55 protein-coding genes, 9 tRNA genes and 2 pseudogenes (1 of these 66 running past the window's edge) are annotated in these 57,671 nt (G+C 36.5%); 21 read left to right on the top strand and 45 right to left on the bottom strand.

The window, feature by feature from the left end:
- Both ACUXEY_RS25115 and ACUXEY_RS25110 read right to left on the bottom strand, forming a co-directional pair.
- A protein-coding gene (locus ACUXEY_RS25115; protein WP_087984904.1) for a hypothetical protein crosses the window boundary here: on the bottom strand, positions 1–129 show its 5' end (the start). It extends 204 nt beyond the left edge of the window; only the first 129 of its 333 coding nucleotides appear in the window; the start codon lies at positions 127–129; the stop codon falls past the left edge of the window.
- A 183-nt stretch (positions 130–312) separates the two neighbouring features.
- A complete protein-coding gene (locus ACUXEY_RS25110; RefSeq protein ID WP_116892343.1) occupies positions 313–528 on the bottom strand; it encodes a hypothetical protein in 216 nt (71 codons plus the stop codon).
- 161 nt (positions 529–689) lie between these two features.
- Between ACUXEY_RS25110 and hpt the strand changes: the two genes are divergently transcribed.
- Positions 690–1,217 (top strand): hypoxanthine phosphoribosyltransferase, encoded by a 528-nt coding sequence (hpt, locus tag ACUXEY_RS25105; protein ID WP_087984906.1) that lies wholly within the window; start codon positions 690–692, stop codon positions 1,215–1,217.
- Between the two features lie 83 nt (positions 1,218–1,300).
- Positions 1,301–2,203 carry a diacylglycerol/lipid kinase family protein gene (locus ACUXEY_RS25100; protein WP_087984907.1) on the top strand — a complete coding sequence of 301 codons (903 nt, stop codon included), beginning with the start codon at positions 1,301–1,303 and terminating at the stop codon, positions 2,201–2,203.
- 79 nt (positions 2,204–2,282) lie between these two features.
- Here ACUXEY_RS25100 and ACUXEY_RS25095 read toward each other — a convergent pair whose 3' ends face one another.
- Positions 2,283–2,429, bottom strand: a complete 147-nt coding sequence (locus tag ACUXEY_RS25095) for a DUF7003 family protein (protein ID WP_461301837.1) — start codon at positions 2,427–2,429, stop codon at positions 2,283–2,285.
- A gap of 123 nt (positions 2,430–2,552) precedes the next feature.
- On the opposite strand from ACUXEY_RS25095, the gene ACUXEY_RS25090 reads away from it, so the two are divergent.
- Positions 2,553–3,536: an Rpn family recombination-promoting nuclease/putative transposase gene (locus ACUXEY_RS25090; protein WP_461301836.1), complete on the top strand. Its 984-nt coding sequence runs from the start codon at positions 2,553–2,555 to the stop codon at positions 3,534–3,536.
- Positions 3,537–3,575: 39 nt separating this feature from the next.
- Here the strand turns inward: ACUXEY_RS25090 and ACUXEY_RS25085 are convergent, their stop codons facing one another.
- From ACUXEY_RS25085 to ACUXEY_RS25075, 3 genes are all read right to left on the bottom strand, one after another.
- Positions 3,576–3,794, bottom strand: coding sequence for a hypothetical protein (locus ACUXEY_RS25085; protein ID WP_461301835.1), 219 nt, complete (start codon positions 3,792–3,794; stop codon positions 3,576–3,578).
- Between the two features lie 43 nt (positions 3,795–3,837).
- Positions 3,838–4,017, bottom strand: coding sequence for a hypothetical protein (locus tag ACUXEY_RS25080; protein ID WP_076541023.1), 180 nt, complete (start codon positions 4,015–4,017; stop codon positions 3,838–3,840).
- 74 nt (positions 4,018–4,091) lie between these two features.
- Positions 4,092–4,439, bottom strand: coding sequence for a YxeA family protein (locus tag ACUXEY_RS25075; protein ID WP_429602646.1), 348 nt, complete (start codon positions 4,437–4,439; stop codon positions 4,092–4,094).
- 214 nt (positions 4,440–4,653) lie between these two features.
- Between ACUXEY_RS25075 and ACUXEY_RS25070 the strand changes: the two genes are divergently transcribed.
- Together ACUXEY_RS25070 and ACUXEY_RS25065 are read left to right on the top strand one after the other, a co-directional pair.
- Positions 4,654–5,109 (top strand): helix-turn-helix transcriptional regulator, encoded by a 456-nt coding sequence (locus ACUXEY_RS25070; protein WP_429602647.1) that lies wholly within the window; start codon positions 4,654–4,656, stop codon positions 5,107–5,109.
- A 77-nt stretch (positions 5,110–5,186) separates the two neighbouring features.
- Positions 5,187–5,570 (top strand): hypothetical protein, encoded by a 384-nt coding sequence (locus ACUXEY_RS25065; RefSeq protein ID WP_461301834.1) that lies wholly within the window; start codon positions 5,187–5,189, stop codon positions 5,568–5,570.
- A 70-nt stretch (positions 5,571–5,640) separates the two neighbouring features.
- Here ACUXEY_RS25065 and ACUXEY_RS25060 read toward each other — a convergent pair whose 3' ends face one another.
- Together ACUXEY_RS25060 and ACUXEY_RS25055 are read right to left on the bottom strand one after the other, a co-directional pair.
- Positions 5,641–6,240 (bottom strand): DedA family protein, encoded by a 600-nt coding sequence (locus ACUXEY_RS25060; RefSeq protein WP_429602649.1) that lies wholly within the window; start codon positions 6,238–6,240, stop codon positions 5,641–5,643.
- Entirely contained in the window at positions 6,240–6,818 is a 579-nt protein-coding gene (locus tag ACUXEY_RS25055) for a class I SAM-dependent methyltransferase (RefSeq protein ID WP_461301833.1), read from the bottom strand. Before ACUXEY_RS25055 ends, ACUXEY_RS25060 begins: the two co-directional genes overlap by 1 nt.
- Before the next feature lie 364 nt (positions 6,819–7,182).
- Between ACUXEY_RS25055 and ACUXEY_RS25050 the strand changes: the two genes are divergently transcribed.
- Together ACUXEY_RS25050 and ACUXEY_RS25045 are read left to right on the top strand one after the other, a co-directional pair.
- Positions 7,183–8,412: a helix-turn-helix domain-containing protein gene (locus ACUXEY_RS25050; RefSeq protein WP_461301832.1), complete on the top strand. Its 1,230-nt coding sequence runs from the start codon at positions 7,183–7,185 to the stop codon at positions 8,410–8,412.
- A gap of 257 nt (positions 8,413–8,669) precedes the next feature.
- Complete coding sequence (locus tag ACUXEY_RS25045) at positions 8,670–8,969, top strand: YolD-like family protein (RefSeq protein ID WP_429602652.1); 300 nt, start codon at positions 8,670–8,672, stop codon at positions 8,967–8,969.
- Between the two features lie 82 nt (positions 8,970–9,051).
- Here ACUXEY_RS25045 and ACUXEY_RS25040 read toward each other — a convergent pair whose 3' ends face one another.
- Positions 9,052–11,001, bottom strand: coding sequence for an ABC transporter permease (locus ACUXEY_RS25040; protein ID WP_461301831.1), 1,950 nt, complete (start codon positions 10,999–11,001; stop codon positions 9,052–9,054).
- On the bottom strand, positions 10,988–11,758 hold the full coding sequence (locus tag ACUXEY_RS25035; protein WP_097845562.1) for an ABC transporter ATP-binding protein: 771 nt from the start codon (positions 11,756–11,758) through the stop codon (positions 10,988–10,990). The genes ACUXEY_RS25040 and ACUXEY_RS25035 overlap by 14 nt, the downstream gene beginning before the upstream one ends.
- 306 nt (positions 11,759–12,064) lie before the next feature.
- On the opposite strand from ACUXEY_RS25035, the gene ACUXEY_RS25030 reads away from it, so the two are divergent.
- The 7 genes from ACUXEY_RS25030 to ACUXEY_RS25000 all read left to right on the top strand — a co-directional run bounded on the left by ACUXEY_RS25030 (position 12,065) and on the right by ACUXEY_RS25000 (position 21,700).
- Positions 12,065–12,937: an AraC family transcriptional regulator gene (locus ACUXEY_RS25030; protein ID WP_461301830.1), complete on the top strand. Its 873-nt coding sequence runs from the start codon at positions 12,065–12,067 to the stop codon at positions 12,935–12,937.
- Between the two features lie 202 nt (positions 12,938–13,139).
- Positions 13,140–13,835: a response regulator transcription factor gene (locus tag ACUXEY_RS25025; RefSeq protein ID WP_000276731.1), complete on the top strand. Its 696-nt coding sequence runs from the start codon at positions 13,140–13,142 to the stop codon at positions 13,833–13,835.
- 2 nt (positions 13,836–13,837) lie between these two features.
- Positions 13,838–14,860 carry a sensor histidine kinase gene (locus ACUXEY_RS25020; RefSeq protein ID WP_144612114.1) on the top strand — a complete coding sequence of 341 codons (1,023 nt, stop codon included), beginning with the start codon at positions 13,838–13,840 and terminating at the stop codon, positions 14,858–14,860.
- Positions 14,861–14,954: 94 nt separating this feature from the next.
- Entirely contained in the window at positions 14,955–16,934 is a 1,980-nt protein-coding gene (locus tag ACUXEY_RS25015) for an FtsX-like permease family protein (RefSeq protein ID WP_461301829.1), read from the top strand.
- A gap of 67 nt (positions 16,935–17,001) precedes the next feature.
- Positions 17,002–18,957: an FtsX-like permease family protein gene (locus ACUXEY_RS25010; RefSeq protein WP_461301828.1), complete on the top strand. Its 1,956-nt coding sequence runs from the start codon at positions 17,002–17,004 to the stop codon at positions 18,955–18,957.
- Positions 18,958–18,977: 20 nt separating this feature from the next.
- Entirely contained in the window at positions 18,978–19,730 is a 753-nt protein-coding gene (locus tag ACUXEY_RS25005; RefSeq protein ID WP_000393250.1) for an ABC transporter ATP-binding protein, read from the top strand.
- A complete protein-coding gene (locus ACUXEY_RS25000) occupies positions 19,727–21,700 on the top strand; it encodes an FtsX-like permease family protein (RefSeq protein ID WP_461301827.1) in 1,974 nt (657 codons plus the stop codon). The genes ACUXEY_RS25005 and ACUXEY_RS25000 overlap by 4 nt, the downstream gene beginning before the upstream one ends.
- Before the next feature lie 53 nt (positions 21,701–21,753).
- On the opposite strand, the gene ACUXEY_RS24995 is transcribed toward ACUXEY_RS25000, so the two are convergent.
- The 16 genes from ACUXEY_RS24995 to ACUXEY_RS24920 all read right to left on the bottom strand — a co-directional run bounded on the left by ACUXEY_RS24995 (position 21,754) and on the right by ACUXEY_RS24920 (position 39,277).
- Positions 21,754–21,945: a YjcZ family sporulation protein gene (locus ACUXEY_RS24995; RefSeq protein ID WP_001290406.1), complete on the bottom strand. Its 192-nt coding sequence runs from the start codon at positions 21,943–21,945 to the stop codon at positions 21,754–21,756.
- A 170-nt stretch (positions 21,946–22,115) separates the two neighbouring features.
- Positions 22,116–23,441, bottom strand: a complete 1,326-nt coding sequence (gntP, locus tag ACUXEY_RS24990) for a gluconate permease GntP (protein WP_144612110.1) — start codon at positions 23,439–23,441, stop codon at positions 22,116–22,118.
- A gap of 113 nt (positions 23,442–23,554) precedes the next feature.
- Complete coding sequence (locus ACUXEY_RS24985; RefSeq protein WP_461301826.1) at positions 23,555–24,280, bottom strand: GntR family transcriptional regulator; 726 nt, start codon at positions 24,278–24,280, stop codon at positions 23,555–23,557.
- A complete protein-coding gene (locus ACUXEY_RS24980; RefSeq protein WP_376907395.1) occupies positions 24,280–25,296 on the bottom strand; it encodes a sugar kinase in 1,017 nt (338 codons plus the stop codon). The genes ACUXEY_RS24985 and ACUXEY_RS24980 overlap by 1 nt, the downstream gene beginning before the upstream one ends.
- Positions 25,289–26,044, bottom strand: a complete 756-nt coding sequence (gene dagF / locus ACUXEY_RS24975) for a 2-dehydro-3-deoxy-phosphogluconate aldolase (protein WP_461301825.1) — start codon at positions 26,042–26,044, stop codon at positions 25,289–25,291. Before dagF ends, ACUXEY_RS24980 begins: the two co-directional genes overlap by 8 nt.
- A 1-nt stretch (position 26,045) precedes the next feature.
- A complete protein-coding gene (locus ACUXEY_RS24970; RefSeq protein WP_000510103.1) occupies positions 26,046–27,149 on the bottom strand; it encodes a DgaE family pyridoxal phosphate-dependent ammonia lyase in 1,104 nt (367 codons plus the stop codon).
- Positions 27,127–28,227, bottom strand: a complete 1,101-nt coding sequence (locus tag ACUXEY_RS24965) for an amidohydrolase/deacetylase family metallohydrolase (protein ID WP_461301824.1) — start codon at positions 28,225–28,227, stop codon at positions 27,127–27,129. Before ACUXEY_RS24965 ends, ACUXEY_RS24970 begins: the two co-directional genes overlap by 23 nt.
- Positions 28,228–28,502: 275 nt before the next feature.
- On the bottom strand, positions 28,503–29,363 hold the full coding sequence (locus ACUXEY_RS24960) for a M15 family metallopeptidase (protein ID WP_144612105.1): 861 nt from the start codon (positions 29,361–29,363) through the stop codon (positions 28,503–28,505).
- Between the two features lie 82 nt (positions 29,364–29,445).
- A complete protein-coding gene (locus ACUXEY_RS24955; RefSeq protein ID WP_078420332.1) occupies positions 29,446–30,552 on the bottom strand; it encodes a HAMP domain-containing sensor histidine kinase in 1,107 nt (368 codons plus the stop codon).
- Positions 30,545–31,243 carry a response regulator transcription factor gene (locus tag ACUXEY_RS24950; protein WP_461301823.1) on the bottom strand — a complete coding sequence of 233 codons (699 nt, stop codon included), beginning with the start codon at positions 31,241–31,243 and terminating at the stop codon, positions 30,545–30,547. Before ACUXEY_RS24950 ends, ACUXEY_RS24955 begins: the two co-directional genes overlap by 8 nt.
- A gap of 268 nt (positions 31,244–31,511) precedes the next feature.
- On the bottom strand, positions 31,512–32,618 hold the full coding sequence (gene menC, locus ACUXEY_RS24945) for an o-succinylbenzoate synthase (protein ID WP_461301822.1): 1,107 nt from the start codon (positions 32,616–32,618) through the stop codon (positions 31,512–31,514).
- A complete protein-coding gene (locus ACUXEY_RS24940; RefSeq protein ID WP_461301821.1) occupies positions 32,619–34,064 on the bottom strand; it encodes an o-succinylbenzoate--CoA ligase in 1,446 nt (481 codons plus the stop codon).
- Positions 34,065–34,435: 371 nt separating this feature from the next.
- Entirely contained in the window at positions 34,436–35,254 is an 819-nt protein-coding gene (menB, locus tag ACUXEY_RS24935; protein WP_461301820.1) for a 1,4-dihydroxy-2-naphthoyl-CoA synthase, read from the bottom strand.
- Between the two features lie 68 nt (positions 35,255–35,322).
- The gene (gene menH, locus ACUXEY_RS24930) at positions 35,323–36,135 is read right to left on the bottom strand and encodes a 2-succinyl-6-hydroxy-2,4-cyclohexadiene-1-carboxylate synthase (protein ID WP_461301819.1); all 813 of its coding nucleotides are present in this window, start codon (positions 36,133–36,135) and stop codon (positions 35,323–35,325) included.
- Entirely contained in the window at positions 36,132–37,886 is a 1,755-nt protein-coding gene (menD, locus tag ACUXEY_RS24925) for a 2-succinyl-5-enolpyruvyl-6-hydroxy-3-cyclohexene-1-carboxylic-acid synthase (RefSeq protein ID WP_166703481.1), read from the bottom strand. The genes menH and menD overlap by 4 nt, the downstream gene beginning before the upstream one ends.
- Entirely contained in the window at positions 37,883–39,277 is a 1,395-nt protein-coding gene (locus ACUXEY_RS24920) for an isochorismate synthase (protein ID WP_166703482.1), read from the bottom strand. The genes menD and ACUXEY_RS24920 overlap by 4 nt, the downstream gene beginning before the upstream one ends.
- Before the next feature lie 194 nt (positions 39,278–39,471).
- On the opposite strand from ACUXEY_RS24920, the gene ACUXEY_RS24915 reads away from it, so the two are divergent.
- Positions 39,472–40,425, top strand: coding sequence for a 1,4-dihydroxy-2-naphthoate polyprenyltransferase (locus ACUXEY_RS24915; RefSeq protein ID WP_000425740.1), 954 nt, complete (start codon positions 39,472–39,474; stop codon positions 40,423–40,425).
- A 109-nt stretch (positions 40,426–40,534) separates the two neighbouring features.
- Entirely contained in the window at positions 40,535–41,266 is a 732-nt protein-coding gene (locus tag ACUXEY_RS24910) for a yteA family sporulation protein (RefSeq protein WP_461301818.1), read from the top strand.
- Positions 41,267–41,311: 45 nt separating this feature from the next.
- Here the strand turns inward: ACUXEY_RS24910 and cspD are convergent, their stop codons facing one another.
- Positions 41,312–41,512 (bottom strand): cold-shock protein CspD, encoded by a 201-nt coding sequence (cspD, locus tag ACUXEY_RS24905; RefSeq protein ID WP_001193054.1) that lies wholly within the window; start codon positions 41,510–41,512, stop codon positions 41,312–41,314.
- Positions 41,513–41,902: 390 nt separating this feature from the next.
- On the opposite strand from cspD, the gene ACUXEY_RS24900 reads away from it, so the two are divergent.
- From ACUXEY_RS24900 to ACUXEY_RS24890, 3 genes are all read left to right on the top strand, one after another.
- Positions 41,903–42,685 carry a TIGR00266 family protein gene (locus tag ACUXEY_RS24900; RefSeq protein ID WP_166703483.1) on the top strand — a complete coding sequence of 261 codons (783 nt, stop codon included), beginning with the start codon at positions 41,903–41,905 and terminating at the stop codon, positions 42,683–42,685.
- Positions 42,686–42,857: 172 nt separating this feature from the next.
- On the top strand, positions 42,858–43,580 hold the full coding sequence (locus ACUXEY_RS24895) for a lipase family protein (protein ID WP_429602668.1): 723 nt from the start codon (positions 42,858–42,860) through the stop codon (positions 43,578–43,580).
- Between the two features lie 76 nt (positions 43,581–43,656).
- A complete protein-coding gene (locus ACUXEY_RS24890; RefSeq protein WP_000911073.1) occupies positions 43,657–43,791 on the top strand; it encodes a hypothetical protein in 135 nt (44 codons plus the stop codon).
- A 29-nt stretch (positions 43,792–43,820) separates the two neighbouring features.
- Here ACUXEY_RS24890 and ACUXEY_RS24885 read toward each other — a convergent pair whose 3' ends face one another.
- The 6 genes from ACUXEY_RS24885 to glgB form a co-directional block, all read right to left on the bottom strand.
- Positions 43,821–44,384, bottom strand: a complete 564-nt coding sequence (locus tag ACUXEY_RS24885) for a GNAT family N-acetyltransferase (RefSeq protein WP_461301817.1) — start codon at positions 44,382–44,384, stop codon at positions 43,821–43,823.
- A 57-nt stretch (positions 44,385–44,441) separates the two neighbouring features.
- Positions 44,442–46,850, bottom strand: coding sequence for a glycogen phosphorylase (glgP, locus tag ACUXEY_RS24880; RefSeq protein WP_429602670.1), 2,409 nt, complete (start codon positions 46,848–46,850; stop codon positions 44,442–44,444).
- 18 nt (positions 46,851–46,868) lie between these two features.
- On the bottom strand, positions 46,869–48,299 hold the full coding sequence (gene glgA / locus ACUXEY_RS24875; RefSeq protein ID WP_461301816.1) for a glycogen synthase GlgA: 1,431 nt from the start codon (positions 48,297–48,299) through the stop codon (positions 46,869–46,871).
- A gap of 112 nt (positions 48,300–48,411) precedes the next feature.
- Positions 48,412–49,446 (bottom strand): glucose-1-phosphate adenylyltransferase subunit GlgD, encoded by a 1,035-nt coding sequence (glgD, locus tag ACUXEY_RS24870; protein ID WP_166703488.1) that lies wholly within the window; start codon positions 49,444–49,446, stop codon positions 48,412–48,414.
- An 18-nt stretch (positions 49,447–49,464) separates the two neighbouring features.
- The gene (glgC, locus tag ACUXEY_RS24865) at positions 49,465–50,595 is read right to left on the bottom strand and encodes a glucose-1-phosphate adenylyltransferase (protein WP_166703489.1); all 1,131 of its coding nucleotides are present in this window, start codon (positions 50,593–50,595) and stop codon (positions 49,465–49,467) included.
- Entirely contained in the window at positions 50,543–52,480 is a 1,938-nt protein-coding gene (gene glgB, locus ACUXEY_RS24860; protein ID WP_461301815.1) for a 1,4-alpha-glucan branching protein GlgB, read from the bottom strand. The genes glgC and glgB overlap by 53 nt, the downstream gene beginning before the upstream one ends.
- A 470-nt stretch (positions 52,481–52,950) precedes the next feature.
- Here glgB and ACUXEY_RS24855 point away from each other — a divergent pair.
- Together ACUXEY_RS24855 and ACUXEY_RS24850 are read left to right on the top strand one after the other, a co-directional pair.
- Positions 52,951–53,073 (top strand): annotated as a pseudogene (locus tag ACUXEY_RS24855) (TasA family protein); the annotation flags it as partial.
- Positions 53,064–53,417, top strand: a pseudogene (locus ACUXEY_RS24850) (dockerin type I domain-containing protein); the annotation flags it as partial. The pseudogenes ACUXEY_RS24855 and ACUXEY_RS24850, both read left to right, overlap by 10 nt.
- 173 nt (positions 53,418–53,590) lie before the next feature.
- Here ACUXEY_RS24850 and ACUXEY_RS24845 read toward each other — a convergent pair.
- From ACUXEY_RS24845 to ACUXEY_RS24790, 12 genes are all read right to left on the bottom strand, one after another.
- Positions 53,591–54,535: an L-lactate dehydrogenase gene (locus ACUXEY_RS24845; protein WP_061679982.1), complete on the bottom strand. Its 945-nt coding sequence runs from the start codon at positions 54,533–54,535 to the stop codon at positions 53,591–53,593.
- Positions 54,536–55,071: 536 nt separating this feature from the next.
- Positions 55,072–56,100: a DUF4179 domain-containing protein gene (locus ACUXEY_RS24840; protein WP_461301814.1), complete on the bottom strand. Its 1,029-nt coding sequence runs from the start codon at positions 56,098–56,100 to the stop codon at positions 55,072–55,074.
- Positions 56,093–56,623: a sigma-70 family RNA polymerase sigma factor gene (locus ACUXEY_RS24835; RefSeq protein WP_461301813.1), complete on the bottom strand. Its 531-nt coding sequence runs from the start codon at positions 56,621–56,623 to the stop codon at positions 56,093–56,095. The genes ACUXEY_RS24840 and ACUXEY_RS24835 overlap by 8 nt, the downstream gene beginning before the upstream one ends.
- Before the next feature lie 265 nt (positions 56,624–56,888).
- A tRNA-Glu gene (locus tag ACUXEY_RS24830) sits at positions 56,889–56,960 on the bottom strand.
- A 6-nt stretch (positions 56,961–56,966) separates the two neighbouring features.
- A tRNA-Ser gene (locus ACUXEY_RS24825) sits at positions 56,967–57,057 on the bottom strand.
- Positions 57,058–57,063: 6 nt separating this feature from the next.
- Positions 57,064–57,138: transfer RNA gene (locus tag ACUXEY_RS24820), tRNA-Asn, on the bottom strand.
- Between the two features lie 7 nt (positions 57,139–57,145).
- A tRNA-Ile gene (locus ACUXEY_RS24815) sits at positions 57,146–57,222 on the bottom strand.
- Between the two features lie 9 nt (positions 57,223–57,231).
- Positions 57,232–57,302, bottom strand: a tRNA-Gly gene (locus tag ACUXEY_RS24810).
- A gap of 13 nt (positions 57,303–57,315) precedes the next feature.
- Positions 57,316–57,391: transfer RNA gene (locus ACUXEY_RS24805), tRNA-Lys, on the bottom strand.
- A 10-nt stretch (positions 57,392–57,401) separates the two neighbouring features.
- Positions 57,402–57,477, bottom strand: a tRNA-Thr gene (locus ACUXEY_RS24800).
- A 14-nt stretch (positions 57,478–57,491) separates the two neighbouring features.
- A tRNA-Phe gene (locus tag ACUXEY_RS24795) sits at positions 57,492–57,567 on the bottom strand.
- A gap of 12 nt (positions 57,568–57,579) precedes the next feature.
- Positions 57,580–57,655, bottom strand: a tRNA-Asp gene (locus tag ACUXEY_RS24790).
- Positions 57,656–57,671 lie beyond the last annotated feature (16 nt).

Here is a 57,671-nt window from a genome sequence, read left to right as displayed (position 1 = left end):
TTTCATTGTAAATTTAGAAGAAGAATGATCGTCTTCTCGATCAAACAAGTGCAAAAAATCCATCTCGCCAGCTAGCATTACGGTGTTGCTAGTTGCTAAAAAAGAAAAGGTCGTCCAACGTTTCTCCATGCCCTCCTACTCCTTTTTCACATATAGAGTGCCTAAAACTTAATTTACCTAAAATATGCTTGCCTTTTACCTTACACCTATAGTTTATCCAAAACACTACTATGCAACTATCGATTTGCCTTACAACTACCTTACATTTTTGTAAGAAACAAAAAACCTTCACTCTCTATATGTGAAGGTTTCTCATTTCTCATCTATATGATCTTTCATATGATCGACTCCAGCTTCTTTCAACTGTGACATCATACCATGGGAAATTGCGCCTAATACTAAAGTCATTCCAATTAGTGAAATCCGAATCGCTGGTACATCAATTATGTAAGCCAAACTACCAAGAACAATTGTTAAAAGTAATGCTTTTATAAATGTTGCACTTGTATACTCTTTCTTTTTCATCATAATCACCCTTTATGGAAGCGTTTTCTTTATACGATCAGTATATCATATCATCTGAATATTTTGTGGGTATTTTTGTAAAAAACTTATATCTTCTTTGACTTTTTCCTTTCTTTCCTATACAGTCGAAATGTTCGCAAGTTTTACACTGTAGGAGGACTCCAATGAATATTGAAATAAAAGACACTTTAATTTCTGAAGAACAATTACAAGAAAAAGTAAAAGAACTAGCACTTCAAATCGAACGTGATTTTGAAGGAGAAGAAATTGTAGTAATCGCTGTATTAAAAGGATCTTTCGTATTCGCTGCTGATTTAATTCGTCACATTAAAAACGAAGTAACAATCGACTTTATTTCTGCATCTAGCTACGGAAATCAAACAGAAACAACTGGCAAAGTAAAACTATTAAAAGATATCGATGTAAACATTACTGGAAAAAATGTAATTGTCGTGGAAGACATTATCGATTCTGGTTTAACACTTCACTTCTTAAAAGATCATTTCTTTATGCATAAACCGAAAGCATTGAAATTCTGTACGTTACTTGATAAACCTGAGCGTCGTAAAGTGGACTTAACAGCTGAATATGTTGGCTTCCAAATTCCAGACGAATTTATAGTTGGCTACGGTATCGACTGTGCAGAAAAATATCGTAACTTACCATTTATCGCTTCAGTTGTAACGGAGTAATATAAATAGAATAAACTTCTATCAATCATTGATGGAAGTTTATTTTCTATCACGATTCGTAAAAGACAAAGGGAGAGAATAAAATGACAAAAACAAAATTTGAAAAAGTACTCCTCATCGTAAATCCGAAAGCAGGACAAGGTGATTTACATACGAACTTAACGAAAATCGTACCACCTCTTGCGGCAGCTTTTCCTGACTTACATATCCTTCATACGAAAGAGCAAGGCGATGCAACAAAATATTGCCAAGAGTTTGCTAGTAAAGTAGATTTAATTATCGTCTTTGGTGGTGACGGCACTGTATTTGAATGCACAAATGGCTTAGCACCTCTTGAAACTAGACCTACACTTGCAATCATTCCAGGCGGCACTTGCAACGACTTCTCTCGTACACTTGGCGTTCCACAAAACATCGCAGAAGCAGCAAAGCTTATTACACAAGGACATGTAAAACCAGTTGACGTCGCAAAAGCAAATGGTCAACACTTCTTAAATTTCTGGGGCATTGGACTCGTATCTGAAGTATCAAACAATATTGATGCCGAAGAGAAAGCAAAGCTTGGAAAAATTGGTTACTACTTAAGCACTATTCGAACTGTAAAGAATGCTGAAACATTCCCAGTAAAAATTACTTATGACGGACAAGTATATGAAGACGAAGCTGTCCTTGTTATGGTTGGAAACGGTGAATATCTTGGCGGTATCCCGTCCTTTATTCCGAACGTAAAATGCGACGACGGAACACTTGATATTTTCGTCGTAAAATCAACAGGCATTCAAGCATTTAAAGATTACATCGGAAAGAAACTATTTGAGGATTCAAACGAAAATGACATCTTCCACGTAAAAGCGAAATCCATTCATATTGAAACAGAAGAAGAAAAAGAAGTCGATACAGATGGAGAAAGCTCGCTTCATACCCCTTGTCAAATTGAACTATTACAAGGACACTTTACGATGATTTATAATCCTGCGGTTGTGTAATGCAAAAAGACGAACTAAAGTTTCAACACTTTGGCTCGTCTTTTTTATTAGCAAGGTATTTTGATTTACTCTTTAATTTTTAATATAAATTTTCGTAATCAAACTCCACCCAATTTTTCCAGTGCGTATTGGAATCCTTATTCACAATAATACTTGGATCTTTCTTCTCTATTGCAGCCGCTACTGATTGGAAGAATTCAATTTCACTAGAGTATAACATAGACATATTTGTTTGCGACATTCTAATAATATTGCTAAAAAAGTAGCAAAGTTTCCTGTTTGCATGCCCTAGTTCTTTTTAGATACAATGAAGGAAAGAAGCAGCTTAATACAAGGGAGAGGACAAACTTTGTTCAACCAACAGTTAGTTAATTTACGCATTGATTTTGCATTTAAACAATTGTTTGGTACGAATGGTAGTGAAGATATTCTAATTGCATTTTTAAACGCTACGTTACAAAATTCTTTAGAATCACCCATCGCTTCTCTACAACTAGAAGATCCACATTTACATCGGGAATATGAAGAGGATAAGTTATCTATTTTAGATATTTCAGCGACATTAAACACAGGAACAAAAGTAAATGTAGAAATACAGCTCAATAATAATCACGATATGATGAAACGTAGTTTATATTATTGGGGAAAATTATACACATCACAATTACAAAAAGGTATGCCATACAGCGCACTTCATAAAACCATCACCATTAATTTATTGAACTTCATAATGTTTTCAGACCACAAAGAATTTCATACAACGGGAACATTATGGAATACACAACAACAGAAACTCTTGAGTGATGACATAGAAATTCACATTGTAGAAATTCCAAAGTTAACAAAACAATGGCATGAAGAAAAAGTAAATCCGTGGAAAGATCCATTTGTTCGTTGGCTTTTATTGCTTTCAGCAAATGAGGATGAACACTTAACTAAAACATTGGAGGATATTGCTATGAACCGAGATCCTATTTTACAAAAAGCAATAAACAAGTGGGAACGTATGAGTCAAGATTCCTCTTTCCGACAAGCCTATGACGCGAGGGAGAAAGTTTTAATGGATGAAGCAGCAAAATTCGCCCACGCAGAGACAGAAGGTATGAAAAGAGGAATGGAAAAGGGCATGGAAAAGGGTATGGAAAAAGGGATAGAAAAAGGGATAGAAAAAGGCTTAGCAAAGGGCTTAGAAAAAGGGCGAAAAGAAGGAGTTCAACAAGGAAAAATTCAAATGATTAAAAGTATGCATGATCTTGATATACCACTTGAAACAATTGCTAGGGCAAGTAAATTAAGTGTGCATGAGGTTGAGCATATTTTAGGACATAAATAGTAATAAAAAAGAGCTTGAATGGTTTCAAGCTCTTTTTTATCAACTTTCCTCAATATCATCTAATTGCGTCTTATAACATTCATCACACTCTAGCATAGTAGGAAGAACCCCTCTTCCATCATGTAATAAAACCCTCAAAACTTCTCGATCTCTCTCTACGAAAGATTTCATAATAATGGGATATCCTTCAATAATATTCGTATAATCAATTCCTTGTTCAAACTTTTTTCCGCTCTTTATTTCTTCTACTTTCAACATAAAAAATCCGAAATCATACAAAATGATTTCGGATTTCCTATAGTTAAAATATTAAATTACATTTCGAACAAAAAGGAGCGGAATTTCCTCTTCGAATTTTCGCATCACATTTTGGACAATATACATATCGCTCTTCTATCTTTTCTCGTTCGATCATATGTAAAGAGACTATTCTCATACTACACATAATCCCAATTAATATAAGGCTAACGATGAGTAGCATAACTCTCACTCCCCTCTCTATATTTTACCATAAAATAACAAAACCAATTCCCTCAATGAGAATCGGTTTTAACGTTATAAACCTAACTTTGCCTTCGCGCCATCAGGAATTTTATCTACCTCTATTTCTACTTTATCATGTAAAAACTTCCCCCTCGTAATGAAATGCCAGTATGATCCTTTTTGTAATTTATCTACTCCATCAATTGTTACTTCTTTCTTATCTCCATTCTCATCATAGGCTGTAACTGTATATTCAAACCCTTTATTTCCACCTAACTCTTTTCCATCTGTATCAATAATTGCGTAACGATATTCTAAATCAAGGGATGGGTTTATTCTATCAATCGCAGCACTCCCATTTAATAAATATGCCGCTCCTGCGACGATAACAAGTAATGATCCAAAAATAAATCTTTTCATCTATATTCCGCCTTTCATTATGTTTTCTTTAAGATGTTTCTAAGTATAGAGCGTATTTCTTAATAAAAACTCATACGGTTTCTTAACATTTTCTTAAACTAGAATTGAAATATTAATTAGTAAGCTCAAGAAATAAAAAAGAATTCTTCACACCACAATTGACAAAATTACACCTATAGTGTAATTTTACACTATAGCAAAAAGGAGCTGTATGATGAATAAACAAGAATTTATTGAACTCGTTAATTCAAAATTAAAACTCATCCGTGTTGAAAATGATTTATCACAAGATAAAATGTCAGAAATTATTGGTTTATCTAAGAAAACATTAGTAGAAATTGAAAAAGGAAGACGCACACTAACATGGTCAGGTGCAGTTTGTGTCGTAACACTCTTCGAACAGAGCGATACAGTCCAGATGACATTCGGGGATGATGTGAATGAAATTATAAAAACAATCGCTTTTACACATTACAATACGAACTTCCCGAAAACGTTAGGAGGAAAAATGTGGTGGCGACAAATAAAAGAATTAAATGGTTACCAAATACAACAAAATATTTTATCTCAACACTATCGAATTTTAGATAAAGAAGACCGCAGAATATGCCATTCATTCGAATTGGATGAAATTGAACAAAGATTTATGGAAATGGCAAAAACACCCTAATAAATTGCAACTTTAATCAGTGGGGATTTTACTGCCCACAAATAGAAGGCTAAAATATATTCCGGAGTATAATTCAGATGAAGAAACAGATACATATCACTATTTTAAATACGTTAATCATTAGCACGTTAGTATTCAATTTATTTATTTTCACATCAAGAATGAGCTTTTTACCTTGGTATATTGAAGATGTTTGGGGCTATTTAGGATTAGTATTCACATCCTTTATTTTCTTGCTTTGCTTCTTTCAATCTTCAAAGCTTCATAAAGACGGAAAGTTAACGACTCTGCAAAAGTTTATTCCACTTGCTTCTGCCATACTTTCAATCTTCGTCCTTATCATCCCATCAAGTGATTTTATGACTGTATTAGCCAACTTGATTAATACGATTATATTAACAATTTATATAACTGTATTTCAAACAACACCTAATGTAAGTAATAAGAAGCTATTACATTAAAAGGGAGAGTTATTCTACAAAATAACTCTCCCTTTTATATGCTCTCAATAAACACAAACCTTTCTTCTATTTACTTACTCATCACCGTACTTCTTCTTTGCTTGTACAAATATGCACCACTCGCAACAACAAAAACAATCCCGCCAAAATACACACCATACTCTATCGCGATAGCTACAATCTTGTTAATGTGTTGTCCAAATAATGAGCCGAGCACAAAGTAAACGAGTGTCCAAACAAATCCTGTCGTATAGGAATACAAAGCATACATCTTAAATGACATGTTATTCATTCCCACTAAATACGGTACGATATGTCTTACAACTGGTATGAAGTAACTTGTAACTAACGCATAATGACCATACTTCTCTACCATTTGTTGAGATTTCAAAAGATATTTCGCCTTTTTCTTTTTCATTAGCTTATCAAGTACTTTCGTACCAAATATTTTCCCTAATATATAACCTAGCGATAGCCCAGATACGACGCCTAAATATGTTAATAAAAATGCAGGAATGACACTTAATATCCCTAGTGACGATACAAAACCACCACTCATTACGATCATTTCGTCTGGAATTGGCATACCGATAATACCTAACCATAAACAGAAAAATAATGCCCAATAACCGTATTGTTCAATATAAGATAATAATTCATGTAATTCCATTATGCATACGCTCTCCTCAGCTCTTTTTTACAGCTAAAGACGTAAGCTGGCGGAAAATTGAGCCATACTTTCTCGAGCGTAATTTCGGGGAAGAAGTGCTGTATAAATCCCTTTTTCACAAGTGAATATTGAAATGTAATAAATTTACCGTTCTCATGTATCGCTTCCGTTACATTGTTTAAAATGTGCTTTGAAATTTCTTCTGGTAAAGATGTAAAAGGTAATCCCGATAAGACGTAATCAACGCATTCTATATTGAACTCTTCCATATACTTCTTTATATTTTCAGCTGAGCCGTGTACGACAATGACGTTCTGCTCATTTTTAAACTTTCTCTTCAACTCTTTGCAAAACACTTCATTAATTTCAATAAGAAGAAATATTGTTTCCTTCTTCTTTCTTTTCATGATTTCGTTCGTAAAAACCCCTGTACCAGGCCCTAATTCTACGATACATTTCGCCTTATTAAAATCAATTACATCGACCATTTTCTTTGCTAATATTTTTGAACTTGGCGCAATTGCACCAGTATGTTTCGGATGTTTTATAAATTCATGTAAGAATGTTATGAGTTGCATGTAAACCTCTCCCCATTCGTTCAATAGTTTTTAACTTGTTTCTAAGTATAACTATCGTTTCTTAACAAAAATTGAGGAGATTTCTTAAGATTTTATGAAGAATGAAACATTTCGTATTCCATATATAAATACCTCTCTTATATTTATTAATTTGATATAATAGATATAAAAAGAACTTTTATGAAAGATACCATCACTACGTTTATTTTCATGTACTATCTGCGGAAATTAATTTGCAAATCACCTTTCATTATTATCCAATATATGTAATTATTTTCATATAAGCAAACAAAGGCAAATAATAAAAAATATAGATTTGAGTCTGAATATGTGGTATTCCAAAACTATTTAAAAGGAGAAGATAATGAATAATTCTATCGACCTACAACACTTATGTGATCTTGTACATAGAACGTTTCATGTACCTGTTCAGTTTCTATCTACTGATAAAAAAATTGTATACGAATCTACTTCTCATACGATTGGTAGTCCGTTTTATTCTTCTAAAGAAGAACATCTTAATGAAATTTATCAAGAAAACGCTCCTTGTAATTTTCCAATTTTCAAAGGGAATAAATATCTTGAGAATTTCATTAGCATCCATATAACAAATCATGAACATATAAAAGGAACGATTATAATCGGCCCAACTACCTACCCAAAAGTATCCGATGAAATGGCTATTAAACTTATGAAATATTTCAACTGTAATAATAAAACAAAACAAGGAGTAGATTACTATCAATTTCTACCCGAGATTAAAAAAAGCACGCTAATTGATATAAGTATTTGGTTACATTACGTAATTTTCAATGAAAAATTAGATAGAGATATTGTCTGGAAAGAGAATAAATTACTAGAAGACGTTTCTTATAAAATCGTAAATCCTGACCTATATATTTCAAAACGTCGCCGGCATGATCCGCAAAATTATGATATATCATTGGAACGTAAATTTTTTTCAGCCATTAAAGAAGGCAATAAAGAAAAGGTCATACAATATGCATATTCATTCCCACAAGAAGATGCGGCAATTTCCTCCAAAGGAGATCAACTGAGAAACCAAAAAAATAATGGCATTATCGCCATTACGCTAGCTATTCGATATGCAATAGACGGTAATCTTCCCTCGCATATTGCTTTTTCACTCGGTACTTTATATATACAAACAATTGAAAAACTAGATAACATGTATTCCGTAAATAGATTAATTGAAGATGCATTATGTACTTTTGCAGAACGTGTGAAAGAATATCATAATCAAGCATATTCTAATTCCATTACTACGTGCCTCAATTATATTAACAAGCATATTTACGATGAAATATCTCTAAATGACCTTGCTAACCTTTTACATATTTCCCCTACTTATTTATCAAAACTGTTTAAAAAAGAAGTGGGAATTCCTTTAATTGAATACATCCAGAGAGAACGAGTAGAAGAGGCCAAAAAATTATTAACATTAACGACCTATCCATTATCAGATATTTGTGCCTGGCTTAATTTTAATGATCAAAGTTATTTCACACGAGTCTTCAAAAAAATTACTAGTATGACTCCTAGACAATATAGGGAAAAGCATACTGTTATATAAAAATGTTTTCTTAATAGGAGGTGAGATAGGTGTCATGCTAGCTCACCTTCATCAAATCCATTTATTCTCCTTCTTCCAAACTCACCTTAATAAAGTTTTACTCCCCTTCAAAAAAGTACAAAAATGACAAATAAATTACTATAAATAAATTCATGAATTTGGTAATTTTTTAGTGCTGAGTAAATTCGTCTTTCAGCTACTTCCACAGTGATTAACCTTCCTAGTATAGAAAATATGTTGTTAGGAGGATAGAAAGCATGAGTAGTACAAATATATCCAAATCAGCTCAAATGACTATCATGTCTAAACAATCTGCTGACATGAAAGAATCGCGAAAAGTATCACCATACGATGATAGAGAAAAAATTGAAGACACTTTATTACGCTCATTCATTTCAGAAAAAGAAATATTGATCACTTATCATAAAGATCGTTATTTCCCTACAAGTTATATGACTGTAATTGAATTAAACCCTTTGAAACGTTCTTTAATATGCATAGATGCCTTTGATCGTAAACATACTTTTAGTTTCATCGACATAATCGATGCGCGTTAATTATCTCTTCATTATAATTCAAACGTAAAAAAGCCATTCACCTCATAAAAAATTAGGCAAATGGCTTTCTTATTTTCACTTACTATTTCGCACTCACAATCTTATAATAAGAACGAACTGTTATGAAGTAATATCCGACATAAATGACGCCATATACTCCGATACTAATTAGGAGCGGAATCATAATTTCGAATGGTAGTAAGTTCGCTAAACCTTTTAGTGCAAATAAGCTGTGCAGAATTCCGATTACTAACGGAATTGCAAAGATAAAGCTTACTTGTTTTGCGATAGCTTTTTTCATCTCTTGTTTCGTTACACCGACTTTACGAAGTACAACGTAACGCTCACGGTCAGCATTTGCTTCCGTTAATTGCTTGAAGTAAATGATAGACCCTGTTGCTAGTAAGAATACAAGACCTAAGAACATTCCAATAAACATCATTAATCCTGTTCCTTCAAGCCCCATATGGAAACCAGTATAGAAATCTCTAAACGATGGTACCATTTCTGATTCACCAGCTGGCATCACTTTTGTTAATTTTTCTGTTAACACTTTACTATCTTTTTCATCTTTTACATCAATATTTTTTACAATGCGTGTTCCAAATGCTTGCTTCGCTTGCTCATACATATCATCTGAAACGACAACAACTAATTCACCTAAATTTGTAACTGCAACATCATTTGCACCTTGGATTTTTAATTGCTTCGTTTCATTTCCAATTTGGAATACTGCTTTGTTTCCTTTATATTGAGGACTGAACTCATGCCCTTCCATATAAGAACTGTCATATATAAATGCTTCGCCGGTAGCTACATTCACTGTTTCCGCATCAATTTTTTTAGCAAGTTTATTAAATTCTGACTGAGACATAAACTGATATTTCTCTGAAATCCTATAGTTCATATTCAGAATGAAATCAACTTTTTCTCCTTCAAACTTCCCTTTTACAGGAACTGTCTCAATTTCAAATTGATCTTTGATTGGATGCTCTTGCTTTTCTTCTGCAAAAATCGCATTTACTTTCTTATCAAACTCTGCATCTTTTTTCTCATAAGAGTAACTGTAAGGTGCGACTGCTTTTGACTGTGTAAATGTGTTGTAATACATCGTAACTGACGTACCAACCGCTGTTAATGTTACCGCGCTTAAAATAGAAATTGTCGCAAGTGACTTTGCATTTCCTTTAATACGGTATAGTAACTGTGATGTTGTTACCATATTCATGCCGTTATAAAACGATGATTTATTATTTCTTGCACGTTTTAATACGAATACTGTAAAGAACATAAATAGTAAGTACGTACCTAGTACTGTCGCAAGTAAAATGTAAAGTGCGACTGCCATAAAGTCTGCGTACTGCAGTGCCTTCACGTACATTAACGCTAAGAAATAACCTGAACCGATTAAGAAAACTGAAATTAATGCCATAATTACAGATCCTTTTGGCATTGCTTCTCCTTCACGTTCCGCTCGGAAAAGTTCAATTAGCTTAAATCGATAAATTAAACGATATCCTTGAAGTGATGTATACAAAATAATCACAAAGAAAATAAGTGCTGTATCAACAATTGCAGCCATCGGTACTTCAAAATGAACATTTAAGTTTAATCCCATCATGCTTACTAACAGTTCAAGGAATAGTTTCGAAAGGACGCTACTAATCGCAATTCCGATAATTAAAGACATTAATCCCATTAACATATTTTCATAAAAAAGCATTTTACCGATTTGTCTTTTTCGAATACCTAATAAGGAATATAGTCCAACTTCTTTTTTACGCTTCCTTGTAAAGAAACCATTTGAATATATAATGAACACTGCTACGAAAATAATTAGCATGACACTTGAAACTTGAAATGCACCGCTAATTTTTTTAGAAGCTTCCGCAGCTTTTTCCATTTGTGAATTATACTGCAACGCCTTAAATGTAAAATAAATGACGATACTAAATATCATAGATGCAAAATATACAAAGTAGTCTTTAAAGTTCCGCTGTATGTTGCGGAGGGCAATGCTAGATAAGGTCATCAGCCATACCTCCAGAAATAGAAGACATTACGTCAACGACTTGTTGGAAGAATTGTTTACGTGTTGATTCACCGCGGTGCAATTCTTTATATAACTCACCATCTTTAATGAAAATAACTCGTTTACAGTAACTCGCCGCGAACGCATCGTGCGTTACCATTAAAATTGTAGAGTTATCATATTCATTTAACGACTTCATACTTTCTAATAAATCTGTCGCTGATTTAGAATCAAGCGCTCCAGTCGGCTCGTCCCCGAAAATCATACTTGGATTCGTAACGATGGCACGCGATGCTGCGCAGCGCTGCTTCTGTCCGCCCGACACTTGATATGGGAACTGGCTTAAAATATGATCAATACCGAATTTCTTTGAAATTTCAAGAACGCGGCGATCAATCTCACTTGCTTTCACCTTTGATAACGCAAGAGGTAACGCAATGTTCTCTTTTACTGTTAACGTATCTAATAAATTATAATCTTGGAAAATGAACCCTAAGTGATCACGGCGGAATAACGCTAACTTATCATCGTTCATCTTCACGATATCTTTTCCATCAATTAAAATTTCACCGTTCGTCGCATTATCAATTGTAGAAAGAACGTTTAGTAAAGTCGTCTTACCCGAACCAGAAGGTCCCATAATTCCAACGAACTCACCTTCTTTTACTTGTAAGTTAATACCTTTTAACGCTGCAAATTTATTACCACCCGTGTCATACACTTTTTCAATATTTTTTGCTTCTAACACTGTTTTCATCTCGACATCCCTCATTTCTTCTATTCTCTATTTTCAACTATATACACTCTCTACTCTTGCCACTATCGATGTTTCTTACACAAACATGACAGTTATGTAAGACGCATAAGTAAAGATATAAAAATTTAACCTACTGAACGAAAGTACTTTGTTACTATAACATTGGGATATCATGCCATCCATTCATTCTCCTTACAGGAACATTACAATTTTGTAAGGTTAAAAATATACCCTACAAAGTTGTGCATGAAATGTCGGATGGACTTAGTTTGTTCCTGCTATTCTATTTAACAAGGAGGTCATCGTATGGATTCACTTAAAAACATGAATGCGGCAATGCAGTATATTGAAAACAACCTAACAGATGAAATTGATTTTAAAGAAGTCGCAAAAATAGCTTACTGCTCTGAATATCATTTCAAAAGAATGTTTTCTTTTCTCGCTGGCGTATCACTATCAGAATATATTCGCTGTAGACGACTTACTCTTGCTGCTTTTGAACTAAAGGATAGCGATGCAAAAGTCATTGATGTCGCTATAAAATATGGGTACAACTCACCAGATTCGTTTGCACGTGCCTTTCAAAACTTGCACGGCATAACACCTTCAGAGGCCCGAAATAGTAGTCATTCTTTGAAAGCTTATTCACCAATGACCTTCCAGTTATCGATTCAAGGAGGAAACGAAATGAATTATCGAATTGAAGAAAAAGAACCCTTCCAAATTATTGGTATTACAAAACGCGTACCGATTGTATTTAACGGTGTAAATGAAGAAATTGCTTCTATGTGGAAAAGTTTAAATCCAGAGTCCATTCAAACGTTAAAGTCACTTTCAAACATGGAACCGAATGGAATTATTAGTGCTTCTACTAACTTTTCTGAAGGAAGAATGGAGGAAAAAGGAGAACTCGATCACTACATTGGAGTAGCCTCAACAAAAACTTGTCCAGAGCAATTCGCGCAACTTGAAGTCGCAGCTTCAACGTGGGCCGTATTTGAAGCTGTCGGTCCATTTCCCGAAACATTACAAAATGTATGGGGACGCATTTATTCCGAATGGTTTCCTTCCTCAAACTATGAACTAGCGAAAGGACCGGAAATATTGTGGAATGAACAGAAAGATGTAACTTCCCCAAACTTTAAAAGTGAAATTTGGATACCGGTTTTGAAGAAATAAAAAAAAAGCTGCTTTTCCTTTTAAGGAAGGGCAGCTTTTTTTTACATTTTAGTTCTTTTTAATTGTCAATTATATATACGCCCTTTTTACTTTTTACGCTTTTGCCCTATACTGTTTATTAGCTTATCTTTCAACATAATGAAAAGACTTGAAACACATGATACACTATAGCTACAATTGTTTTTTTAGGAGGAATATACATATGTACAAAATTTTAATCGTTGAAGACGATCCAAATATTTCATCATTACTGCAATCTCACATTCAAAAGTACGGTTACGACGCTGTTGTTACTGAAAACTTTGATGATATTATGGAATCGTTTAACGCCGTGAAACCACATCTTGTTTTACTTGATGTAAACTTACCGAAATTCGATGGATTCTACTGGTGCCGTCAAATTCGTCATGAATCTACTTGTCCAATTATTTTCATTTCAGCGCGTGCTGGCGAGATGGAACAAATTATGGCGATTGAAAGCGGTGCGGATGATTATATTACAAAACCATTCCACTACGACGTTGTAATGGCGAAAATTAAAGGTCAATTACGCCGTATTTACGGTGATTATGCGCCAAATATTTCTGAACGTATCGTTGAAGTAGAGGGACTAAAATTATTCCCAGAACGCCCAGAAATTCATTTCGGCGCTGAGCAAGTTCTTTTAACGAAGAAAGAAGCAATTTTAGCAGAAATGTTATTATCTAAATTCCCTCGTACAGCGAGCCGTGAAGATTTATTAGCCGCTCTTTGGGATGACGAAAGCTTCGTTGAGGAAAATACATTAAACGTAAACATTACGCGTCTTCGTAAAAAGTTCAACGAGCTTGGTATTGAAAATGCAATTGAAACAGTACGTGGACTTGGGTATCGTTTTAACGCAACTTGGAGTGAATAAGCATGAAGCTATTTTTACGTGATCATTTTGCATTTTTCCTACTGTACGTATTAAACTTCGGTATTATTTTCGTTCTTTATGATGCAGTAGATGGGTTTCAAAACAATAAGTTTTACTTCATCGTTTTAAGCTTATACTTATTCATTTGTTTCCTCGCTTACCGTTATGTTCGTAATCGTAGAATGTACCATAGATTAAGTGAACAACCAGAAAAAATGGAAGATGCGTTTATTGAAAGAGCAACAGCTCCGATGCCTCACGGTGTAAACGAGCTCGTGCGTACGCAGTACCGTCTCTTCCAAAAAGAGCTACAGTCATATGAAGTAAAACAACAAGAACATCAATTATTCATTAACCACTGGGTGCATCAAATGAAGACGCCTGTTTCTGTTATGCAGCTTATGGTGCTCGAAATGGAAGATGAACATTTGATTCCGAAATTCAAAAAAGAATTAGAACGATTAAATCAAGGACTCGATATGGCTTTATATATGGCAAGGTTAAATAACTTCCATGAAGATTTCCATGTTGAGACGATTTCATTAAAAGATGCGGTAACAAAAAATATTAACGGATTAAAAGAATTATTCATTCGAAACGGGGTCTTCCCTGTTTTAGAAGTTCATTCCGATTTAAAGGTTGCCTCTGATGCGAAATGGCTAAAATTCATTATTTATCAGTTAATGACAAATGCAGTTCGTTACTCTGGTGAGCGCGGAAAGAAAGTTTTCTTATCTGCTTACCGAAACGGAAAAGATATTATTTTAGAAGTTCGCGATGAAGGTGTTGGTATTCCGCAAGAAGATATTCGAAGAGTATTTGAACCATTTTACACTGGGAAAAATGGTCGCGCATTCGGAGAATCTACTGGTATGGGACTGTATATTGTAAGTAAAATTTGTGATTATTTAGGTCACTCTGTGAAACTAGACTCTGAAGTTGGTAAAGGAACGACAATTAAAATCATCTTCCACAACGCTGCAAATAATCAAGCAGAACATACGGAGAAGGTGACCGAAGCATGATCGTAACATATGCTAGCAAAATGTATGAGAACTCACTCTCATACATTTTTTGCAATAAAACTACTTCTATATCTTCTAACCGGAGGTATAATCTATGACATTTTGGCAATTTGCATTTAAAAACGTCACTCGCAACTCGAGAGCTTATTTTGCTTACTTTGTAAGTAGTTCCTTTTCCATTGCTGTTTTCTTTTCGTTTGCTGTTTACTTATTCCATCCGAAATTACAAAACTTTAGCATGACCGCTGAAATTTCAGGATTAATGATATTTTCAGAAGTTGTAATTGTATTTTTCTCTTTCTTCTTTTTACTATATTCCATTGGTACTTTTTTAAAAGTTAGAAAAAAACAATTTGGAGTTTTGACCGTTTTAGGAATATCGAGAAAGCAATTACATCGTCTCGTTTTTATGGAAAATATGTTAATCGGTATTTTATCTATCTTTTTCGGTATGCAGTTTGGACTTGTATTTTCACAATTTTTCTTATTAGTCACAGCAAAAATTACGCACGTACCAGGCATATATTTATACTTGCCTATTAACGCGTTTATTTTAACGACCATCGTTTTCCTTAGTCTTTTTATCATTGTATCTACATTCACACCAATGCTTATCCGTACAAAAAAAGCGGTACGCCTTTTAAAAACAAATGGCGGAAAACAAAAAGAAAAAAAACCGTCCATACTTATTTCTTTATTTGGTGCGATTTGTTTATTAGGTGGTTATGCTTTAGCTGGAAATCCTAAATATTTCGTATCAGTAAGCCCGCAAATAGGTGTTATATATATGGTTTCAAGTATTTTTGTTATCCCAACGCTTGTTACAATCGGTACATATTTTTTCTTTTCACAAATTAGTTTTTTACTTATTTACATTTTAAAAACGAGAAGAAAGTTTTATATGAAACATGTTAATATGCTTTGGATTTCTGATTTAGCAAACCGTATTCGAACGAATATTAATATGCTTTTTATTGTAGCGATGCTCTCTACAATTGCTTTCACAATGATTACGTTCCTATATGGATCTGGGAAGTTTATTAAGCTAGAGGTTAATAGAACTTCTCCTTTCCCAATTTCTTATTTTTCTTATGATGCAAATCCTTTTGTTACTGAGCATTTAAATTGGCTTGAACACCAGTTACAAAAAGAGCATTTTCCTTATGAGAAAATCAAAACTGATATATATGAAACACCACTAGAAGAAGATAAAGGTGTAGCTATTTATAATGACGTATACGCAATTAAGCAAAGTGACTATAACAAACTTGCTGCTTCTCTACGAATGAAACAACTATTTATGGATGATAACGAAGCATACGTGTTAACGGGGACCTCTTATATCACTATATTTAATGAATTTGAGCAAAGCTACAAAAGAGATTACATTACACTCTCTAGTACAAATACGAAATTAAAAGTAAAAGGCTATGAGCATGTTAATGCAATTCCATCTGCCTTTTCATATCAAACGATAGTTTTGCCTGATATTCTCGTGAATAACTTACCCAACACGATAAAACATATATCAGCATACAATTACAAAGTTCAAAACTGGGAACAGACATATAAAATTGCGGATGATTTTATAGAAAAGGTGCAAAAAGATCGCAATAAATCCCATTATGAAGGACCCCTTATTCGTGCCTTTGAATCAGCGGGATTATTATACAAAATAACATCTGGTAGCGCCGCATTCTTCCTAATCGGAACATTTTTAGGAGTTATTTTCTTCATTGGAGCTGGTAGCGTTCTTTACTTTAGAATGTATACAGATTTGACGAATGAACAAGAGAAGTATATAACAATTTCTAAGATTGGTGTGACAGATACAGAGATGAAACGATCTGCGACCATTCAGCTTAGTATTTTATTTTTCGTTCCTTACATTATGGCATCCATTCATACAATGTTTGCAACGAAAATGCTACAAGATGTAATTGGTTTATCTTTGTTCAAAGAAGTTGCAGCCGTTCTTATTATTTTTGGAGTCGTTGAAATTGTATTTTTCTTATTCATTCGTTCACTTTATATGCAAAAGTTATCACAATATACGAATGGACAAATTATTTAAAACAAGCTTGATGAAAAGAGTATTTCTTCTACGCTTTTCATCTTCCCCCTACTAGGAGGTTAGGTGAATGACATTTTGGCAGTTTGCATTTAAAAACGTGACCCGGAACGCCAGAGCTTATTTCGCCTATTTTGTAAGCAGTGCGTTTTCCATCGCAATTTTTTTCTCATTTGCAGTTTATTTATTTCATCCTAAATTGCATATGACAGACGTGAATGTTGCTCTGAACATATTAATGACAATTTCAGAAGTTGTCATTGTATTCTTTTCGTTTTTCTTTTTACTATATTCAATCGGTACTTTCTTAAAAGTACGAAAAAAGCAGTTTGGAATTTTAACAGTACTTGGCATATCTCAAAAGCAATTAAAAAGACTCGTATTTCTAGAAAACATGCTAATTGGTGTTCTTTCCATCTTTTTCGGCATTCAACTTGGCCTTGTCTTTTCACAGTTCTTTTTATTAGTTACCGCCAAAATTACGCATGTTCCTGGTTTATATTTATATTGGCCAACAGGTGCCATTATTTTAACTATGATCATCTTTCTTGGACTCTTCATCCTCGTCTCATCTTTTACACCGATGCTCATTCGGACGAGAAAGGCTGTACGTCTTTTAAAAGAAGGAACAAAACAAAAAGAAAGAAAAGCATCCGTGCTTATCTCTCTATTTGGTGCGACATGTTTAATAACTGGATACGTATTAGCGGCAAATCCGTTATATTTTATGTCCCTAGGTGATATGATTGGAATCCTATATGTCGTCTCTAGCATATTTGTTATTCCTTCACTTGTTGCAGCTGGAACATATTTTTTCTTTTCACAAATTAGTTTTTTACTCATTCGTATATTAAAAATACGAAGAACATTTTATATGAAGCGTACGAATATGCTTTGGATTTCTGATTTAGCAGCGCGCATTCGGACAAACATTAACATGCTCTTTATTGTAGCGATGCTATCAACACTCGCTTTTACTATGATTACATTCTTATACGGTTTTGGGAAATTTACAAAGTTTGATGCAATAAGACAAAACCCTTTCCCTTTTACGTATTTATCACATACTGAAAATGCGTTAGCTGATGAACATTTAAATTGGTTGGAACAAAAATTTAATGAAGAGCACTTTACTTATAAAAAGCTTAAAACGGATATATATGAAGTATCTTCGGCAGAAGAGAACCCAAAGCTCTATTATGCAATTAAACAAAGTGATTACAATATACTTGCTAAGGCGTTAAACTGGGAACATCTCAACGTAAAAAATAATGAATCTTATATCCTTATGAAAGACATAGATGATCAATTCATTGGCACAATTTATGATACAGACAGGAAAGATATTCTTACACTTACTCAAAACAGCCTACAGCTACAAGTAAAAGAATATAAAAATTATAATCCTTTCCCAAACAGCTTAATCTCAACATTACTCGTATTATCTGATGAAAATGTAGAGGCATTATCATCGGTTTCAAAACAGATGAGTGTATATAACTTTAAAGTTAACGATTGGGAAAAAGCACATAACATCGGTTCGGAATTTATAACAAAAATTGATAATGATAATGAAGCGATTAAGGCTGAGCACCCACCATTCCATGCAAGTGAAGCGAGCGATTCTCTATACACAACAAAACTAAACGTCGCTTCGTTCTTCTTAATTGGTACTTTCTTAGGTGTTATTTTCTTTATTGGTGCTGGCAGTGTTCTTTACTTCAGAATGTATACAGATTTAACAAATGAGCAAGAAAAGTATGTAACGATTACAAAAATTGGTTTAACAGAAGCCGAAATGAAACGATCTGCTACAATTCAACTTGCGATTCTGTTCTTTGTTCCATACATTATGGCATCGATCCATACGATGTTTGCGACAAAGATGCTACAAGAAATATTACATCTCTCGTTCTTCGCTGAGATTACAGTCGTACTAATGATTTTTGGAACAGTTGAAATTTTATTTTTCCTTTTAATTCGTTCCTTTTATATGCAAAAATTATCACAACACATTAAGTTTTAAAGGATAGAAAGGTGATTACTATGGAAGAAGTTTTACACATAAAAAACGTCTCAAAAGTGTATGAAGGAAAAGTCCCTCATACTGCTTTGAAAAATATAAATTTACATGTAGATAAAGGTGAATTTGTTGCTATCATGGGGCCATCTGGTAGCGGTAAATCTACATTTTTAAACGTTATCTCTACAATTGATTCCCCTACTTCTGGTGATGTTGTGATTAACGGAAAAAAGCCGCACACATTTCGTAGAGAGAAGTTAGCTATTTTCCGCCGCCAAGAGTTAGGATTTGTTTTCCAAAACTTTAACTTACTAGATACACTAACAATCGGTGAAAATATCGTACTACCTTTAACTTTAGATAATGTCCCATTAAAAGAAATGGATGAAAAGCTTGATAATATTTCAAAAAAGCTTGGAATTGATCACATTTTGGACAAACGTATTTTTGAAGTTTCTGGAGGACAAGCACAGCGTACCGCAGTAGCACGTGCTGTTATTCATCATCCTTCACTTCTACTTGCCGATGAACCAACGGGAAACTTAGATTCCAAAGCAGCAATCGATGTAATGGAGTTATTTACGAAATTAAATAAAGAAGAAGATGCAACAATTTTAATGGTTACGCACGATCCGTTCGCAGCAAGTTATTGTAACCGCGTCATTTTCATTAAAGATGGAGAGCTTTACAATGAACTTCACCGCGGACTATATCGCGAGAAGTTTTATCAAGAAATATTAGATGTTTTAGCTTTATTAGGAGGAAGACGTGGATGACATTTTGGCAATTTGCATTTAAAAATGTCTCGCGTAATTCGAAAGCATATTTCGCTTATTTTGTAAGCAGCGCATTTTCTATCATGGTTTTCTTTTCATTTACTGTATATGCGTTCCATCCACGTTTACAAAGTGTACAAGGTTTTCAAGAACGAGATCCTCTTATGAATTCGGCTAGTACTGCACAGTTTATTATTGTTTTGTTCTCGTTCTTCTTTCTCTTATATTCAGTTGGATCATTTTTAAATGTACGAAAGCAACAATTCGGGATACTCACTATTCTTGGTATCTCACAAAGACAATTAAAAAGACTGTTATTTACTGAAAACATGATGATCGGGATACTGTCTATCTTTATCGGTATTCAAGGTGGCCTTGTATTTTCTAACTTCTTCTTATTAGTCACTTCGAAATTAACAGGTGCGAAAGGCCTCTATTTATATTGGCCAACCGAAGCGATTATCGTTACAACCGTAACGTTTATCATTTTATTTTTAATCGTTTCTACATTTACACCGATGTTTATTCGTACTCGTAAAACAGCGAAGCTCATTAAAGGTAACAAAAAAATGAAAGCTGAAAAAAGACCATCTATACTCATTTCTTTATTCGCTTTAATTTGTTTAGGGCTATGCTATTATATCGCCGGTTATCCACAAGGATATGTAACAGAAAAAAATGCCCAAAATGGATCTGTCTTCTTTATTATATTATCTATTTTGCCACTCGTAGTAGTCGGGACATATTTATTCTTTTCACAAACATTTCTTCTTTTCATCTATATTTTAAAGAAACGAAGAAAGTTTTATTTGAAACAAATAAATATGTTATGGATTTCAGATTTAGTTTCTCGTACCCGTAGTAATATTAATGTACTCTTTATTGTTTCTATGCTATCTGCACTTGCATTTACAATTATTATTGGTTTATTCGCTGCTAATAACAATACAACAGCATCGGTACTAGAACGATATCCCGTCCCCTTCACTTATACATCAGAAGGTGACAATTCCCTTGAACAAAAGCATATTACTACAATTGAAACTGAGCTTACAAATAGTAATTTTCAGTACAGAAAATATAAGTTTACAGTAGTAAAAGATACAGCTTCAAAAGAAGACATTATGCTTATGAAGATGAGTGATTATAACGCAATTGCTAAACAATTGAAAAGACCTAAAATAACACTTGATTCTACACAAGTTTATATTATTTCTCGCCACTCACCAGAGCTTTTAAATCTCGTATCTAATCCATTTGTAAAACAAAATACAATTACACTTGGATCTAATAAAAAAGAATTTCATATTAAAGGGTTTATTAATAAGGGAATAGAACCATCCTTTGCATTCCCACATTTAGCTGTCGTACAAGATTATGTATTTAATAATATGATTCCTCATATTGAAACAGCCGTAATCTATAACTACTTCGTAAAAGACTGGGAAAATGCAATCGTTCCAACAAAAAATATGTTACGTGTTATTGGTGATGATGCACGTGCGTTCTACGAAAAACATAGAGAAGAGACCGTGCAAGTTCCTTTCACCATATATACAGCTACTGATGAATTCATTTACGGTAAGAGAGATGCGATTGCTCAATTCTTTATTTGGGCGTTTCTCGGCTTTATTTTCTTTATAGGAGCGGCTAGTGTTTTATATTTCCGTATGTATAACGACTTAACAACTGAAAGACAAAAGTATATTACGATTACAAAACTTGGCTTAACAGAATCAGAAATGTTTCGTTCTGCAACGATTCAATTAGGAATATTATTTTTCGTTCCTTATATTGTCGCTGGTATTCATACAATATTCGCCATTAAGTTTTTACAAAGCATGTTTTCTTTCTCATTACTGAAAGAGACATGTATCGTACTCACTTTATTCGGGATTATTGAGATCATTTTCTTCTTCTTAATCCGTTCTCTGTACATTAATAAATTATCACAGCATATTAAAGTATGAATAAAATAACCTTGTGCAGTATGCACAAGGCTATTTTCAATAGTTTTTAATAATTAGCAGCAATATCCACCATAGCCGCCAGCGTAACCGCCGTAACCACCATAACCACAAGAACCGCCACCGCCGAAGCAGCTAGCACCGATGATGATTAATAAAATAAACAATACGATTAGAAGCGCAAAACCGCCGCCGCACCCATTTCTGCGGTTACAATCATCATGTCTGTGTTCACACTTTTCGCTCATTACTCTATTCCTCCTTTAGTATCATTCATAACAAGTTCACCTTGCTCTAAATGAGGGGATTCCATTTATAGTATGTTTTCAGGGCGAATAGGAAGCTTGGCTTATCTAAAAACGGGCTTGTTTTCAGAAATGGGCTTTATCAAAAAAAAAGATACCAATTAAGGTATCTTCTAAATAAACATATTTAATAAAAGCGCAAAACCAAATGCGATAAATGATAACAATGTCTCGAGTACCGTCCACGTTTTAAACGTTTCCTTCACCGTCAATCCTAAATACTCTTTTACAAGCCAGAACCCTGCATCATTTACGTGAGAAAACATTAATGATCCTGCACCCGTTGCAATAACGAGCAATTCTAAATTTACACCTGACATGTGCTGAATAACTGGTGAAACAATCCCTGCTGCTGTCGTTAATGCTACTGTCGCTGAACCTGTTGCAATTCGAATTAATCCAGCTACCATGAAAGCTAACACAATTGGTGACAACGATATATGTTCTGCCATTTGTGCAATCGCCGTTCCAACGCCGCTTTCAATTAGTATTTGTTTAAATCCACCGCCTGCACCAATAATTAAAATAATGGAACCGACCGGTAGTAAACTTTCATCCGTTAATTTTTTAATGACCTTTTTATTAATTCCTTGTCTAATTCCAAGTAAATAGAATGCTGCGAAACATGAAATAAGTAAAGCAATTACCGGACTCCCTATAAACACGAAAAATTCAGTCAACTTTTTCGGTAATGAAATATATGGTGCAACTACTGATAAAATCATTAAAACGACTGGTAGTAATATAATAAAGAATGAAACTTTACGACTCGGTAAATCAGTTGATACAGTCGTAACTCGAACGAGCTCTGGTTCATTTTCAGGTATAACTCTCTTATGTACCCACTTGGCAAATACCGGTCCTGCGATAATGGCTGTTGGTAACGCGATAATTAATGAATATAAAAGTACCTTTCCTAAGTTCGCGTTATAAATACCGATTGCTGTCATCGCCCCTGGATGTGGTGGCACGAGCCCGTGAACAATAGATAATCCAGCAATAACAGGTAACGCAATTAATAATATATTTTGCTTCGTCGTTTTTCGAATGGAAATAACAAGTGGTAATAAAATGACGATCCCCACTTCAAAAAATACTGGAATCCCTATAACAAATCCTGCAAATAACATAGCCCAAGGTAGTTTCTTCACACCGAAAAATCGAATAAAGAAGTCTGCCACTTGCATGCCGGCCCCTGAATCGGACATCATTTTTCCTAAAATTGTTCCGAGAGCTAAAATACCAACTAAATGCCCTAGTACACTACCAACACCAGTTTCATAGGCAGTCACTATTTTCGTTAAATTCAGTCCAGACATAATGGCTAAAAATAAACTAGCAACTGTTAAACTAATAAATGCATGCCATTTCCACCATGATACCCCTAAAATGACAATTGCGATTGCAAGTAACGTGACGATTAATAAGTATATATCCATATCTCATTCCCCTTACTTTTATCCCGTATTTGCAGACAGTAAACACCTAATTGGTGCGGGATGAATCCAATTAAAGTTTCACTTTATAAAAAAGAGGGCAAATACCCTCTTTTTTATACGTCATAATTCACTACATAATGCTGCATTTCTGTATTGTAGTAGCCTTCGCTATATTCAATTACTTCGCCAACTTCATCGTAAGAATAGCGCATACGTTTTAATAGCGCTGTCCCCTCTTTTTCGCCTAACGCTTCTGCAACGAAACTAGGAGCGGCACCAACTGCGAATTCATCTCTGAAGTTTTCTAAATGTATACCTCGGTCTTCCACTAAATCGTAAAGCGATTGTAAGTCAAAATCCGATAAATCTGTACTTGCCATATGTCCTGAGAAATAGTGCGTATAATGAATGTACGGTGCATCATTTAACGTATATAAACGTTCAATGCGAAAACTCTCTTTACCGAATAATCGAAATGGCACTGTTCCTTCTTCATTATGAACGATTTCTGCTTTTAGCAATTTCTTCTGTACTTTATATCCTTCTTCCACTAACACTTCTGTAAATTTCTTACCTTTTGACAATTTTGTCGCAGAAGTATTACGGATGACTTTCGTTCCTTTACCACTTTTCTTTTCCAAATACCCTTCTTGAGCGAGCTCTTTAATCGCATTACGCACTGTAATTTTACTCACTTTGAACTCTTCTTCTAACTGCGGTTCAGAAGGAATATTCGTATGAATCGCATATACACCATGCAATATTCGATCACGAATAATATTTTTTATTTGTAAATATAATGGTCCTTTTTTTCTCGTTACGTTCACCGTTACACCCACTACCTTTCTACATCACCTACTGATGCCGTCATTGCACGAAGTATATCCTTCTCTGATGACATTGGCGTATCACCGACGATTGTATGTGCAAGCATTCCAGCTGCTGACGCAAATGAAACAGCTTTCTCTGGTGCAAACTCTTCTATCTCGCCATGAATAATCCCGCTCGTATAAGCATCTCCAGCACCTATTCTATCATATACAGAAAACGTAAGTGTTTTTGCAAAAGTGAACGCACCATCTTTACATATAAACCCGCGAAGCGAGTGTGTATTATCGCTATTAATAGAGCGATGTGTACCAGCAATTGTAGCGATATGATATGTTTCAGCAACCTTTGGAATAAGATCAACAAGTTGCGCCTCTCGCTCTGTCTTTTCTGTTTTCATTCCAAGAACAAACATCGCATCTTTTTCGTTCATCATAACGATATCAGCAAGAGCCAGCATTTCTTCATAATGCGGTTTCGCCTGCTCATATCCGTCTTCTCCCCAAAGAGATGGACGATAGTTGCAATCAAAAACGACAGTGCCTCCGTTTTCTTTCACTGCTTTCCCTAAAGATTTCATATGATGGCGCACCGTATCATTCATCGCAAGTGTAATGCCGCAAAAATGAACGATATCAATTTCCTTTGCGATTTCTTCAAATTGATACATTTCTGCACATGCCGTATTGAAACTACTTTCTAATCGATTCGAATATGTAACGCGGCTTGCACGTGCCCCAAATCCATTTTCCAAAAAGTACATGCCGACATATTTACCACCTCTTGAAACAAGTGAGGTTTGCACACCTAACTTTTGAATGTAAGATAATGCCGCATCCCCAACCGAATTTTCCGGTAAAGTTGAAATAAGAAGCCCTTCATGCCCGAGATGAGAAAGTGCTGCTGCCACGTTCACACCTGTACCAGAAAATGAGTAATTTAATGTGTTAGCTTGCGATAACAATTCATATCCTGGTACTTGCAGGCGCATCATTACTTCGCCAAATGCTGCAATTTTCTTACGCATTTTGATCAACTAACTTCTTCACGACTGCTAATAATTCACGAACATCTTCTACTTTCGTATTACCGGTTTCCTTATCAATAATAGAAGAGTATACGTGCGGGATCACTTGCTCTACATTTGCTTCAAGCGCAATACGTACAATTGTTTCAAAGTTTTCTTTATCAATTCCGCCTGTTGGCTCTAATGCAAATCCTTCTTCCGCACAAGCTTTCGCAACTGCGCGATATTCTTCTTCATGAGCTAAACCTTTCATTGGGAAGTATTTCAATGAATTTCCACCCATATCACGTACAAGTGCGATTGCTGTTTTAATTGGAACGATTGCTTTTTCTTCCCCAGCTGCACTAATTGGACCAGTAGAAATATTTACGTACCCTACTTTTCCTGTTGGCGATACTAAACTATTAATCCAGCTATCTTTTCCGCCAAGATTTGCACGTGTCGCTCCAACCGAAGGGAACACTTGATTAATATGGCTACCAGGATAATGCTTCGCAATTTCAGCTACAACTGCTGCTTGGCGATTATCTCCTGCTCCTAGTCCGATTGATACAGCATCATCAATTTCTTTTCCGTATGCTTTCATCGCTGTAACTGCTTCTTCTACAGTTGGATAATCCTTTGATAAAACACCCACTACTACATAACCTTCTGCTACTTCAAAAATATCTTTCGCGTTTTCGATATTGTTCGCTAATACATTTAATGCTACGCGGCCTTTATAAAAACGTTTTTGAATGTTTGTCATTTTAGTTTCCCCCTACAATTTCTCTCAATTTTTCTTCAATCACATGTATATCATCACCTTGAAGTGGACGTGGATCAATATCAAAGAATCCTTGTCTTACTCCGTAATCACGTGTGTAGATTGCAATTTCCCCTTCGCGTAATGCTGTCACAACGTCTTTTGCCGATTTATTTAACTCTTTTTCGTTAATATGAATACGTGCTCTAAAGATCGCTCTTCCTGCTTCATCTTGAACAATTGTTACATTTACACCGTTTAATTCTTTTAGTGGCATAAGTACTTGTAATAACTCTTTTTCTTGTTCACTTTTATCTTCTTTTACTCCGTACTCATCAAGCGCTTGAAGTAAACCGAAAGTTGTTTCTTTCCCAACTTTCATACTTCTTCCGATGCAATGTAATTGCACCTTCAGCCACTCAATATATTTTCGTTTCCCGCCAACAATACCAGAAGTAGGTCCTTCAATTGCCTTTGAACCGCTATAAATGGCAAGGTCTGCATACTTCACATATTTTTGAATATCTTCTTCAGCTGCCGCATCGACGATAAGTGGTACGTTATTTCGCTGCGCAACTTCCCATGCTTCTTCAACAGAAATCATATTTTTTTGCACGGCATGATGGGATTTCACATAAAGAATCGCTGCTGTATTTTCACCAATCGCATCTTCAATATGCTCTGCTTTCCCTTCATTTGCGTAGCCAACTTCTACAAGCTTTCCTCCGCCTAAATAAATCATCGTTTCAACTGGAGCACCGTATTGAACGTTATGACCTTTTAACATGATCACTTCGTTTTTCGCGATTACTTCTTGATGAAGTCTTTCACTTTTACGGCGATTTCCTTCTGTAACGATACCAGCGATAGAAAGTGCAATTCCGCTCGATGCTGAATTTACAACGACTGCTGCCTCTGAATCTAGAATTCTCGCAATATGGTCTCCCGCTTTATCTACTAAATCAGCAATTTCTACATAATTTTGTCCACCATGTTTCATCGCATCCATAACTGTATCTGTAGGAGCGGATACACCTAAAATACTCATTCTACCGCTCGCATTAATCACTCTTTTTAATCCGTACTTAGCATTCAATGAATGACCCATTGATTACAACCCCTTTCGTATCAATTCTTCTTTCAGCAATGCGCTGATCCCCTTCTGAATCAATTAACGTAACCGGTTCATCTTTCACCGTAAATAAAGTTAAGTTTGCAATATCGCCTTCTTGAATACGGCCAAGCTCTGGTTTTTTCAGCCACTCTGCCGCATGTTTCGTCACCGCATCAATTACTTCTCCTAGCGGATAGCCTAAGTAAAGGAATTTCGAAAGAACGTGAGCCATACTATACACGGGACCGTGTATACGATTCTTTCGGTAAATATCTGTACTAATTGTATTAAAAGCAATATCGTGACGCTTCGCCGCTTCTGCTATTTTAAAAGAAAAACTAGCATTACCATGACCAACATCTAAATGAACACCTCGCTTCACTGCATCTAGTAATACAGGTAGCGGTTTGCCTTCTTCATCAAATAAATTATTTTCTTTCCCGTTTAAGTAATGTGTAATCACATCATCTTTTTCTAAAAGAGGTACAACTTCCTCTATGCGAGGAGGGGCTGAACCGATATGTACCATAATCGGTAATGATGTTTCACGGGATAAAGAGCGTGCAACATGAAGCGGTTCAATTCCACTATCACAAACGACACTTTTACTCATTCTCGCCTTTAACCCAACGATTACATCTTTATACTTTTCTACTGCTTCTATTACTTTCTCTTTATCTATCCATTCCATGTTGGATAATTCATCAATTCGTTTCAAACCGATGCGAGAAATATTTAAAAAGGCAAATAAATTCGTTTTTGCCTGCTCTCTACTTTTTACTAAATCTGCAATGCGATCAGCTCCGCAGCTACCCGCATCAACAATTGTCGTTACCCCTTGCTTAACACCAATTTCATCTACCTCATCGCCATACGGATCAAACTCTGGAAAAGCGTGAACGTGTAAATCAATCCAGCCACTCGATACGTAAGTACCAGAGTAATCAAGAACCTTTCCACCCTCACCAGCACCAGCTTTCGTCACCTGTGCGATTTTATTATTTTCAATTACAATGTCAATCTCTTCCCCGTTCACACGTTTCACATTACGTAGTACGAATCGTTCTGTCATTGTATTTCCACCCTTTTCTATAAGAAGCCATAAGAATACGCTTACATTAAAGTTTCATTTTATATCTCTTTCACACGTTTAGCGTAACACAAAAAAAGGGAGAAGTAAATATAACGTTATAATGTTTAAAAGTGAAATAAAAGATGCCCCTCAAAATAATGATAGTTTAGGAAATTATATTAACGATTCGACAAGACATATCGATTTACTGACAAAAAAAACAATCCCTTTCTTATATACGAAAAGGCTGCTCCAAAAGGGAACAGCCTCTTTATCTATTCCTGAACCGTCACAATAACCCCATCCATATTATTCCCTGAAATTTCATACTGCTTATTTACCGGAACACTCACTTTCATGTTTCCGGACACTTTATAATAAGAAACCGTATATTTCTTACCTTCCACATCCGTTGTGATTTCTTTTTTCTCTTTTAAGAAGTCTAAGTATTCCTCTAGTGTAATTTTCTTTTTTTGCATAATCGCACTATGAGGTAAGCCGACATAACGTATATGCCACGGCTCATATTGAATGCCTGTAATATCGCTTTTATTTTTCGGATAGCGTAAAACAAAGCCGTGCTTCCATACATTCTCTTCAATCCACTTTCCTTCAGGCGCTTTCTCCATTTTCTTTTGCGTAGATCCAACGTCCAGTGATAATCCTAAATTATGTTCACTGTATCCTGCTGGAAGTGCATAGTCAGAGCCCATTTTTTCATATAACTTTTCTTGCTCTTTAAAATCTCGATATCCGCTATTCATTAAGAAATGCTGCACGCCATCTTTTCCAGCTGCATCGACAACGTTCAAAAACTTGCTCACAACATCCTTTGATAAGCGAAGATTTCTATCAAATATGACGTAACCTCTTACTAATTCACTATTATGATTTACATTTATAATATCGGATCTAATACTATTTTTTTTAACGGGGTAATCTTTATTAACTAATAATAGATTCCCTTTATAAACTTGTTCTTTTGTAATCTCTATATTTTCAGTATTCGCAGCTCTTACCTTATTATCTTTTTCTGCAACTTTAACATCGATCTCTTTTTGAAATAATGGTGATATATAAAAGCCTACGCAGACTGTACATAGTATAAAAAGAGAAATAAATACCCACTTTTTCATCTCTAGTTCCTCCTTAACGTAACTTACGTATAGAATAGAAAAAACTATTAAAATAAAAAGTGGGGTAAAGTTTAAATTTTTATTAAATTGCTTCGCTCTCTTCTTTTGGCAACCTTACCTCAAATATCGTTCTAATCACATTACTTTCAGCAGAAATCGTCCCGTCATGCTGCTCAACAATATTTTTCGCAATAAATAGCCCAAGGCCTGTACCACCTTGTTGCTCTGATCTTGCCTTATCACCTGTATAAAACATATCAAAAAGATACGGTAAATCTTCTTCCGGAATGCTGTCTCCGTAATTAATAATTTGTACGACTACCTCTTCACCTTCAATATATCCGTTCACATCAACAAACTTTCCATCATACCCGTAGCGAATCGCATTCGTTAAAAGATTTTCAAATACCCTCGCTAATAATTTCCCGTCACCGTTAATAGGTAATTGCGGCGTCATATTCAATCTCGCTTCTAATTCCTTCTTTTCTAATAACGGATATAATTCTTCGTCTAACTGAATAAGCAGTTCACCTATATCAATTGGTCTTTTTTCCAGCTTCAGCATCCCATAATTCATTCTTGTGATTTCAAATAATTCATCAATTAAACTTTCCAGCCTTTCAGATTTCGTAAAAGCAATTGTGGAAAAGTGTTTAATTTGTTCCTTCGTCAAATTCTCATCTTTAAGAATTAAATCTAAATAACCTAAAACGGACGTTAACGGCGTTCTCAAATCGTGAGCTAAGTTAACAATGAGCTGGTCTTTACTACTTTCCGCAAAGTCTCCCCGTTCCACTGCTTCCTTTAACTTTTCACTCGCTACATTAATTTCGCTTGCAATATATCCAAACTCATCATTTGATGAAACGCGAACTTCATTTGTAAAATCCCCGTTCGCCAAATGGTGAATCCCGTTTGAAATCTCATCAAAATATTTTACATAAGGCCTAGTAAGAAAGAAGAAAAACATAATGGACAGAGGAATGAAAATAATTAAAAAGAAATTAATATCCCCGATTTGTCTTACCATTGACCGAACTTGGGCTAATGGATCCTCAAAACGAACGACTAATTTATAATAGATCCGTAATCCTTCATAAATGATATATGTTACGCCACCAGCTAATACCATACTTAACGCAAATAGCATAACCATCTTCGAGCGAAAACTTTTCATCTTTTTAGCCATTGAAAGTATAACCTACCCCCCACACTGTTTTTATTAACTTATCTTTTCTTTTATCTTCCCCAAGTTTTTTCCTCAACGTACGAATATGTACCATAACTGTATTTCCACCTTCATAATAATCATCTGCCCATACGTGCTGAAAAATATTTTCCACATTGTACACTTTCTTCGGATGACTCGCTAATAAATATAAAATATCGAACTCTTTCGGTGTTAACTCAATTTGTTCTCCGTACACGTTCACTGTTCTTCGTTCAGGATCAATAATAACTCCGCCTACCTCTAAAGCAGATTTGCTCTCCGCTACTTTCGGTTGATTTAATGTAAGAAATCGGCGTAATTGTGCATTTACACGTGCGACTAATTCAATCGGCGTAAAAGGTTTCGTCATATAATCATCTGCGCCTAATACTAAACCTGTCACCTTATCAAAATCAGACGTTTTCGCACTTAAGAAAATGATTGGCATATGGTGTTTCGCACGAATTTGGCGCGTCACTTCATAGCCATCTATTTTCGGCATCATAATATCTAAAACCACTAGAGCGATTGGCTGCGTTTCAATAATATGAATTGCCTCTTCTCCATCAGCTGCTTTCACAACGTGGTAGCCTTCTTTTTCTAAATGTATCTCAATTAAATCGGCAATTTCTGCCTCATCATCCGCTATTAAAATTGAAATGCGCTTCATTTTACTCCCCCTTTATACGCTCGATTGTAAACTAGTCTATCCAATTTGTACAATACGAAAAAGCTACTCATTTGAGTAGCCTTAGTAAATGAAATTATATCGACGATTTTCCAATTATATCGAACACAACTTGAATTATATCGGCGATTTTCCAATTATATCAACCGTAACTCGAATTATATCAGCGATTATTGAATTATATCGACTTACCGACAATTAAAGACAAAATCCTCTCGCTATTTGCGGACATCCTGATTAAAGATTCAATTCATCGCTCAAAAACAATCCGCCGCTTCGTTATTTCTTCCAATCTTCCGCGGTCAACTTCATACTCAGCATCAACGCTTTGCGGTACAATCACTTTCCCGCCCTCAAGCATCACTGTCGGCGAAATAATATCCTTCTCCCAATGTCTACTAGAAGCAGATATATCGCCTGGAATCGTAAAGTTCGGCAATGAGGCAAGCGCAACATTTTGCGCTCGTGAAATCCCCATCTCTACCATACCACCGCACCAAACTGGTATGTTATGCTCCATACAATAATTATGAATTTGAACCGATTCTGTTAATCCGCCTACTCGCCCTGGTTTAATATTAACGATTTGGCAGCTGCCAAGTGTAATCGCAACGCGCGCGTCTTCTAAACTATGGATGCTTTCGTCTAAACAAATCGGCGTCTCAATTTTCTTTTGTAACTGTGCATGATCAAGAAAATCGTAATCTGCTAGCGGTTGCTCAATCATCATTAATTGGAATTCATCTAGTCGTTTTAGACTCTCCGTATCCGCTAATGTATACGCTGAATTCGCATCAGCCATTAACGGGATATGCGGAAACTCTTTACGTATTTCTTTCAATAATTCGTAATCATGTCCCGGTTTTATTTTCACTTTAAAACGCTCGTATCCTTCTTCTGCGTACTTCTCAATTTGTTTTAACATAACCGGAATCGTATTGATCCCAATTACAACACCGACTTCAATTTCAGTCCTAGTTCCGCCAAGCAATGTCGCTAACGATTTCTTTTGACGCTTCGCATATAAATCCCAAACAGCCCCTTCAATTCCGGCCTTTGCCATTCGGTTTCTTTTTATATGCTGAAACAAACTCGGTATTTCATTCGGATGAGAAATTTCAGCCTTTAATAAATCAGGTAATAAAAAGTCTCGCAGTACATGCAGCGCTGTCTTCACTGTTTCTTCCGTGTACCATGGTTCAGAAAAAGCAACGACTTCACCAAATCCAATGTATCCGTCCGTATCTTCTAATTCAATGACGATACTCTCACGCGTTTCATACGTTCCGTAGCTTGCAGCAAACGGGATTACAAGTGGCATTTCCGTTATATAAAGTGTCGCTTTTTTTATCTCCACCTACATCTCCTCCACTAATTGTCTTAACTCTCGTCTTAACAATTTTTTCGAGGCGTTTCTTGGTAATTCCTCTAAGAAACATGCTTTCTTCGGCACCTTATATTTCGCTAATTTCTCCTCGCAAAAATGAAGAATTTCTTCTTCTGTTACCTCTCCGCTTTTTACAACAAAAGCAGCGGGAACTTGTCCCCATTTATCGTCAGTCATACCGACAACACCAGCTTCCGCTACCATCGGATGAGAAAGTAACACTTCTTCAATTTGGGCCGGGTATATATTCTCTCCACCAGAAATAATTAAATCACTGCGTCGATCTAATACGTATAAAAATCCTTCTTCATCTAAATAACCGAGGTCACCAGTATGAAGCCATCCGTTTTGAATTGTTTCGCGCGTCGCATCTTCACGGTTAAAATAACCACCTGTTACGTTCGGTCCTTTTACTACGATCTCGCCTTCTACTAACGGCGGCACTACTACGCCATCTTTTTCAATACGAAGTTGGCACTGAAATAGTGGTTTTCCAGCTGACCCTACTTTCGTTAACATGTAATCTGCAGATAACGTACAAATTTGGGACGACGTTTCTGTCATACCGTACGTTTGATACACAGGAATTCCTTTATCTACACACGTTTCAAGTAACGGTTTCGGGGCTGGTCCTCCGCCAAGTAACATGCATCGTAAAGAAGATGGATATGTCCCTTCTCCAAGTCTTTTTAATAAATCAGTTAACATTTTTGATACGACAGAAATAATCGTAACGCCTCTCGTTTGAAGTGCAGTATGAATAAAATCTGCATCATATTTCGGAACGAGTAAAATGCGCATTCCGTACATAATGTTTTTCATTAAAAGGGAAAGACCGCCAACGTGGAACATCGGCATACAAGCTAACCAGCAATCATCATCACGAAGACCTAAATTAAGCGAAGAACCAACCGCGCTTGCCCAGTGATTGCCGTACGTTAAAATAACGCCTTTCGGTTTCCCTGTCGTCCCAGACGTATAAATAATTGTCATCGCTTCTTCTAAAGAGAATTCTTCTTGTATAGATGCTTCCGCCTTTGGTCCATTCATCACTTCAGCGAATGAATAGACGGGAACAGCTTTAGCATCAAAATCTTGATCCGTCACTAAACAAATAACTTCAGCATCATCCATTTGCCAAAGTAGCTCTTCTCTTGAAAGACGCGTATTTAAAAGTACAGCTACTGCACCTACGTAAGATAGGGCGTGAATAACTGTAATCATCTCCATACCATTTTTCATCAGAACAGCCACCTTTTGCCCATGCTTCACTCCTACATGCGTGAGGTGTTCACAAACAGATACTACTTTTTCATGCAGCTGCACGAAAGTAACTTTCTCTTCCTCTATTTCAATTGCAGTGCGGTCTGGTGTTAAAAATGCACGTTGCTTTAACCAATTTGGCATAGTTTTCATCATACATTCTCCTTTCATGAAAGAAAGAGACTTGATATGACATCAAGTCTCTTAGTTGTTTTGTTTCCGGTTTGATCTCATTTAGCTACAGCAGCTAGAATGTTCGGCGGCTTCGCTTCCGCTTTTGGTTTCATCCAGCTGCGCCTCCTAGCCCCTTCCGTCTAAGAACCTTCCGCACGAGAAAGTAAAGTACACTTTCTGTGCGAAAGAACCTTAGCCTACGAGGCTAAACAGTCGGCTCCGCTTTTAAAACATCCAGCTACAGTAGCTAGAATGTTCGGTGGCTTCACTTCTTCCTACGAGGCAAAAAGCGCCTCTACGTCAGAAGCTCCATCCCCCTCACATTCTGAACGAGCTACTTTCGCTTTTGATCAAGGGAAACGAGGGAATTGACCGAAGTCCGGACTGCGTTTTTCTTTGAACGCGTCACGACCTTCTTTTGCTTCGTCAGTTGTGTAGTACAATAACGTTGCATCTCCAGCTAATTGTTGAATACCAGCTAGACCGTCTGTGTCTGCGTTGAATGCAGCTTTTAGGAAACGAAGTGCCATTGGGCTGTTTGCTAAGATTTCTTGTGCCCATTGTACTGTTTCTGCTTCAAGTTGTTCTAATGGTACTACTGTATTTACTAAGCCCATATCAAGCGCTTCTTGTGCGTTATATTGACGGCATAGGTACCAAATTTCGCGAGCTTTCTTGTGGCCTACCATACGAGCTAAGTAACCAGCTCCGTATCCACCGTCAAAGCTTCCTACTTTAGGACCTGTTTGTCCGAATACAGCGTTGTCTGCAGCGATTGTTAAGTCACATACGATATGAAGTACGTGTCCACCACCGATTGCATAACCTGCTACCATTGCGATAACTGGTTTAGGAATTGCGCGAATTAGACGTTGTAAGTCTAATACGTTTAAACGAGGGATTTGGTCGTCACCTACATATCCACCATGACCGCGAACTTTTTGGTCGCCGCCAGAACAGAATGCACGTCCACCTTCACCTGTTAAAATGATAACGCCAACATTTGCATCATCACGAGCGTGTGCAAAAGCGTTGATTAACTCCATTACCGTTTTAGGACGGAATGCGTTATGTACTTCAGGGCGGTTAATCGAAATTTTTGCGATACCATTGTATGTTGAATAAATAATATCTTTGTAATTGCCTTCTTTTACCCATTCAATAGCCATTACAACTACCTCCTTGTATATTTCTGATCTCCTCTATAAGTGTAGCTTCCTTCTTAGATGAAAAAGCATCACTGCATAGTTTTTAGAAATCCCTTTACTATTGTATCAAACTTTTCCGGTTGTTCCACATGAATTGCATGGCCAGCACCATCAATTTTGACAAATTTCGCGTCAGAGACGCATTTTTCGATGTTTTTTAATATGCGAAAGAACTTTTCATCGTGCTCCCCGTTCATTAAAAGAACAGGCATTTTTAAGTTTTGTAGCTCGTCCCACCATGAAGGCTGAGCCCCAGTTCCCATGCCGCGCAAACTATTTGCAAGTCCTTTTGTATTGTTAGCAAGTCGTTCTTTTCGCACTGCTTCTTGTACGTTTTTTGCTAAACTTTTTTGCGTTTCAAATAGCGGAATATTTTCCCACATTGATACAAAATTTCCGATGCCTTCTCGCTCAATTTTATCGGCAAGTTGCTCATCTTTTTCACAGCGTTGTTTTTTAGCCCCTTCACTTTCAAGCCCAGCTGTACAATTTTCTAACAAAAGAGAATGTACATATTCTGGATATAGACATGCCATCGTAATTGCCAGTCTACCGCCCATTGAATAGCCGAGTATGTGCGCTTTTTCAATATGAAGATAATCTAGTAGTTCTTTCATTTGCAATGCTACATTTCGAATATCATAATGCGTCACATCTTCAGGACTTTCCGTTTTCCCGTGCCCAACAATGTCTACTAAAATGACTTGAAATTGCTCGCTCCAAGAAGGAACGAAAGAACGCCACGTTTCCATGCTTCCCGTAAAACCATGAAGAAGTAGAAGTGGTTCCCCGCTTCCGACTACTTCATATTCATACGATACACCTTGCAGTGTTACGTTCATTTTGATTCACCTTGCAACGATGTAGTAATTACATCCTGTGTTTTTGCCCATAATTTACGATGCAACGTTAAGTTTTCATCACGGTTCGTACAAATTTCTACAACGTGTAAACCTTCCGCCCTTGTTCCTTTTTGTACCTCTTCTCGGAATTGCTCCCAACCATTTACACGACTAAATGAACCGCCATACATTTTGACAACATGTTCATAATCAAGCCCAATCGGTGTTCCAAATAAAGATTCGAAGTGTTCCTTTTTCTCATATTGTGGTAAGAATGAGAAAATACCGCCACCATCATTATTTACAACAACAATCGTTATATTTAATTCGTGTAATTTTGCTGCTAATAATCCGTTTAAATCGTGATAGAATGATAAATCACCGATCACTAGTACGAGCGGATCGCAAATCATGCTCGCTCCTAAAGCTGTCGAAATGATTCCATCAATCCCATTTACACCGCGGTTTGCCATCACTTGAATATTTTTATCCGATGTGAAGAAGAATGAATCTGTATCACGAATTGGCATACTATTACTCGCAAATAACGTTGCCCCTTCTGGTAATACACGGACAATATCCGTAATAACTTTCCCTTCAAATGCAGTATCATATGTTTCCATTTCACGAAGCGTTTCCTTCGTTTTTTCGTTTATATGTTGCCACATTCCGAACCAATCATTCTTTTTCATAACTGGCATTTTTTCTATTAGTGCCCTGCAAAATGCAATATCACTTGCCTGTACAACTTCTGTCGCAACGAGAGCTGGATCTCTCCATTGTCCAGATTCGTCAACAACGATATGAACAGCTTTCGTTTGTTTTTTGATGAACTGCGTTAATGCTTTTGAAACAGGCATACCACCAAAGCGAATCATAACCTCTGGTTTCCACGTTTCCTTTAACAGTTCGTTTCGTAAAAATGTATCGTAACAATCGATCACCATCGTTTTATCGTGGTGTCCGCTACGGATGTTAGAAAGTGGGTCCGCTAATATTGGATATCCCGTTTTTTCAGCTAGTTGCGTTGCAAACGCTGCGATTTCTGAATGACTATCATCTCCACAAATAATAAGCCCCTTTTCCATATGTGAAAGGCGCCCTACAAGAGAATCTACATATTCACTCGGCATCGTCACGTTCCCTTGCTGAACTACTCCTGTATATTCCCCGCGTCCTTTATCCCATAAACTTTCTAACGAAAAGTCTGGGATAAGCGGTTCACGAACTGGAAAATTAAGATGAACAGGTCCTTGCGGCGCTAAAAGTGCGCTTGCTATCGTGCGCTGCGTCGTCATGCGAGCGTAATGATACATTGCTTCACTCGCTTCTGGAAGTGCCATCTCTGTAAATTGCTTCACAAATGTACCGTATAAATTAATTTGATTCATCGCTTGTGGTGCACCGACGTCTCTTAATTCATGCGGTCTATCTGCCGTTAAGACGATAAGCGGCACTCGTGAATGAAAAGCTTCACATACAGCTGGATAATAGTTCGCTGCAGCCGTTCCTGACGTACATAATAATGCAACTGGACGTTTTTTCGCCTTTGCGATACCGAGCGCAAAAAATCCTGCAGATCTTTCATCTACATGTAAATATGTGTTCATTCCTTCATGTTGTTCCATTAGTAAAGCAATCGGCGTTGACCGTGAGCCTGGACTAATAACAACATCACATACATTTAGACGCGTCAGTTCATCCACGAACGCGCCTAAATAATATGATAATGCTTCTATATGATTATTCATTTCATTAATTCCTCCAAAGCACCAAGCATCGGTCTAAACTTCAAACTTGTTTCTTCATATTCAAGTTGCGGTACTGAATCAATTACAATCCCGCAACCGGCAAATAAGGATGCTTTCTCGCCATTTAATAATCCGCAGCGAAGTGCAACCGCAAATTCACCATTTCCTTCATCATCTATCCAGCCAATTGGTGCACCATATAATCCTCTGTCTAACAATTCAACATCACGAATCAGTTTCATCGCTTCCAAACGAGGCGTCCCGCCAAGAGCTGGTGTTGGATGTAATTCTTCTACCATTGTTAAAAGACTCGCATCGCCTTTTGCTTCTACAGGCGTATATAAATGAATTAAGTTTTTCGTTGTTAATAAGCCCGGACTTTCCGGAATATTAACAGATTCGCAGTGCTCATTTAATACCGATCTAATCATGTTCACAACATAACCGTGTTCAGCTAAATTCTTTTCATCATGAAGAAGCGCATTACTATTTCGTTTACTTTCTTCTATAGATTGACCATGACCAGTTGAACCAGCAAGACACATCGAAGTAAACTTCTCATCTTCTTTGCGAATTAATCTCTCTGGCGTCGCTCCTAAGAAGCATGCTCCTTTATAATCAAAAGAAAATACGTAACAATCCGGTTGCCCAATGCGAAGTGCTTCTAAAACAAGAGCAGAATCAATATGATGATTCATCTCTACTTTTAACTCCCTCGCTAATACAACCTTCTGTACGTTCCCCTGCTTCATTTCATCTTGCACTTTCTCAATGGCCTTCATCCAGCCTTTCGGATCCACTTCTACTTTAGAAGTAACAGTTAATTTCGATCCTTCTAATGCACATTTGCTCTCCACAAAAATTTTCTCTTCTAAAGAAACAATTTCATTATAAAGAGTTTCTGCACAATCTGTTGCTGAAACGAATGTATTCATTGTTAACCATGCTTTTTCATTTTTTACAGTTAATAAAAATGCTGGTAGTGAAAATGTCGTATCCTCAAATTCTTTCCATAAATCCGTTTTCTCTTTTTCTTGGTCAAATGAAAACCCACCAAATAAAAGAGGACCTGTTCCAAACTCGTATCTCTCTCTTTGTACAAATGCTTTCTCTTTTACTTTATCCCACTCATCACGGGCAGTTTGAAAGCGTTTGTGAGAAGCAGTTGCTATAGTGAAAACAGAGCCAATTCCAGCAAATATTACATGCTGAGCTGGGTCTGCAAAATAACATCTATTTTCGAATGCAATCCTTTTTCCTGCTGCATAAAACAGAAGGGGATCCATCCAGTCTATTTGTTTTACAAAACTAACCAATATTTTTTCATCAGTTGCATGCTTAATGGCTGCACTCAGAACTTCTTGCAAGCCTTTTTGTTTCGTTTGAATCACAATTGTCTCCCCCCTATGGGCGAAAAATAGTCATAATTACGCTTGATTTTAAGATACACCTCAAACGAAAGGCCTGTCAACGTTTAGCATTTCTGAGAAATTCACCTTCTCTTCCTAGAAAATAAACGTTGACACTAAATGATGCTTTTTCTACACTTAGTTGTGTACAATATGTGACCAAAGGAGGATTCAACATGGAAATGAACGTCGAAACGAATTCCTCTCCTACGGCGCCAAAGCCAAGCAAGCAAACAGGCTGGCGCATTTGGTGGAGTTTACTACGTCCCCATACATTAACAGCAGCTTTCGTTCCTGTTTTCATCGGAACAGCCTATGCAATGCAGGTCGGAGGTATAAATCAAATACATCTCCCTCTTTTCCTTATAATGCTTCTTGCTTGTCTTCTCATTCAGGCAGCAACAAACATGTTTAATGAATACTTTGATTATAAAAGAGGACTTGATCACGAAGGTTCAGTTGGTATCGGCGGCGCTATCGTTCGCGATGGCATTCAGCCAAAAACAGTGCTTAACTTAGCATTTGGATTTTTCGGCATCGCAATACTATTAGGTGTTTATATTTGTATGAATTCTAGCTGGTGGCTTGCTGCAATCGGTCTTGTTTGTATGGCCGTTGCTTACCTTTATACGGGTGGCCCACTTCCCATTGCCTATACACCATTTGGAGAGCTAACAGCCGGATTATTTATGGGTGTTATCATTATTGGGATTTCATTCTTTATTCAAACTGGAACTGTAACATCAGAAGTCATTTTATTATCTATTCCAAGCTCCATTTTAATTGGTGCCATTTTACTTGCTAATAACATTCGTGACTTAGATGGCGATAAAGAAAATGGCCGTAAAACGTTAGCCATTCTCGTTGGACGTGAAAGAGCGGTTGGTGTACTTGCTTCTATGTTCATCGTTTCCTACATTTGGACAATTGCTTTAATTATCGTGGGCATCGTATCACCATGGATGCTTATCGTATTTTTAAGTGCACCGAAAGCATTTAAAGCGACGAAAGGCTTTATCGGCAAAAGCATTCCAATGGAAATGGTACCTGCAATGATTGCAACAGCAAAAACAAATACAATCTTCGGTCTCTTAATGGGAATCGGATTATTACTTGGATATTTCCTTTAAAAGGAGCTGCTAACGCGGCTCCTTTTTCATATACCAATTTCAGCTCATAATTCCTACTCGCAACGCTCATACTATGTAAAGAAACTGAATTGTAGGAAGGTGGACGACTATGTTAACTCCACAACAAATAAATCAATTTAAATCCGTTTTAGAAAAGCAAAAGCAAGAGCTAGAACAAACGATACAAACACATGAAAATGAAGATCGTGCATCTGAACGCGAGTCTGTTGGAGAATTATCTAGCTATGATAACCATCCGGCTGATATGGCAACAGAGCTATATGAACGCGAAAAAGACTTCGGACTTATTGAACTTTGGCATAAACAGCTTGAGGATACGAAACATGCCCTGCAAAAAATAGAAGCGGGTACGTACGGCATTTGCGAAGTGTCTGGTGAAGAAATTCCGTTTGAAAGATTAGAAGCAATGCCGACTGCTACAACATGCATCCAGCACACGACAAATAAATTAAATATGAATACACGACCAGTCGAAGAAGAAGTGTTATCTCCTTCATTTCACAAACGTGATGAAGATCATTCTGTAGGGTACGATGCTGAGGATTCATGGCAAGATGTTGCCAATTACGGAACATCCGAAACACCAGCAGATTTAGAAAGACGAGATTCGAAAAACTATAATGGCATGTACGTAAATAGTGAGGAAAATGTTGGATACGTAGAGGATTTTGAAAACTTTATCGGTACGGATATGTATGGAAAAAATCCGCAAGTTTTCGCTACGGAAGAGCATGAAGAATATGAACAAATGCTTGATGACTTTGAAGAGCGTACGTTTAAGGGCGAACTATCTTCAAATGAGTCGAGTTCCAAAGAATAAAAAAAAAGCATTCCGAAAATCGGAATGCTTTTTATCGCTAGCTAATTAGTTTTTTGTAACGTTAGCAGCTTGTGGTCCACGGTTACCTTCAACGATTTCGAAAGAAACTTCTTGACCTTCTTCTAAAGTTTTGAATCCGTCACCTTGGATAGCTGAGAAGTGAACGAATACATCGTCTCCACCTTCAACTTCGATGAAACCGAAACCTTTTTCGCTGTTAAACCATTTAACTTTACCTGTTTGCATGTCATGTACCTCCTAAATAAAAATGAAACTATGAATCCACATGAAAAGGTGGATATAAAGGACATGAATGTATAACAAGCTTACAGCCTTTAATTCAACGTGCTTTATTTCCGTACCACATTATGTAGCTCAATAGTGATTTCACTATATCACGCTATATCCAAAACGTCAAATGAGAACACTTTCATTCCACCATTTTTTTATAATTTTAATATAATGTTGAATTTCCATATTCATATTTTATCCCGCCATTTGCAGACAGCTCAATTGGTGGGAGCTGATAATCAGTTTCGATGCTCCCACTTTATTAAAAAATTAACAAAACTAAAGTATTCTAATCCTGTTAAATTCTGTACAATATAAGTATCTATTACATACGAGGTGAAAAAAATGAGAGCACACGAAATCGAGTATAAGTTATACGGCGATGATATGCAGTTTGTTGAAATTGAGTTAGATCCAGAAGAAAGCGTGATTGCAGAAGCTGGCGCAATGATGATGATGGAAGATTACATAGAAATGGAAACAATCTTCGGTGATGGTTCTGGCCCATCTGGAGGTTTATTCGGAAAATTAATGGGCGCTGGTAAGCGTCTCGTTACAGGTGAAAGCATGTTTATGACTGTATTTACAAATACAGGTCACGGCAAGCGCCACGTATCATTTGCTGCCCCTTATCCAGGTAAAATTGTTCCTGTAGATTTAACAGAATATCAAGGAAAAGTAGTTTGTCAAAAAGATGCATTTCTTTGTGCAGCAAAAGGCGTTTCTATCGGAATCGAGTTTACGAAAAAAATCGGAACTGGTTTCTTCGGCGGTGAAGGTTTCATCATGCAGAAACTCGAAGGTGATGGACTTGCTTTCATGCATGCAGGCGGAACTGTATATAAGCGTGAACTAAAACCTGGCGAAAAACTTCGCATCGATACAGGTTGTCTCGTTGCTATGACAAGAGATGTTAACTACGATGTCGAGTTCGTTGGAAAAGTGAAAACAGCTCTATTTGGCGGCGAAGGTTTATTCTTCGCAACGTTAGAAGGACCTGGAACAGTTTGGATTCAGTCCTTAACACTTAGCCGCTTAGCAGCTCGCCTAACAAGCCCAGCAGCTCAAAGCAGCGGTGAAGGTAGCGTTTTAGGTGGACTTGGTCGTTTATTAGATGGAAAAGAGTAAACAGTGCCCTTATGGGGCGCTGTTTTATTTTTGCATGATTCGCCCATAAGTCGATATAGTTTCATCCACTGATTTAAATAAGCATACAAATTATTCCCCTACTCCAAAAGAATGAATCAAGTTCCTCACTGCATATATTGAACTATACCTTTTCGTAAGGAGGGCTTCCTGAATGCGTACTCCTTTATCCTTCGATAAAGATACTGCCATACTGTTAGCTACTTGTTGTGAGTTAACGTATGAACAATATAAACAAAATGGGATTTTTGAAATACCAGATGGTTTTCAATATGTACAAGGCTTTCAAGGAAAAACCATTCAAACGACAGAATGGTTCGGATTCATACTAGAATCTGAGGATACCATTATTGTAGCTTTTCGCGGGACACAAACAGATACAGACTGGATTATCGACTCACTCGTTAACCAAAAACCATACCCATATGCTTTAAATAGCGGAAATGTCCATAACGGCTTTCTTTCCATTTATGAGTCTTGCCGAGATTCTATTATGGATATGCTTGTATCATTACCAGCCCATAAAAAACTTCTTGCAACAGGTCATAGCTTAGGCGGTGCACTCGCTACACTACATATACTCGATGCGCGTATCAACACCGCATTTGCGCAGTACGGTCTTTACACATTTGCCTCTCCAAAAGTAGGAGATATCGCCTTTCGGAATTACTATAAACTACAAGTAGCGAGTAGCTTTCGCTTCGTTAATTTATTTGATGTTGTTCCTCTTCTCCCTCCGCGCAATGTCCATTTTAATGACCAAGACTGGGAATATGCACACGTTCATCACAACATGACATTTACAAAAAACACAAAATCTATTACAAATAATCATGCCATGACAACATACAAAACATGTCTGACTTCTCATTTTTAACCAGGTAATGATTGGAAACCTTATATCCTTATACTATAATAATATATGAAGTTATTTTTGGATGAGGGGACCTTACATGCTAAAATTTATCTTTGCACTTTTTCTCATTGTAATTTTTACGTTTACAGGTTTCTTTACATTTTCATACTTTGCGACAGGAGAATATGGTGGAACAGGTATTATATATACCGCTATCCCATTTCTTTCTTAAGCAAAAAAAGAAAACCGAGCTTAATGAGATTAAGCTCGGTTTTTTAAGTGATTATATTCTTCTTTTAAAAGTGAATACACTTTCGCATCTCTATACGTTTTATTCACTTTTACACTTTGTCTCAATGTACCTTCATATACCATTTTCAACTTTTGCATCACACGTTCAGAAGCTATATTCTCCGCATCACATCTTCCTTCCATACGGTTTATATTCAGCTCCTGAAAGCCTATTTCAATGAGTTCTTCGAAAGCTTCAACAATAAGTCCTTTCCCCCAATACGCTGGGCTAATTACAGCTCCGATCGATGCACTATTATGCGGCATGAGCCATATTCCACACGTCCCAATCACTTTTTGAGTATCCTTCAGCACAATAGACCAGATAATAGCTTTACCTTCCTGTATCGTTGCAAGCATATTTTCTAGTAAACTATGCGTTTCCTCTTTCGTTTTATGTACGTCCCTAGGTACATATATGGCTGCTTCTGGATTCGAATACACTTCAAACAAATCATCTACATGTGAATACTGTATCTTCGTTAATAGTAATCTATCTGTTTTTAAATTAAGTTCCTCACACATATCTCCCATACATCATTCCCCCACTTCAACTTCATAAAGAAAAGCCCCTTCAAAAGGGACTTTCACTTAATACTGTGTAACCGCATTACCAATACCCCAAATCTCATTACTATACTGTAAAATCGTTCGATCGCTCGCAAAATGACCAGATTGTGCAATATTTAAAATTGACATTTCTAGCCACTTCGTTCGGTTCTCATAAGCCCTACCAACAGCTTCTTGCCTTTCCGCATATGGACCAAAATCTCGCAGAACGAAATATTCATCATTTTGAATAACGAGAGAATCGTAAATCGCTTCAAATTCAGCTCCCGAATGTGCAAAGAAACCATTCGTTAACTGATCTACTACTTTTTTAATATGCATATTGTGGTGATAATAATCACTTGCACGATATCCACCATTTTGATAGTAATGAAGAACCTCATCGGCTGTTAAACCGAAAATGAAACAGTTATCATCACCGACCCTGTCTTTTATTTCAATATTAGCTCCGTCTAACGTGCCGAGTGTGATCGCACCATTCATCATAAATTTCATATTACCTGTTCCTGATGCTTCTTTACTCGCAGTTGAAATTTGTTCACTTACATCGGCCGCAGGGAATATATCTTCCGCTAAAGACACTCGATAGTTTTCTAGAAAGATAACTTTCATATATTGGCTTACGTACGGATCATTATTCACTTTTCTTGCGAGTTCATTAATTAATTTAATAATTTTTTTCGCATAGTAATAGCCAGGTGATGCTTTCGCTCCAAAAATAAAAGTACGCGGATAAAATGTAAAACTAGCATCCTCTTTCAAACGGTTATACAAATATAAAATATGAAGAACATTTAATAATTGTCGCTTGTAAGCATGCAGTCTTTTTACTTGTACATCAAAAATAGAATTAGGATCGATTGTGATCCCCATTTTATTATGAATACGCTCCGCTAAAATCTCTTTACGCTCTTGTTTTACCTCTGCAAACTTCTCTTGGAAACTCGCATCGTATTGAACTAATTGTAGCTCTTGAAGCTTAATCGGTTCTTTCTTCCACTCTGTTCCAATCGCCTCTGAAATAAGGTTTGTCAGCTGTGGATTCGCCTTCATTAACCAGCGTCTATGAGCGATTCCATTCGTTTTATTATTAAACTTATCTGGATAAAACTCATAAAACAATCGCATTTCACGTTGCTTTAAAATTTCCGTATGAATTTTTGCAACACCGTTTACGCTATGGCTACCGACAATTGCTAAATGAGCCATTTTCACAAGATCATGCGCAATAATCGCCATCTCTTCAATACGATGCCATTCATACGGATAACGTTCCCAAAGTTCATGACAGAAACGTTCATTAATCTCTTCAATAATCATATAAATTCTCGGTAATAACGGTTTAAAAATGTGAATTGGCCACTTCTCAAGTGCTTCTGATAACGTCGTATGATTCGTATAAGAAATCGTTTGCGTCGTTATGTGCCAAGCTTCTTCCCATGCTAGTTTTTCTTCATCTAATAAAATACGCATCAGTTCTGGAATCGCCAAAACTGGATGTGTATCATTAATATGAATCGCAATTTTCTCATGTAATTGACGAAGGTCACCATATCTTTCTCTATGCATACGAACGATATTTTGCAAACTTGCTGATACGAGGAAATACTGTTGTTTCAAACGAAGTATTTTCCCCTCATCATGCGTATCATCTGGATATAAAAACTCCGATACCGCCTCTGTTTCACGCTTATATTTCAAAATATCTTTGCAATTTTGCGGGAAAGGAACTGGTTCCGCATTCCAAAGTCTAAGTGTATTTACAGTACTCGTCTCATAACCTACTACTGGAACATCATACGGTACTGCCATAATCACTTCTGCATTCGTATGCCTAAACTCTAAACGTCCATCAATGTATAGTGGTTCAACATTGCCGAAATAACTTACTTCCACAGCTTGATCATGTCTTCTTACTTCCCATACGTTTTCATGAAGAAGCCACTGTTCTGGAAATTCAACTTGATAACCATCAACAATCTTTTGATCAAATAAGCCGTGTTTGTATCGAATGCCACACCCATGACCTGGTAAGTTTAAAGATGCAAGTGAATCAAGGAAACAGGCTGCTAATCGTCCAAGTCCACCATTTCCAAGACCTGCATCTGCTTCCACCTCTTCTAATTCTTGCAACGAAATCCCAAGCTCAGAAAGTCCTTGCTCACATACATCCCTGATGCCTAAATTTAATATGTTACTTCCAAGCAAACGCCCAAGTAAAAACTCAATGGATAAGTAATACATTTGCTTTCGCTCTCCAGACCGATAGCTTTCATTCGTTGCAATCCATTGACTATTCATATACTCACGTACCATGTACCCAAGCGTATTGTATTGATCACGAGTTGTAGAATCTTTGAAACTTTTACCATACATCGTCTCTAACTTTTCTAGAAAAGCTGATTTGAAACTTTCAACATGAGTAAACATTTCTTCACCACCTACATGTTATTCCATGAGACTTTTATACAATTTCTTATAAGCAAGAGCTGACTTCTCCCAGCTGTAATCTTCCGTCATCGCTTGTTTTACAAGCTGCTCCCATACCGGTTTATCATGATAAAATTCAATTGCACGAAGAACCGTGTACAACATGTCATGTGCATTAAAGTTCGTGAAACTGAAACCATTTCCTTCTCCAGTTTCTTCTTCATAAGATTGTACAGTATCATTTAATCCGCCTGTCTCTCTTACAATCGGAATTGTACCGTACGCTAATGCGATAAGTTGTCCAAGTCCACACGGTTCAAATAGTGATGGCATTAAGAATAAATCACTTCCCGCATATACTTGATGAGCTAATTCTTCATTAAAGCCGATATATACTTTTACCTTCTCAGGATACTCGTATGCCATCCACTCAAAAAATTGCTCATATTCCGAATCACCTGACCCTAAAATAATACATTGTACATCTTCCTCCATTATTTCTCGGAATACAGTACGTACTAAATCAAGACCTTTTTGCTTCGTTAATCTCGTTACCATTGAAATAATTGGTGTATCTTCTTTTTCTGGCAAACCAAAATAACGCTGCAAGGCGCGTTTATTTTCATTCTTTTCATATAATGAATCCGCATCGTACTGAGCAGTAATATACGAATCCGTTTCTGGATTATATACGCTCGTATCAATTCCATTTACGATGCCGCTAAGCTTATCATTATATTTTCGTAACAATCCATCTAGCTTCTCACCGAAAAACTCATATTGAATTTCTTCTTTGTATGTCGGGCTAACCGCTGTAATTTGATCAGAAGCGATAATTCCACCCTTCATAAAGTTCACATTTCCATAAAACTCTAACTGCTCACTATGGAAATATTCATCACCAAGTTCTAACAAGTCGTACATCACTTCAGGAGGAAATACACCTTGGAACTGCAAGTTATGAATTGTATATACCGTTTTAATATGCTCATATAATGGGTTATCTTGATACTTTTCACGTAGTAAGAAATTAACCATAGCTGTATGCCAATCGTGGCTATGAAGAACATCCACTTCGAAATCAAGATGAGGAATACACTCTAAAACTGCTTTCGAAAAATAAGAAAAACGCTCTCCATCATCATAATGACCATACAGAGAATCCCTCTTAAAATAATACTCATTATCTATTAAGTAATACGTAATCCCGTCTTGCTCACCTTTTAAAATTCCGCAATATTGATTTCTCCACCCAAGTGGGACGTTAATTACTTTATGTAACGTACATCCATCCCTTAATTTTTGCGGAATAAGACTATAATTCGGGAGTATAATGCGAACGTCCACACCTAATTTTTTTAGCTCTTTTGGGAGCGCACCTGCTACATCAGCTAAGCCTCCCGATTTAACAAATGGTACACATTCTGATACTGCAAATAAAATATTCACTTGTTGTCCCACTGCACGAAAAGCTTATACTACTTCCCTTGCAGCTTCCTCCCTTCGAGTTTTCATTTGAATTAAAACTTTAATCAGTGGAGGAAAACCCCCACTGATTCTTTTAGGAATAACTATTAATCGTACTGTTTTGAACGCTTCCTTTTTCAATAACGTATGGCTCATCGGCATTTCCTTTTAGCACAACACCATCACCAATTTTCACATCTTTATCAATAATAACACCGTCTATTATACAGTTATCTCCAATTTGGCTCTTTTGCATAATAATGCTATTACGAACAATTGAACCTTTCCCAATTTTAACAGAACGGGAGACAACACTATTTTCTACTTCACCTTCGATAATACTGCCGTTTGCAATCATCGTATTTTTCACAGCTGCACCCTTTAAGTAGCGAGTTGGTGGTTCATCTTTTACTTTCGTAAAGATCGGTGCTTCTTTCTTAAATAATTGCTTCCAAATAGCAGGTTGCAAAATTTCTAAGCTATGTTTATAGTAACTTTCAATCGAATCAATAATCGCTACATATCCTGTATGCTCATACGTAGCAATATGCAGTGATTTTCCGCGCTTTTCTCTCACTACATCAAATAAGCTATATTGCTCCACATCTTTATATGACTCGAATAAATCTAACAGTAATTGTTTCTTTAACACGTATGTTTGAAGCGAAACCCCTTCATGGCAAACTTCAGTAATATCAGCTGCCGTATGTATATGTCGCTCTAACACCGCCTGGAAGTTTAATGCTGTTACGAGATGGCTATTCGTAATAACGACGTACTCTTCTCTGCTTCTTAGAAAATAATCAATATGTCTTCTAAAATGCGCAAAAGATCCAAATTCATCTTGATCACATTGGCAATTTGGGGGGAATAAAAACAGTCCGTCTCGTTTTCTATCTAAATCCCACTGTTTGCCTGAACCAACGTGGTCCATTAGTGAACGGTTTTTATGGCTTGTAAAAACTGCCACACTATGAATATTAGAATTCACCATATTTGAAAGCATGAAATCAATGAGTCGATAACGGCCCCCAAACGGTAACGCCGCTAGTGAACGATGCCCTGTTACTTTCTTTAAGGAAGGAAAACTTCCCGTTGCATTAATAATTCCTAACATTTTTTCTCCCATTCATTTCATCCCCCTTTTCTATTTCCCTTCAGCAATGAGTACTACATCGTCAACATTCTTTTCTGGACGAATAATTGTTCCATCTTCAATAACCATTTCCGATCCAACAATCGCTCTTTCAATTACAACATTTTTTCCAATCTTCGCTCCTGGCATAACGACAGAATCAATAACCATACTACCTTCTTCCACCGTCACCCCTTGGAATAAGACAGAATGCTTCACGTCCCCTTCAATGACGCATCCTTCGTTAATAAGTGATTCTTCTACTTTTGCCTTTTCAGCAATATATTGAGGTGGTTCGTTTGGATTAACAGAATAAATACGCCAGTCACGGTCGTTTAAATTCAGTGATGTTTCATCGCGCAGTAAATCCATATTCGCTTCCCATAAGCTCTTCACTGTACCAACATCTTTCCAATATCCTTCAAATGGATACGCCATTAGCTTCTTCCCTTCATCTAATAAAAGCGGAAGTACATCTTTTCCGAAATCATTACTAGATTCAGGGTTTCTTGCATCCATTTCTAAATACTCTTTCAAAATTGCCCAGTTAAAAATATAAATTCCCATTGATGCAAGATTGCTTCTTGGAAATTGCGGTTTCTCCTCAAATTCAACAATCTCCATCTCTTCGTTCGTATTCATAATGCCGAAACGACTCGCCTCATCCCAAGGCACTTGAATAACAGAAATCGAAACGTCCGCTTCTTTCTCAATATGGTAATCTAGCATTTTACTGTAATCCATTTTATAAATATGATCGCCTGATAAAATGAGAACATACTCTGGTTCATATTGACTTAAATAGTTTAAGTTTTGATAAATGGCACTTGCCGTACCTGTGTACCACTTCACACCTGAAGACTCCGCATAAGGAGGTAATACTGTGACTCCACCGCTTACTCGGTCTAAATCCCACGCATTGCCAATTCCGATATAATTATGAAGTTCTAGTGGTTGATATTGCGTTAAAATCCCAACCGTTTCAATACCAGAATTCGCGCAGTTACTTAGCGTAAAATCAATAATGCGATATTTACCACCAAATGGAACAGCTGGCTTGGCTAAATTTTTTGTTAATGCACTTAATCGACTACCTTTTCCCCCTGCTAGTAACATTGCTACGCACTTTTGTTTTTGAGCCATCTTGTTTTTTGCTCCCCTTTCTCGTCTTCACTGGTCGTAATATGGATACGCCAAATGGTGGAATTGTAATTTCTACATGTGCTGGTTGATTATGATACGGTTCTTGAATCGCCTTAAGGCGTTTCTTATTTACTTGCCCTGATCCGCCATATTGCTCAGCATCACTATTTAAAATCTCGTTATAAGACTCGAAATCTGGTACACCTACTTTATAGTTTTCATATGTAGCTTTCGTAAAATTACATACGACAACTAACGTATCTTCTTGTTTATCCCCTTGGCGAATAAACGAGAAAATACTTTGCTCATGATTATTAGCATCTATCCACTGAAATCCTTCAGGCGAATGATCAAGCTGCCAAAGTGGTTTGGAGCGCTTATACAATGCTATGAGCTCTTTAAAGTAATCATGCATATAACGATGCATTTCAAAATCATGTAAATTCCAATCTAAATCTTCAAGGTCTTTCCACTCATCAAACTGCCCGAATTCTCCTCCCATGAAAAGTAATTTCTTTCCTGGGTGAGTAAAGAAATATCCATATAATAAACGAAGTTGAGCGAACTTATCCCAGTACTCTCCTGGCATTTTATTTAATAACGACTTTTTCCCATGAACGACTTCATCATGAGAAAGCGGTAATATGAAGTTTTCAGAGTAAGCATATACTAAAGAGAACGTCATTTTCTCATGAATATACTTCCTGTACTCAGGCGCACACTCCATATATTTCAGCACATCATTCATCCAGCCCATATTCCATTTGTAATTGAATCCAAGCCCACCTTCATACGTTGGAGCTGTTACAAGTGGCCAAGCTGTTGAGTCTTCTGCTGTCATAAGAAAATCTTCATCTTCTGCGAACACCGCTTCATTTAACTCTCGTAAAAATGAAACAGCGTGCTCATTACTTTGCTCCTGTCCTTCTTTATTCCAGTACAGCATGTTTGCAACTGCATCCACTCTGAAACCATCAATGTGGAAATATCTCATCCAAAATAACGCATTTGAAATTAAGAAATTACGTACTTCCCTCTTTCCTAAATCAAAATTGACAGTTCCCCATACCGGATTTTCTTGCACATCTTTATCTTTATATTCATAAGTCGGTGTCCCATCAAACAAATATAAACCGTGAGCATCTTTACAAAAATGCCCCGGCACCCAATCTAAAATGACACCGATTCCATATTTATGACATTCATCGACAAAATGCATCAAATCATGTGGCGTGCCGAATCTACTCGTTGCTGCATAATATCCCGTCCCTTGGTATCCCCAAGAACGATCATATGGATGCTCAACAAGCGGCATAATTTCAATATGTGTAAATTGATGTTCTACCACATAAGGAATGAGTTCTTCTGCCATTTCCCTGTAAGAATACAGTGTTCCATCTTCTTTCTTTTTCCAAGAACCGAAATGTAATTCATAAACTGTCATCGCTTCTTTATAAACTGATTTTTTCTTTTTCTTACGACTCCAGTTTTTATCATTCCATTCGTATCCCTTTATATCAAAAACTACAGATGCCGTATTCGGTCTTACTTCTGCATACACAGCATACGGATCCGCCTTAAAAATGACGTCACCAGCCATCGTTTCAATCGCATATTTGTATATTTCCCTTTCTTCAATATGCGGTATAAACAAGGACCAGATTCCTTCTTCTGTCACTTGTAGCATCTTATGTTGCTCATAATCCCATTCATTAAAATCTCCAACAACACTCATTGCTTTCGCATGAGGAGCCCATACTGTAAATCGTACACCTCGCATCTCATCTTCCGTCACAACATGTGCACCAAAGATGTTATAACTGTCATAGTACTTTTCTGTATGAAACTCATCTCGTTTCACTTCTTCACAATTTATTACACTCAATATGCTCACCTCACTAAGATGACAGAATTTTTTATACTTTATCAATTCTGCGAAAAACTGAAATATCCTTGTTATTTTTTTAAAAATATACGTATTTTTCTTTAATTTCGCTTAAAATGTTCACATTAACCATATAAAATATCGAATTTTGACGAATATTCATTGAAAACGCTTCATTTTCTATTAGTCTTTCATCCTATTATTTATTTCTCAACCTTTATTTCATTAGGTTTATCCTATTTTACACGTTATGTATCACTTAAAATCGTAACAAAATAATCTGTCATAAAAAAATGTTTCTCAACATTTTTCGTCACAATTTTATTGAAATGGAAAATTCATAAGCATACACTTGTTCTCAATAAAGAACAGTAAACCTTCGCAAATATAATTCATACTGAAACACTATGTTTACTCTATCCATACTCCGGGCGAAAGTTTGATAAAAAATTAAATTAGGGGGCTTTCTTATATCATTAAAACAAAAGGTTGGAATGGGAGTTGTCACAGCAACGCTCGGCTTATCCCTTACATTCGGCGGTGTATTCGCCTATTTTAGTGATTCTGAAACATCTAGTAACTCATTTCAAGCTGTCCAACAACGAGTTTAAGTACTGAAAAAGACGGTAAGCTACTTGGCCAATATTATTATGCACGCCTTGATGAAAACCTTGCAGGTGATGTAAATGGCGATAAAGTAATTGATATAAAAGATGCTGAAATTATCGCTAGCAATTACGGTAAAAAGGGACTATCTGTAAAAGACGGTGACCTTAACAAAGATGGCATTGTCGACGAAAAAGATATTCGCTTCGTTGAAAAGAACTTCTTGAAGAAAGGTCCTGATGCATCTAAATCACAAACACCTGTTGAAAAATCAAACAGCGGTACACTTGCAGATATTTTAAAGAAATTAGGATTAACGCCTAAAAAATAATCATAAAGAGCACTCTATATAAAATAGAGTGCTCTTTTCTATAAACGACCCTTATCCAGCAAAAGGGGTATATTGGGGATATACAAGGGAAACCGGAAAAGGAATTTATATTAAATTATATAAAAACTCAGAGGTAGGAAGCAGTTTCCCGCCTCTGAATTATTTAGCAATTATTATAGTACTGGTGCCATTGTTTCTTTTAATACTTTTACAGAATGAGCGAATTTCACTTTTTCTTCTTCATTTAACTCAAGTTCTACGATTTCACGTACACCTTGGCGGTTAATAACAGCTGGAACACCTACGTAAGCATCTTTCTCACCATATTGACCTTCAAGGTATGCAGATACAGTTAATACGCTGTTCTCGTTGCTTAAGATTGCTTTAGTTACACGAAGTAGTGACATACCGATTCCGTAGTAAGTTGCACCTTTACGTTCAATGATATGGTAGGCTGCATCACGTACATTTTCAAAGATTTTATCTAAGTCTTCTTGTTTGTACTGCTCGTTGTTAGCTAAAATTGTTTCTAGTTTTTGTACACCTACAGTAGCGTGGCTCCATACTGGAAGTTCAGTGTCACCGTGCTCACCAACGATGTAGGCATGAACGTTACGTGGATCTACATCTAAGTAGTCACCTAACATGTAACGGAAACGAGCAGAGTCTAAAGTAGTACCAGAACCGATTACGCGCTCTTTTGGTAAACCAGATTCTTTCCAAGTTACGTAAGTTAAAATATCAACTGGGTTAGTTGCGATTAAGAAGATTCCATCGAATCCGCTATCCATAATACCGCGAACGATTTGTTTAAAGATCTTTGTATTTTTCTCAACTAAGTCTAAACGAGTTTCACCTGGCTTTTGTGGTAATCCAGCAGTGATAACTACTAAATCTGCATCTTTACAATCTGCATAGCTACCGCTCCAAACTTTTGTTGCTGCTGGAGAGAATGGTACCGCATGGCTTAAGTCCATTGCTTCTCCTTCTGCTTTTGCTTCATTAACATCTACTAGTACGAATTCTTCAGCTACACCTTGGTTGATCATTGAGTAAGCGTAACTACAACCTACAGCTCCTGTTCCTACTAATACTACACGATTGATACCTTTTTTCATGTTAATTTCCCCTCTCTATTGTTCACATATATTTTTTTATGATTGTTTAAGTAATTAATTAAAATACTAATTTAATGTTGTTTAACTTCTTTACATTCATATTGTAGCACGTATTATTGTGAATTACTTCACAAATTATGACCTAATTGTGAACTTTTTCACATAGAGTGTAAAGTTATTAGAATAGGTGTGGAATCCATTTCAATGGAGGCGTTTTCTTTAGATTGTGAAAGGGTTTTTCTATGGTTTTTGTCGGTAAGTGAAATTATATCGGCGATTTTTAGAATATATCGACTGTAACTTCAAATATATCAGCGATTTTTGAAATTTATCGACTTACCGACAAAACTCGACAATAATAACAGCATAAAAAACGCCATCCTTTCTGTATATTTCTACAAAAGAATAGCGTTTTTTGATTATATGGATACAAATTTATCTTAGCTGGATAGTGATATTTTTTCCATACACGTCAAGTTAACATACTATCACTTATTAACATTCAATAGACATGGAAACCTAGCCAAGCTCTTCAATTATTGTAGCAATACAGTCGTTTTCAAATCTTCAGCACCTCCATTTTTTAATGTATCATTTAGACCACTAAGATACACGGGCTCAATTGTTAAGGATTTTGGAGGATTATCCATCGGCGGAAGAGCTAAAACAATATGGTGTCCATATAGTCCCGTACTACCAACTTGCAAGCTGACTCCTTCGTAGATTTTTCCTTTATCATCAGTAACAGTATAATCAAGTGCTGGCCAGCTATCATTAACTTCCATTTCTTTTGGATAATCAAAGGTCAAATCAATCCTCGTTGAAAGTGAAGAAAAGGTTACTTGATCTACGGTTAATGCATACAGATTATCTTTCGTTAATGTTTTTATATTAGGAGTAAATTTACGAATCTCACCTTCAACTTTTGTGAGAGGAAATGCTACGTTCCATGTTCCTGTTTTTCCAAATAAATCTTCCCCATGGACGGAAACATCAATTTTATCACCAAATTCACCGTAATTAGCCAGAGTAAATTCATGCTGCTCGATAATGGTGTTTCCTGCTTTTGATTTCTGTGAAGTAGAACCAATTGCAGATCTGACTTCTTTCCCATTAATGGTTACATAACTAAGTCCAGCTTTCTCTTCATTGGTATTTGAAATAGTATTTTCTCCTTTGTATTCAACTGTAATCACTAAACGTCCACCATCGTAAACAGCTTCTTTCACATTCATCGTTAAACCACTATGGTTATCTTGTCTTTCAATTGATGTAGCAAGCTCATCCTTTTCAATTTTATCAGAAGCAATATCATTAAATTGCGCATAAATGGGGCCTATAACTGGAACACTCGATAATGTCTTTGCCATAGTAGGAGAAATGAATCCAAAACCTAAGAGAGAAACACATATTCCACAAGCAACAAGACTAGAATACTTGATTGTTTTTGTTCTACGGTATTGATTTTTCTTAGCTTGAAGAATGGCTGTTTTTTCTCTTTGAATTAACCTGTTTTCTGGTATAGGAATATCATTGATATGGTGATTAAATTCTTCTTTATTCATAACTATATCCCTCCGTTAAAATGGGGCGTAAAGCTTGCTTTGCTCGATGTAATTGAGATTTTACCGTTCCTTCTGGAGAATTAAGAACCTCAGCAATTTCCTTAATAGATAAATCGTGATAATACCTTAATAAAATAATAGTTTTGTAAGTAGGATCTAAGAAATTAAATGCCTCGGTTAAATCCAATGATTGTTCTAATTTATTCATGCTCTCTTCTGTACATAAATTGGCGAATATTTCATCATCCACAACAAATTGTCTAGAGGATTTTCTTACAAAATCAATGGATTTAAAAACAAGAATTTTGGTAATCCAACTTTGAAATTTCTCGGGCTTTTTTAATTTTTTCAATGAAAGATACGCTTCATAAATTGTTTCTTGGTATATATCCAGTGCATCTTGTTCATTTCTTACATAAGAATAGGCTGTTCGATATAATTTCGGACGAACAAGAGTAATGAGTTGTTCAAATGCTTGATCATTTCCTCTTGTTGCTTGTTTTACTAGATAGGATATGTCCATTTTATTTCTTCCTCCCTTTACTAATATAGTCGAATGAGAGAATAAAAAGGTTGCAAAAATAAGTGCATATACATAAATCTTCTACAATTTATTGCAATGATTAATACTCAGCATAAAAAAAAGACACCAGAAATCCAGATAGAAATATTAGTTAGACGATTCAAATAGAAAAAGTATACAAGAAACCCATAAAAAAAGCAGACTATCTAAAGTCCACTTTTACACAACAAAAAAGAGATAGCAGATTATGCTATCTCTTTTAGTATGACCCGTACGGGATTCGAACCCGTGTTACCGCCGTGAAAGGGCGGTGTCTTAACCACTTGACCAACGGGCCAGTTACTGGCAGAGAAGAAGGGATTCGAACCCTCGCACCGCGTTAGCGATCTACTCCCTTAGCAGGGGAGCCCCTTGAGCCACTTGGGTACTTCTCTATAATATGGCTCCGCAGGTAGGACTCGAACCTACGACCGATCGGTTAACAGCCGATAGCTCTACCACTGAGCTACTGCGGAACAATTATGGTGGGCCTAAATGGACTCGAACCATCGACCTCACGCTTATCAGGCGTGCGCTCTAACCAGCTGAGCTATAGGCCCATAATTGAAAGCGGGTGAAGAGAATCGAACTCTCGACCAGAGCTTGGAAGGCTCTTGTTTTACCACTAAACTACACCCGCATTAAATTGTAAATGGTGAGCCATGAAGGACTCGAACCTTCGACCCTCTGATTAAAAGTCAGATGCTCTACCAACTGAGCTAATGGCTCATTTTGAAAGTGGTGCCGACTAGAGGACTTGAACCCCCAACCTACTGATTACAAGTCAGTTGCTCTACCAATTGAGCTAAGTCGGCTCGTAATTTCAAAATGGTGGCTCGGGACGGAATCGAACCGCCGACACGAGGATTTTCAGTCCTCTGCTCTACCGACTGAGCTACCGAGCCTTTATGTAAAAATGGCGGTCCCGACCGGGGTCGAACCGGCGATCTCCTGCGTGACAGGCAGGCATGTTAACCACTACACCACGGGACCATTTGGTTGCGGGGAC

The sequence above is a fragment of the Bacillus sp. F9_6S_D1_P_5 genome (genome assembly GCF_054823925.1).
The sequence above is the reverse complement of the archived record's forward strand: the minus strand, read 5'-3'. Positions and strand labels throughout refer to the sequence as shown.

What these genes read in the sequence shown, in the direction of transcription:
- ACUXEY_RS25110 (WP_116892343.1), bottom strand. Translation starts at nt 528, where the DNA reads ATGATGAAAAAGAAAGAGTATACAAGTGCAACATTTATAAAAGCATTA.
- hpt (WP_087984906.1), top strand. Translation starts at nt 690, where the DNA reads ATGAATATTGAAATAAAAGACACTTTAATTTCTGAAGAACAATTACAA.
- ACUXEY_RS25100 (WP_087984907.1), top strand. Translation starts at nt 1,301, where the DNA reads ATGACAAAAACAAAATTTGAAAAAGTACTCCTCATCGTAAATCCGAAA.
- ACUXEY_RS25095 (WP_461301837.1), bottom strand. Translation starts at nt 2,429, where the DNA reads ATGTCTATGTTATACTCTAGTGAAATTGAATTCTTCCAATCAGTAGCG.
- ACUXEY_RS25085 (WP_461301835.1), bottom strand. Translation starts at nt 3,794, where the DNA reads ATGTTGAAAGTAGAAGAAATAAAGAGCGGAAAAAAGTTTGAACAAGGA.
- ACUXEY_RS25080 (WP_076541023.1), bottom strand. Translation starts at nt 4,017, where the DNA reads ATGCTACTCATCGTTAGCCTTATATTAATTGGGATTATGTGTAGTATG.
- ACUXEY_RS25075 (WP_429602646.1), bottom strand. Translation starts at nt 4,439, where the DNA reads ATGAAAAGATTTATTTTTGGATCATTACTTGTTATCGTCGCAGGAGCG.
- ACUXEY_RS25070 (WP_429602647.1), top strand. Translation starts at nt 4,654, where the DNA reads ATGAATAAACAAGAATTTATTGAACTCGTTAATTCAAAATTAAAACTC.
- ACUXEY_RS25065 (WP_461301834.1), top strand. Translation starts at nt 5,187, where the DNA reads ATGAAGAAACAGATACATATCACTATTTTAAATACGTTAATCATTAGC.
- ACUXEY_RS25060 (WP_429602649.1), bottom strand. Translation starts at nt 6,240, where the DNA reads ATGGAATTACATGAATTATTATCTTATATTGAACAATACGGTTATTGG.
- ACUXEY_RS25055 (WP_461301833.1), bottom strand. Translation starts at nt 6,818, where the DNA reads ATGCAACTCATAACATTCTTACATGAATTTATAAAACATCCGAAACAT.
- ACUXEY_RS25050 (WP_461301832.1), top strand. Translation starts at nt 7,183, where the DNA reads ATGAATAATTCTATCGACCTACAACACTTATGTGATCTTGTACATAGA.
- ACUXEY_RS25045 (WP_429602652.1), top strand. Translation starts at nt 8,670, where the DNA reads ATGAGTAGTACAAATATATCCAAATCAGCTCAAATGACTATCATGTCT.
- ACUXEY_RS25040 (WP_461301831.1), bottom strand. Translation starts at nt 11,001, where the DNA reads ATGACCTTATCTAGCATTGCCCTCCGCAACATACAGCGGAACTTTAAA.
- ACUXEY_RS25035 (WP_097845562.1), bottom strand. Translation starts at nt 11,758, where the DNA reads ATGAAAACAGTGTTAGAAGCAAAAAATATTGAAAAAGTGTATGACACG.
- ACUXEY_RS25030 (WP_461301830.1), top strand. Translation starts at nt 12,065, where the DNA reads ATGGATTCACTTAAAAACATGAATGCGGCAATGCAGTATATTGAAAAC.
- ACUXEY_RS25025 (WP_000276731.1), top strand. Translation starts at nt 13,140, where the DNA reads ATGTACAAAATTTTAATCGTTGAAGACGATCCAAATATTTCATCATTA.
- ACUXEY_RS25020 (WP_144612114.1), top strand. Translation starts at nt 13,838, where the DNA reads ATGAAGCTATTTTTACGTGATCATTTTGCATTTTTCCTACTGTACGTA.
- ACUXEY_RS25015 (WP_461301829.1), top strand. Translation starts at nt 14,955, where the DNA reads ATGACATTTTGGCAATTTGCATTTAAAAACGTCACTCGCAACTCGAGA.
- ACUXEY_RS25010 (WP_461301828.1), top strand. Translation starts at nt 17,002, where the DNA reads ATGACATTTTGGCAGTTTGCATTTAAAAACGTGACCCGGAACGCCAGA.
- ACUXEY_RS25005 (WP_000393250.1), top strand. Translation starts at nt 18,978, where the DNA reads ATGGAAGAAGTTTTACACATAAAAAACGTCTCAAAAGTGTATGAAGGA.
- ACUXEY_RS25000 (WP_461301827.1), top strand. Translation starts at nt 19,727, where the DNA reads ATGACATTTTGGCAATTTGCATTTAAAAATGTCTCGCGTAATTCGAAA.
- ACUXEY_RS24995 (WP_001290406.1), bottom strand. Translation starts at nt 21,945, where the DNA reads ATGAGCGAAAAGTGTGAACACAGACATGATGATTGTAACCGCAGAAAT.
- gntP (WP_144612110.1), bottom strand. Translation starts at nt 23,441, where the DNA reads ATGGATATATACTTATTAATCGTCACGTTACTTGCAATCGCAATTGTC.
- ACUXEY_RS24980 (WP_376907395.1), bottom strand. Translation starts at nt 25,296, where the DNA reads ATGCGTAAGAAAATTGCAGCATTTGGCGAAGTAATGATGCGCCTGCAA.
- dagF (WP_461301825.1), bottom strand. Translation starts at nt 26,044, where the DNA reads ATGACAAACATTCAAAAACGTTTTTATAAAGGCCGCGTAGCATTAAAT.
- ACUXEY_RS24970 (WP_000510103.1), bottom strand. Translation starts at nt 27,149, where the DNA reads ATGGGTCATTCATTGAATGCTAAGTACGGATTAAAAAGAGTGATTAAT.
- ACUXEY_RS24965 (WP_461301824.1), bottom strand. Translation starts at nt 28,227, where the DNA reads ATGACAGAACGATTCGTACTACGTAATGTGAAACGTGTGAACGGGGAA.
- ACUXEY_RS24960 (WP_144612105.1), bottom strand. Translation starts at nt 29,363, where the DNA reads ATGAAAAAGTGGGTATTTATTTCTCTTTTTATACTATGTACAGTCTGC.
- ACUXEY_RS24955 (WP_078420332.1), bottom strand. Translation starts at nt 30,552, where the DNA reads ATGGCTAAAAAGATGAAAAGTTTTCGCTCGAAGATGGTTATGCTATTT.
- ACUXEY_RS24950 (WP_461301823.1), bottom strand. Translation starts at nt 31,243, where the DNA reads ATGAAGCGCATTTCAATTTTAATAGCGGATGATGAGGCAGAAATTGCC.
- ACUXEY_RS24940 (WP_461301821.1), bottom strand. Translation starts at nt 34,064, where the DNA reads ATGAAAACTATGCCAAATTGGTTAAAGCAACGTGCATTTTTAACACCA.
- menB (WP_461301820.1), bottom strand. Translation starts at nt 35,254, where the DNA reads ATGGCTATTGAATGGGTAAAAGAAGGCAATTACAAAGATATTATTTAT.
- menH (WP_461301819.1), bottom strand. Translation starts at nt 36,135, where the DNA reads ATGAACGTAACACTGCAAGGTGTATCGTATGAATATGAAGTAGTCGGA.
- menD (WP_166703481.1), bottom strand. Translation starts at nt 37,886, where the DNA reads ATGAATAATCATATAGAAGCATTATCATATTATTTAGGCGCGTTCGTG.
- ACUXEY_RS24915 (WP_000425740.1), top strand. Translation starts at nt 39,472, where the DNA reads ATGGAAATGAACGTCGAAACGAATTCCTCTCCTACGGCGCCAAAGCCA.
- ACUXEY_RS24910 (WP_461301818.1), top strand. Translation starts at nt 40,535, where the DNA reads ATGTTAACTCCACAACAAATAAATCAATTTAAATCCGTTTTAGAAAAG.
- cspD (WP_001193054.1), bottom strand. Translation starts at nt 41,512, where the DNA reads ATGCAAACAGGTAAAGTTAAATGGTTTAACAGCGAAAAAGGTTTCGGT.
- ACUXEY_RS24900 (WP_166703483.1), top strand. Translation starts at nt 41,903, where the DNA reads ATGAGAGCACACGAAATCGAGTATAAGTTATACGGCGATGATATGCAG.
- ACUXEY_RS24895 (WP_429602668.1), top strand. Translation starts at nt 42,858, where the DNA reads ATGCGTACTCCTTTATCCTTCGATAAAGATACTGCCATACTGTTAGCT.
- ACUXEY_RS24890 (WP_000911073.1), top strand. Translation starts at nt 43,657, where the DNA reads ATGCTAAAATTTATCTTTGCACTTTTTCTCATTGTAATTTTTACGTTT.
- ACUXEY_RS24885 (WP_461301817.1), bottom strand. Translation starts at nt 44,384, where the DNA reads ATGGGAGATATGTGTGAGGAACTTAATTTAAAAACAGATAGATTACTA.
- glgP (WP_429602670.1), bottom strand. Translation starts at nt 46,850, where the DNA reads ATGTTTACTCATGTTGAAAGTTTCAAATCAGCTTTTCTAGAAAAGTTA.
- glgD (WP_166703488.1), bottom strand. Translation starts at nt 49,446, where the DNA reads ATGGGAGAAAAAATGTTAGGAATTATTAATGCAACGGGAAGTTTTCCT.
- glgC (WP_166703489.1), bottom strand. Translation starts at nt 50,595, where the DNA reads ATGGCTCAAAAACAAAAGTGCGTAGCAATGTTACTAGCAGGGGGAAAA.
- ACUXEY_RS24845 (WP_061679982.1), bottom strand. Translation starts at nt 54,535, where the DNA reads ATGAAAAAAGGTATCAATCGTGTAGTATTAGTAGGAACAGGAGCTGTA.
- ACUXEY_RS24840 (WP_461301814.1), bottom strand. Translation starts at nt 56,100, where the DNA reads ATGAATAAAGAAGAATTTAATCACCATATCAATGATATTCCTATACCA.
- ACUXEY_RS24835 (WP_461301813.1), bottom strand. Translation starts at nt 56,623, where the DNA reads ATGGACATATCCTATCTAGTAAAACAAGCAACAAGAGGAAATGATCAA.